The organism is Bacillus sp. EB01 (assembly GCF_000613125.1).
In the GTDB taxonomy this organism is placed as follows: domain Bacteria; phylum Bacillota; class Bacilli; order Bacillales; family Cytobacillaceae; genus Bacillus_D.
The window spans coordinates 4690193-4747863 of the sequence record NZ_HG964497.1 but is presented as its reverse complement, the minus strand read 5'-3'; the positions used below and the strand labels follow the sequence as shown (position 1 = coordinate 4747863).

The 57671-nt window shown below is 42.8% G+C and carries 62 protein-coding genes, 1 pseudogene and 1 other annotated feature (2 of these 64 running past the window's edge); of the genes and pseudogenes, 55 read left to right on the top strand and 8 right to left on the bottom strand.

Features of this window, described 5'->3' with window-relative positions; translation table 11 throughout:
• Together TY16_RS22415 and TY16_RS22410 are read left to right on the top strand one after the other, a co-directional pair.
• A protein-coding gene (locus tag TY16_RS22415; protein WP_043933964.1) for a peptidoglycan D,D-transpeptidase FtsI family protein crosses the window boundary here: on the top strand, nucleotides 1–104 show its final stretch. It extends 1657 nt beyond the left edge of the window; 104 of the gene's 1761 nt are visible here — the last part of the coding sequence; its start codon lies off the left edge, out of view; the stop codon is at nucleotides 102–104.
• Nucleotides 105–257: 153 nt separating this feature from the next.
• Entirely contained in the window at nucleotides 258–914 is a 657-nt protein-coding gene (locus TY16_RS22410; protein ID WP_043933963.1) for a YrrS family protein, read from the top strand.
• Between the two features lie 30 nt (nucleotides 915–944).
• Here TY16_RS22410 and TY16_RS22405 read toward each other — a convergent pair whose 3' ends face one another.
• Nucleotides 945–1154, bottom strand: coding sequence for a DUF2536 family protein (locus TY16_RS22405; protein ID WP_043933962.1), 210 nt, complete (start codon nucleotides 1152–1154; stop codon nucleotides 945–947).
• A gap of 177 nt (nucleotides 1155–1331) precedes the next feature.
• Here TY16_RS22405 and TY16_RS22400 point away from each other — a divergent pair, with 177 nt between their 5' ends.
• From TY16_RS22400 to TY16_RS25960, 7 genes are all read left to right on the top strand, one after another.
• Entirely contained in the window at nucleotides 1332–1985 is a 654-nt protein-coding gene (locus tag TY16_RS22400; RefSeq protein ID WP_043933961.1) for a class I SAM-dependent methyltransferase, read from the top strand.
• Entirely contained in the window at nucleotides 1985–2701 is a 717-nt protein-coding gene (gene mtnN, locus TY16_RS22395; protein WP_043933960.1) for a 5'-methylthioadenosine/S-adenosylhomocysteine nucleosidase, read from the top strand. Before TY16_RS22400 ends, mtnN begins: the two co-directional genes overlap by 1 nt.
• A 1-nt stretch (nucleotide 2702) precedes the next feature.
• On the top strand, nucleotides 2703–3626 hold the full coding sequence (locus tag TY16_RS22390) for a PLP-dependent cysteine synthase family protein (RefSeq protein ID WP_043933959.1): 924 nt from the start codon (nucleotides 2703–2705) through the stop codon (nucleotides 3624–3626).
• Nucleotides 3627–3628: 2 nt separating this feature from the next.
• Nucleotides 3629–4762, top strand: coding sequence for a bifunctional cystathionine gamma-lyase/homocysteine desulfhydrase (locus TY16_RS22385; RefSeq protein WP_043933958.1), 1134 nt, complete (start codon nucleotides 3629–3631; stop codon nucleotides 4760–4762).
• 176 nt (nucleotides 4763–4938) lie between these two features.
• Nucleotides 4939–5190, top strand: a complete 252-nt coding sequence (locus TY16_RS22380) for a YrhC family protein (protein WP_081773081.1) — start codon at nucleotides 4939–4941, stop codon at nucleotides 5188–5190.
• A gap of 716 nt (nucleotides 5191–5906) precedes the next feature.
• Nucleotides 5907–6047, top strand: a complete 141-nt coding sequence (locus tag TY16_RS25965; RefSeq protein WP_081773163.1) for a YrzI family small protein — start codon at nucleotides 5907–5909, stop codon at nucleotides 6045–6047.
• A gap of 19 nt (nucleotides 6048–6066) precedes the next feature.
• The gene (locus TY16_RS25960; RefSeq protein WP_081773080.1) at nucleotides 6067–6207 is read left to right on the top strand and encodes a YrzI family small protein; all 141 of its coding nucleotides are present in this window, start codon (nucleotides 6067–6069) and stop codon (nucleotides 6205–6207) included.
• A 517-nt stretch (nucleotides 6208–6724) separates the two neighbouring features.
• On the opposite strand, the gene sigK is transcribed toward TY16_RS25960, so the two are convergent.
• Nucleotides 6725–7450, bottom strand: coding sequence for an RNA polymerase sporulation sigma factor SigK (gene sigK / locus TY16_RS22370; protein WP_043933955.1), 726 nt, complete (start codon nucleotides 7448–7450; stop codon nucleotides 6725–6727).
• Nucleotides 7451–7682: 232 nt separating this feature from the next.
• Here sigK and TY16_RS26725 point away from each other — a divergent pair, with 232 nt between their 5' ends.
• Both TY16_RS26725 and TY16_RS22365 read left to right on the top strand, forming a co-directional pair.
• Complete coding sequence (locus TY16_RS26725; protein ID WP_197028442.1) at nucleotides 7683–7832, top strand: hypothetical protein; 150 nt, start codon at nucleotides 7683–7685, stop codon at nucleotides 7830–7832.
• A gap of 259 nt (nucleotides 7833–8091) precedes the next feature.
• A complete protein-coding gene (locus tag TY16_RS22365) occupies nucleotides 8092–9885 on the top strand; it encodes a M3 family oligoendopeptidase (protein WP_043933954.1) in 1794 nt (597 codons plus the stop codon).
• Nucleotides 9886–9959: 74 nt separating this feature from the next.
• Here the strand turns inward: TY16_RS22365 and pssA are convergent, their stop codons facing one another.
• A complete protein-coding gene (gene pssA, locus TY16_RS22360) occupies nucleotides 9960–10499 on the bottom strand; it encodes a CDP-diacylglycerol--serine O-phosphatidyltransferase (protein WP_043933953.1) in 540 nt (179 codons plus the stop codon).
• A 389-nt stretch (nucleotides 10500–10888) separates the two neighbouring features.
• On the opposite strand from pssA, the gene TY16_RS22355 reads away from it, so the two are divergent.
• Nucleotides 10889–11671 (top strand): phosphatidylserine decarboxylase, encoded by a 783-nt coding sequence (locus tag TY16_RS22355; protein WP_043933952.1) that lies wholly within the window; start codon nucleotides 10889–10891, stop codon nucleotides 11669–11671.
• A 132-nt stretch (nucleotides 11672–11803) separates the two neighbouring features.
• Here TY16_RS22355 and TY16_RS25955 read toward each other — a convergent pair whose 3' ends face one another.
• Nucleotides 11804–11944 carry a sporulation histidine kinase inhibitor Sda gene (locus TY16_RS25955; RefSeq protein WP_081773079.1) on the bottom strand — a complete coding sequence of 47 codons (141 nt, stop codon included), beginning with the start codon at nucleotides 11942–11944 and terminating at the stop codon, nucleotides 11804–11806.
• A 419-nt stretch (nucleotides 11945–12363) separates the two neighbouring features.
• Here TY16_RS25955 and TY16_RS22350 point away from each other — a divergent pair, with 419 nt between their 5' ends.
• The 8 genes from TY16_RS22350 to TY16_RS22315 all read left to right on the top strand — a co-directional run bounded on the left by TY16_RS22350 (nucleotide 12364) and on the right by TY16_RS22315 (nucleotide 17622).
• Entirely contained in the window at nucleotides 12364–12894 is a 531-nt protein-coding gene (locus TY16_RS22350; protein ID WP_269320319.1) for a YqeG family HAD IIIA-type phosphatase, read from the top strand.
• Nucleotides 12891–13997, top strand: coding sequence for a ribosome biogenesis GTPase YqeH (gene yqeH, locus TY16_RS22345; protein WP_043933950.1), 1107 nt, complete (start codon nucleotides 12891–12893; stop codon nucleotides 13995–13997). Before TY16_RS22350 ends, yqeH begins: the two co-directional genes overlap by 4 nt.
• Before the next feature lie 85 nt (nucleotides 13998–14082).
• Entirely contained in the window at nucleotides 14083–14916 is an 834-nt protein-coding gene (gene aroE / locus TY16_RS22340; protein ID WP_269320318.1) for a shikimate dehydrogenase, read from the top strand.
• Nucleotides 14917–15207, top strand: a complete 291-nt coding sequence (gene yhbY, locus TY16_RS22335) for a ribosome assembly RNA-binding protein YhbY (RefSeq protein WP_043933949.1) — start codon at nucleotides 14917–14919, stop codon at nucleotides 15205–15207.
• A 24-nt stretch (nucleotides 15208–15231) separates the two neighbouring features.
• Nucleotides 15232–15801, top strand: a complete 570-nt coding sequence (locus TY16_RS22330) for a nicotinate-nucleotide adenylyltransferase (protein ID WP_043933948.1) — start codon at nucleotides 15232–15234, stop codon at nucleotides 15799–15801.
• Nucleotides 15791–16345: a bis(5'-nucleosyl)-tetraphosphatase (symmetrical) YqeK gene (yqeK, locus tag TY16_RS22325; RefSeq protein WP_043933947.1), complete on the top strand. Its 555-nt coding sequence runs from the start codon at nucleotides 15791–15793 to the stop codon at nucleotides 16343–16345. The genes TY16_RS22330 and yqeK overlap by 11 nt, the downstream gene beginning before the upstream one ends.
• A 168-nt stretch (nucleotides 16346–16513) precedes the next feature.
• Nucleotides 16514–16870 (top strand): ribosome silencing factor, encoded by a 357-nt coding sequence (rsfS, locus tag TY16_RS22320; protein WP_043933946.1) that lies wholly within the window; start codon nucleotides 16514–16516, stop codon nucleotides 16868–16870.
• Complete coding sequence (locus tag TY16_RS22315) at nucleotides 16867–17622, top strand: class I SAM-dependent DNA methyltransferase (RefSeq protein ID WP_043933945.1); 756 nt, start codon at nucleotides 16867–16869, stop codon at nucleotides 17620–17622. The genes rsfS and TY16_RS22315 overlap by 4 nt, the downstream gene beginning before the upstream one ends.
• An 80-nt stretch (nucleotides 17623–17702) precedes the next feature.
• Here the strand turns inward: TY16_RS22315 and comER are convergent, their stop codons facing one another.
• A complete protein-coding gene (gene comER / locus TY16_RS22310; RefSeq protein WP_043933944.1) occupies nucleotides 17703–18530 on the bottom strand; it encodes a late competence protein ComER in 828 nt (275 codons plus the stop codon).
• Between the two features lie 81 nt (nucleotides 18531–18611).
• On the opposite strand from comER, the gene TY16_RS22305 reads away from it, so the two are divergent.
• The 3 genes and pseudogenes from TY16_RS22305 to TY16_RS22295 all read left to right on the top strand — a co-directional run bounded on the left by TY16_RS22305 (nucleotide 18612) and on the right by TY16_RS22295 (nucleotide 22155).
• Nucleotides 18612–19208: a helix-hairpin-helix domain-containing protein gene (locus TY16_RS22305; protein ID WP_043933943.1), complete on the top strand. Its 597-nt coding sequence runs from the start codon at nucleotides 18612–18614 to the stop codon at nucleotides 19206–19208.
• A gap of 64 nt (nucleotides 19209–19272) precedes the next feature.
• Nucleotides 19273–19716: pseudogene (locus tag TY16_RS22300) on the top strand (ComE operon protein 2); the annotation flags it as partial.
• 84 nt (nucleotides 19717–19800) lie between these two features.
• Nucleotides 19801–22155, top strand: a complete 2355-nt coding sequence (locus TY16_RS22295) for a DNA internalization-related competence protein ComEC/Rec2 (protein ID WP_043933941.1) — start codon at nucleotides 19801–19803, stop codon at nucleotides 22153–22155.
• Between the two features lie 101 nt (nucleotides 22156–22256).
• Here the strand turns inward: TY16_RS22295 and TY16_RS25950 are convergent, their stop codons facing one another.
• A complete protein-coding gene (locus tag TY16_RS25950; protein WP_043933940.1) occupies nucleotides 22257–22391 on the bottom strand; it encodes a YqzM family protein in 135 nt (44 codons plus the stop codon).
• Between the two features lie 283 nt (nucleotides 22392–22674).
• Between TY16_RS25950 and holA the strand changes: the two genes are divergently transcribed.
• On the top strand, nucleotides 22675–23694 hold the full coding sequence (gene holA, locus TY16_RS22285) for a DNA polymerase III subunit delta (protein ID WP_043933939.1): 1020 nt from the start codon (nucleotides 22675–22677) through the stop codon (nucleotides 23692–23694).
• Nucleotides 23695–23853: 159 nt separating this feature from the next.
• On the opposite strand, the gene rpsT is transcribed toward holA, so the two are convergent.
• Nucleotides 23854–24114 (bottom strand): 30S ribosomal protein S20, encoded by a 261-nt coding sequence (rpsT, locus tag TY16_RS22280; RefSeq protein ID WP_043933938.1) that lies wholly within the window; start codon nucleotides 24112–24114, stop codon nucleotides 23854–23856.
• Between the two features lie 226 nt (nucleotides 24115–24340).
• Here rpsT and gpr point away from each other — a divergent pair, with 226 nt between their 5' ends.
• The 12 genes from gpr to mtaB all read left to right on the top strand — a co-directional run bounded on the left by gpr (nucleotide 24341) and on the right by mtaB (nucleotide 39208).
• The gene (gpr, locus tag TY16_RS22275) at nucleotides 24341–25468 is read left to right on the top strand and encodes a GPR endopeptidase (protein ID WP_043933937.1); all 1128 of its coding nucleotides are present in this window, start codon (nucleotides 24341–24343) and stop codon (nucleotides 25466–25468) included.
• A 108-nt stretch (nucleotides 25469–25576) separates the two neighbouring features.
• The gene (gene spoIIP, locus TY16_RS22270) at nucleotides 25577–26755 is read left to right on the top strand and encodes a stage II sporulation protein P (protein ID WP_043933936.1); all 1179 of its coding nucleotides are present in this window, start codon (nucleotides 25577–25579) and stop codon (nucleotides 26753–26755) included.
• Nucleotides 26756–26768: 13 nt separating this feature from the next.
• Complete coding sequence (locus TY16_RS22265) at nucleotides 26769–27092, top strand: DUF3679 domain-containing protein (RefSeq protein WP_043933935.1); 324 nt, start codon at nucleotides 26769–26771, stop codon at nucleotides 27090–27092.
• 274 nt (nucleotides 27093–27366) lie between these two features.
• Nucleotides 27367–29202: a translation elongation factor 4 gene (lepA, locus tag TY16_RS22260; RefSeq protein WP_043933934.1), complete on the top strand. Its 1836-nt coding sequence runs from the start codon at nucleotides 27367–27369 to the stop codon at nucleotides 29200–29202.
• Nucleotides 29203–29447: 245 nt separating this feature from the next.
• Complete coding sequence (gene hemW, locus TY16_RS22255) at nucleotides 29448–30605, top strand: radical SAM family heme chaperone HemW (RefSeq protein ID WP_043933933.1); 1158 nt, start codon at nucleotides 29448–29450, stop codon at nucleotides 30603–30605.
• A gap of 107 nt (nucleotides 30606–30712) precedes the next feature.
• Nucleotides 30713–31744, top strand: a complete 1032-nt coding sequence (hrcA, locus tag TY16_RS22250) for a heat-inducible transcriptional repressor HrcA (RefSeq protein WP_043934924.1) — start codon at nucleotides 30713–30715, stop codon at nucleotides 31742–31744.
• 203 nt (nucleotides 31745–31947) lie between these two features.
• Nucleotides 31948–32505, top strand: coding sequence for a nucleotide exchange factor GrpE (gene grpE / locus TY16_RS22245; RefSeq protein WP_043933932.1), 558 nt, complete (start codon nucleotides 31948–31950; stop codon nucleotides 32503–32505).
• A gap of 38 nt (nucleotides 32506–32543) precedes the next feature.
• A complete protein-coding gene (dnaK, locus tag TY16_RS22240) occupies nucleotides 32544–34382 on the top strand; it encodes a molecular chaperone DnaK (RefSeq protein ID WP_043933931.1) in 1839 nt (612 codons plus the stop codon).
• Between the two features lie 416 nt (nucleotides 34383–34798).
• A complete protein-coding gene (gene dnaJ / locus TY16_RS22230) occupies nucleotides 34799–35926 on the top strand; it encodes a molecular chaperone DnaJ (RefSeq protein WP_043933929.1) in 1128 nt (375 codons plus the stop codon).
• Between the two features lie 16 nt (nucleotides 35927–35942).
• Nucleotides 35943–36890, top strand: a complete 948-nt coding sequence (gene prmA, locus TY16_RS22225; protein WP_043933928.1) for a 50S ribosomal protein L11 methyltransferase — start codon at nucleotides 35943–35945, stop codon at nucleotides 36888–36890.
• Nucleotides 36891–37099: 209 nt separating this feature from the next.
• Nucleotides 37100–37846, top strand: coding sequence for a 16S rRNA (uracil(1498)-N(3))-methyltransferase (locus TY16_RS22220; protein ID WP_043933927.1), 747 nt, complete (start codon nucleotides 37100–37102; stop codon nucleotides 37844–37846).
• 6 nt (nucleotides 37847–37852) lie between these two features.
• Entirely contained in the window at nucleotides 37853–39208 is a 1356-nt protein-coding gene (mtaB, locus tag TY16_RS22215) for a tRNA (N(6)-L-threonylcarbamoyladenosine(37)-C(2))-methylthiotransferase MtaB (RefSeq protein WP_043933926.1), read from the top strand.
• A gap of 512 nt (nucleotides 39209–39720) precedes the next feature.
• Here mtaB and TY16_RS22210 read toward each other — a convergent pair.
• Nucleotides 39721–40647 carry a Na/Pi symporter gene (locus tag TY16_RS22210; protein WP_043933925.1) on the bottom strand — a complete coding sequence of 309 codons (927 nt, stop codon included), beginning with the start codon at nucleotides 40645–40647 and terminating at the stop codon, nucleotides 39721–39723.
• 223 nt (nucleotides 40648–40870) lie between these two features.
• Between TY16_RS22210 and rpsU the strand changes: the two genes are divergently transcribed.
• The 19 genes from rpsU to dnaG all read left to right on the top strand — a co-directional run.
• On the top strand, nucleotides 40871–41044 hold the full coding sequence (gene rpsU, locus TY16_RS22205; RefSeq protein ID WP_015595024.1) for a 30S ribosomal protein S21: 174 nt from the start codon (nucleotides 40871–40873) through the stop codon (nucleotides 41042–41044).
• Nucleotides 41045–41064: 20 nt separating this feature from the next.
• Entirely contained in the window at nucleotides 41065–41508 is a 444-nt protein-coding gene (locus TY16_RS22200; protein ID WP_043933924.1) for a GatB/YqeY domain-containing protein, read from the top strand.
• Between the two features lie 780 nt (nucleotides 41509–42288).
• A complete protein-coding gene (locus tag TY16_RS22195; RefSeq protein WP_052342834.1) occupies nucleotides 42289–42927 on the top strand; it encodes an NfeD family protein in 639 nt (212 codons plus the stop codon).
• A 13-nt stretch (nucleotides 42928–42940) separates the two neighbouring features.
• A complete protein-coding gene (gene floA, locus TY16_RS22190; RefSeq protein ID WP_043933923.1) occupies nucleotides 42941–43924 on the top strand; it encodes a flotillin-like protein FloA in 984 nt (327 codons plus the stop codon).
• A gap of 58 nt (nucleotides 43925–43982) precedes the next feature.
• Nucleotides 43983–44387 carry a hypothetical protein gene (locus TY16_RS22185; RefSeq protein ID WP_043933922.1) on the top strand — a complete coding sequence of 135 codons (405 nt, stop codon included), beginning with the start codon at nucleotides 43983–43985 and terminating at the stop codon, nucleotides 44385–44387.
• A gap of 105 nt (nucleotides 44388–44492) precedes the next feature.
• Nucleotides 44493–44789, top strand: a complete 297-nt coding sequence (gene yqfC, locus TY16_RS22180; protein ID WP_043933921.1) for a sporulation protein YqfC — start codon at nucleotides 44493–44495, stop codon at nucleotides 44787–44789.
• Nucleotides 44790–44791: 2 nt separating this feature from the next.
• Entirely contained in the window at nucleotides 44792–45982 is a 1191-nt protein-coding gene (yqfD, locus tag TY16_RS22175; RefSeq protein WP_043933920.1) for a sporulation protein YqfD, read from the top strand.
• Nucleotides 45983–46942, top strand: a complete 960-nt coding sequence (locus tag TY16_RS22170; RefSeq protein ID WP_043933919.1) for a PhoH family protein — start codon at nucleotides 45983–45985, stop codon at nucleotides 46940–46942.
• Between the two features lie 185 nt (nucleotides 46943–47127).
• Nucleotides 47128–49308 (top strand): HD family phosphohydrolase, encoded by a 2181-nt coding sequence (locus TY16_RS22165; protein WP_043933918.1) that lies wholly within the window; start codon nucleotides 47128–47130, stop codon nucleotides 49306–49308.
• A complete protein-coding gene (gene ybeY, locus TY16_RS22160; RefSeq protein ID WP_043933917.1) occupies nucleotides 49305–49778 on the top strand; it encodes an rRNA maturation RNase YbeY in 474 nt (157 codons plus the stop codon). The genes TY16_RS22165 and ybeY overlap by 4 nt, the downstream gene beginning before the upstream one ends.
• Nucleotides 49753–50148 carry a diacylglycerol kinase family protein gene (locus TY16_RS22155; protein ID WP_043933916.1) on the top strand — a complete coding sequence of 132 codons (396 nt, stop codon included), beginning with the start codon at nucleotides 49753–49755 and terminating at the stop codon, nucleotides 50146–50148. The genes ybeY and TY16_RS22155 overlap by 26 nt, the downstream gene beginning before the upstream one ends.
• Nucleotides 50149–50529: 381 nt before the next feature.
• Nucleotides 50530–51453: a GTPase Era gene (gene era, locus TY16_RS22150; RefSeq protein WP_155922306.1), complete on the top strand. Its 924-nt coding sequence runs from the start codon at nucleotides 50530–50532 to the stop codon at nucleotides 51451–51453.
• Nucleotides 51454–51609: 156 nt separating this feature from the next.
• Nucleotides 51610–51753: a YqzL family protein gene (locus tag TY16_RS25945; protein WP_081773076.1), complete on the top strand. Its 144-nt coding sequence runs from the start codon at nucleotides 51610–51612 to the stop codon at nucleotides 51751–51753.
• A 29-nt stretch (nucleotides 51754–51782) separates the two neighbouring features.
• A complete protein-coding gene (gene recO, locus TY16_RS22145) occupies nucleotides 51783–52535 on the top strand; it encodes a DNA repair protein RecO (protein WP_043933915.1) in 753 nt (250 codons plus the stop codon).
• Nucleotides 52536–52592: 57 nt separating this feature from the next.
• Nucleotides 52593–52767, top strand: a binding site (T-box leader).
• Nucleotides 52768–52865: 98 nt separating this feature from the next.
• Nucleotides 52866–54248 (top strand): glycine--tRNA ligase, encoded by a 1383-nt coding sequence (locus TY16_RS22140; RefSeq protein ID WP_043933914.1) that lies wholly within the window; start codon nucleotides 52866–52868, stop codon nucleotides 54246–54248.
• A 36-nt stretch (nucleotides 54249–54284) separates the two neighbouring features.
• Nucleotides 54285–54908, top strand: coding sequence for a helix-turn-helix transcriptional regulator (locus TY16_RS22135; RefSeq protein WP_081773075.1), 624 nt, complete (start codon nucleotides 54285–54287; stop codon nucleotides 54906–54908).
• A 29-nt stretch (nucleotides 54909–54937) separates the two neighbouring features.
• Nucleotides 54938–55741 (top strand): pyruvate, water dikinase regulatory protein, encoded by an 804-nt coding sequence (locus tag TY16_RS22130; protein WP_043933912.1) that lies wholly within the window; start codon nucleotides 54938–54940, stop codon nucleotides 55739–55741.
• A gap of 433 nt (nucleotides 55742–56174) precedes the next feature.
• Entirely contained in the window at nucleotides 56175–56690 is a 516-nt protein-coding gene (locus TY16_RS22125) for a YaiI/YqxD family protein (RefSeq protein WP_043933911.1), read from the top strand.
• A gap of 14 nt (nucleotides 56691–56704) precedes the next feature.
• On the top strand, nucleotides 56705–57671 hold the 5' portion of the coding sequence (gene dnaG / locus TY16_RS22120) for a DNA primase (RefSeq protein WP_043933910.1). 833 nt of this gene lie beyond the right edge of the window; the window shows 967 of its 1800 coding nt (coding positions 1–967); it begins with the start codon at nucleotides 56705–56707; its stop codon lies off the right edge, out of view.

Sequence of the window (57671 nt, the reverse complement as noted above, 5' to 3'; positions counted from 1 at the left end):
TCGTTACAGTGAATTTGGATGTGTATGGAAATGAGGGTGGCGTCAATCCGTTGTTTGCCGATATGGTTACCTTTTTATCGGACCTAAATGCTCAGGCTAACTAAATGGTTCAAAGGGTACCTCACCATCAGTGGAATAGCGCAAGGATAATCTCCTATATTGAATAGTTGGAAATCTAACACTTTCTGCTTTTCCTTTTCTCTTGCTTGCTTCTCATGTTAAAATAGTGACAACCTTTGCTAGGGAGGCTTTGTCCAATGGAACAGGATTACACTCAAAGTACACGTTCGCGTTATCGTGCAAAAAGGAAAAAAACTAATCTAATTTTAAATAGCTTAATTGTTATTGTAATCATTGCTATTTTGGCTGTTGGGTACTCGATTTTTGCGGGAGGAAATGATGCATCTCCAAAGCCGCAAGTTCAACCGGAAACTAGTGCTTCAAATGGGACCGGCGGATCCGGGCAGAAAGAAAATCCTGCCGGAGAATCTTCTAAAGAAGATGAGCAGGAAGCTGATGAAGAAGAAGCGGATGAGCAGGAGTCCGAGAATGAAGATGCAGAACCGGTTGTTACTGAAGGCGGAAGCTCTCCCAATGTGAAAAGAACAATTGAAAATCCAGGCTGGAAACCTGTTGGGACTGAGCAGACAGGTGAACATAAAGTGGTTATAGAAGATAGCTCTCAAGACTGGCAGGAAATGCTTGATGCCCTTTCTTATGCGATTGAAACGGATAAGAACTCAATGACAGTCTGGTGGCTTCAGCAGGACAAGAATAACGAGGGTGGAGCAATTGGCACTGTGAGCGCAAAAGGAAGCGATCAGGCCTATAGGGTATATATCCAATGGGTAGACGGCCAAGGGTATAAACCTGTAAAAGTTGAAGAATTAATAGAAAACGATAAGAAATCATAGCGGGTTGGCTAAAGCCATCCCCGCTTTTTTTTAGAGTTTTTTTAACTTAAAATGAACGGCAGCAGTAAAATACGTTTGGCCGTTTTCATTTACATGCATCTGATAGTTAACAGATTGGACATGGAGCATAATTGCTTTGTTCACTTCAATTTGGGAAGCAATCTTACTTTCCAGTGTTTTTATATTAGTTGCCTCAAAAAATTCAATTTTATCCTCAAGTAGGTCAAAATGCAGATTCATTGCGTACACTCCCTTTGATTTATCAGTTTCATTGTAGCCAAAACACTCACTCACTTGCAATTCGGCAGTTGATGGATAGGTGTAATTGTGATAAATTGGGAACATGGTTAGCATTAAATCATAGTATATCTATAGGAATTTGTAGATTTAAAAATTAATTCTCGGAGAGTGAGATAAATGGGCAGGGAATTTCTTGATTTATTTGAGGTGTGGGCAGATTCGTATGATGAAACTGTAGATGGCCATGACAAGGAGTATAAAGAGGTATTCCGGAATTATGAGGGCATCCTCGAGGAGGTTGCCTCCCGTTCAGTTGGCCATGTGGCGGAATTTGGTGTAGGGACGGGTAATCTTACAAAAAGAATTTTGGAAAAAGGCTTGGAGGTAACCGGCATCGAACCATCTCCTGCGATGAGGAAAATTGCTTTGGAGAAATTGGCCGGGAAGGTAAAAATAGTGGATGGTGATTTTCTAAATTTTGAGGGAGTGGAAAAACCTGATACATTTGTAAGTACGTATGCCTTCCACCATCTAACAGATGAAGAAAAAGCAAAGGCTGTAGCCCTTTATGGAAAGATACTGCCCGTTGGTGGTAAAATAGTATTTGCTGACACTATGTATGAATCCAAAGAGGCATTTGAAGCCGCTATTCTAGACGCAAAGGAAAAAGGGTTTAACAACCTTGCTGAAGATTTGCAGCGCGAATATTACACTACAATCCCAATACTGAAGAGTATTTTAGAAGAAAACGGATTTAGTACGCAGTTTTCCCGCTGCAATGAGTTTGTCTGGCTAATGGAAGGTGTAAAAATTAAAAGTGAGGTTTACTAATGAAAATCGCAATTATCGGAGCTATGGAAGAAGAAGTTGTTTTATTACGAAGCAACATTGAAAACCAAACACAAGAAGTCATTGCAGGTTGTGAATTCACATTGGGAACGATGCACGGTGCAGAGGTTGTCCTGCTTCGTTCCGGAATTGGCAAAGTGAACGCTGCTATGTCTACGACTATTCTCCTCGAAAAATTTAAGCCGGACTGTGTAATCAATACGGGTTCAGCGGGCGGGCTGAACCCAGTGCTGAACGTAGGCGATGCTGTTATCTCAACAGAAATCCGTCATCATGATGTGGATGTCACGGCATTTGGATATGAATATGGACAAGTTCCGCAGCTGCCAGCCGCGTTCCAGGCGGATGAAAAATTGGTTGCAGTTGCTGAGGCTGCTGCTTCCGAAATAGACGATATCCAGATTGTCAAAGGCTTAATTACAACAGGGGATTCATTTATGGATAATGCAGAGAGGGTCGAGGCTGTCCGTGAAAATTTCCCAGGCGTACAGGCAGTTGAAATGGAAGCTGCTGCAATTGCCCAGGTTGCCCATCAGTTCGGGATTCCATTTGTGATAATCCGTTCTCTTTCCGATATTGCCGGAAAGGATTCGGGCGTTTCATTTGACCAGTTCCTGGACAAAGCCGCCCAAAACTCTGCAACACTTGTTATGAAAATGGTTTCGGCTTTAAAAATGGTCTGTAGATTGGAGGCCTAATATGAAGGTTTTTGGAAGTGTTCATGAATTGATTGGCAATACACCAATTGTCGAGCTAAAAACATTTGAACCAAAAGAGGGAGTACGTATATTTGCCAAGCTTGAATTTCTTAATCCCGGAGGAAGCGTCAAGGATAGGCTCGGGGTTGAACTCCTGAGAGAAGCAATGGATAGTGGCAAACTGCAACCAGGAGGAACAGTCATTGAGCCGACTGCGGGAAACACGGGAATTGGCCTTGCACTGGCGGCGGTTAATCAAGATGTAAATGTTATATTCTGCGTTCCGGAAAAGTTCAGCCTTGAAAAACAAGATCTGATGAGGGCTCTTGGTGCCAAAGTCGTCAATACCCCAACTGAAGAAGGAATGAAGGGTGCCATTAGGAAGGCTAAGGAACTTCTGAACGATATTCCCGGCTCCTACTGTCCTCAGCAGTTTGGTAATCCTGCCAATCCTGAAACATATTATAAAACGCTCGGACCTGAAATTTGGGAACAAATGGACGGTAAAATTGATATTTTTGTTGCAGGTGCAGGCACCGGCGGTACATTCATGGGAACCGCCAGATACTTAAAGGATCAAGATAAAAAGGTGAAGACTGTCATTGTGGAACCAGAAGGATCCATCCTTAACGGTGGCAAATCCGGTACACATAAGACAGAAGGGATCGGAATGGAATTCCTTCCCGACTATATGGACCGAAGTTATTTCGATTCCATCCATACGGTTTTGGATGAGGATGCATTCCGGCTCGTCAAGGAGCTTGCTGCAAAAGAGGGGCTCCTGGTTGGCAGTTCTTCCGGCGCGGCTTTGCATGCTGCGCTGCTCGAAGCAGAAAAGGCTCCGGCAGGAACGAATATAGTTTTGATTTTTCCTGATGGAAGCGAACGGTATTTGAGTAAAAAGATATATGAAGGCGGGATATAAATATGAAAAGAAAAACAAGACTTATACACGGCGGCATACCAAATGACCCTTATACAGGTGCGGTAAATGTGCCGATCTACCAGGTCAGCACATACGCTCAGGAAGGGGTAGGCGGGCATAAGGGCTTTGAATACTCCAGGACTGGAAATCCGACTCGGCATGCGCTTGAAGAATTAATAAAGGATATTGAAGGCGGTCATGCAGGGTTCGCATTTGGTTCCGGGATGGCTGCAATCACAGCAGTCATGATGCTATTCAACTCTGGAGACCATGTTATTTTAACAGATGACGTATACGGCGGTTCTTTCCGTGTTATGACGAAGGTGCTAAATCGTATGGGAATTGATTCGACTTTTGTTGATACAAGCAACCTGGAAAACATCACAGGGGAAATCAGGCCAAATACACGGGCGATTTACCTTGAGACACCAACCAACCCACTTTTGAAAATTACTGATATTGAAGGTGCGGCCAATTTGGCCAAAGAGCATGGCTTGTTAACAATTGTTGACAACACCTTCTCAACACCGTATTGGCAGAACCCAATTGAATTGGATGCTGATATCGTCCTTCACAGTGCAACTAAATACATTGGCGGACACAGCGACGTGGTTGCCGGCCTTGCAGTAGTGAATAGCCAGAAGCTGGCTGAAGACCTCCACTTTGTTCAAAACTCAACCGGAGGCGTCCTGGGCCCTCAGGATTCATGGTTATTGATCCGGGGCATTAAAACCCTGGGTATCCGCATGGAGGAAACGGAAGCTAATACAAAAGCGATCGTAGACTTCCTAGTTAGCCATTCTGGAGTTAAAAAAGTCTTTTACCCAGGCCTTGAAAACCACCCAAACCATGACCTTGCCAAAAAGCAGGCCCGCGGATTCGGGGGAATGGTTTCCTTTGATGTTGGAAGTGCCGAAAAAGCTGACGAACTGCTGAGCAAGGTTCACTACTTTACTTTGGCAGAAAGCCTTGGGGCCGTAGAAAGCCTAATTTCTGTTCCTGCGCGGATGACCCACGCATCCATACCTGCGGAGCGCAGAGCTGAGCTTGGTATTACTGATGGCTTGGTAAGGATTTCAGTTGGCCTTGAAGATGCCGAAGACTTGATTGAAGATCTTAAGAATGCGTTGGAATAAATAACAGCAAAGGCGCCGGTAATTTACCGGCGCCTTTTGGCTTTTTTAAAGCAATCGTTGGAAAAAGAAAGAAAACAGTTAACAATGTTCCCATAATGTTAATAATTACATTGCTCCCTGCCCTTAAAAATATGCTAAATTAATTTAGTAGTATTCTAGAAAAGTAGGTGAGCATGATGAATCAAGCAAAAGAACTTTATGAAAAAATGTGTGATACCAGGTGGCTTGGAATTGTGCTCTTAGCTGTTGGCTCGTTCTTTTATCTAGGCACAATCCTTCCTACAGGTCCGATAAGTGATATCGACCTGACTGGCATGTCGGTAGCTTCCCTGGTTTTCCTGGCAGGTTCGATTTTGTTCTTCCTGAAATCCAAGGAATACAGGAAAATGTTGATGGAGCACGAAGACGGAGAAGAATATTTCTTATAAAAATCCAACGTCCATTTTGGGCGTTTTTTTCTTTTGGCTTTGTTAGTATTGATTGTTGATTTTTGTTTAGGTATGAGAATTTATTAAGGGGAGAATTTCCGTCTATTGTACCCACGGGCACCTTAAGAGACAGAAATAAGCGGAGAAATTCCCCTTAACTTCTTAAAATAAGTCAAAAACCAATGATTCTGGTTTGATAAGCGGAAAAACTCCCCTTATTTTAAGGGAAATATGGGTATTTCCCGATTTAACCGGAATTCCTCCCCTTATTTTTCAAACAGAGTGAAATCAACATTCAGCTATAACAGAGCCATCATAAAAGAAAAATCAGGATGCTTGTCCATAAAAAGGGAAAAGATGAATTTTTTACAAAATAAGTGTTTACAAATAGTGTTCAAGTGGATATAATTACCGTAGTAAGTTAAAAATTCCTGGAAGGAGGCATTCGTATGTTTAAGAAAATTGCTTGGGTAAAATTCGATTACAAACTTCATACATGTTCTGCCTTCGGGGAATGGGTTGCTTTGTAAGCTAATATCGCCATGTCCATGCCGTAGGAGAACTGTGCCTGCGGCATTTCTATGCCTAAAACCAAAAGCCGGAAAGGAACCGTTTTAAAGCGGGTTCTGCTCTGGCCATGGTATGCCGCAGGGGCTTCCTGCGGCATTTTTTATGCCCAAAATTCGGATATGGATAACAAGGAGGAGGTGAAAGGAATGACACTGAATATTTTCTTTATTACTGTGACGATCAAACGCCGCAAAATGAACCCGGAAGAAATTATGAGACGGGAATACATTGAGAAAATTACCGAGGAAAACAAAGATCGCCAATTTTCCATGTACCGCCCGTTTTAATTAAGAGGTGGTGATAAGAATGACTCTTCATATTTTCTTTTTTACAATTACAATCAAGCTGAGGGAATATAGCCCCGAAGAATTGATTTCATTAGTGCAGACCAGACAGATTAGCGAAAAGGATAATAAAATCAGGTTCAATTATTACAGACCGTTTTGATGGTGCCAAAAATGAGAGGAAAGGTGGAGTTGAAAATGTTGTTATTGATGCAGAATAGAAGAGGTTGCTTTTGGATTATGAAAGATACCACGTAACCCTTTTGGAAGGAGTGTCCGTGATGCCTTTACATTGTTTTTTGCTGACGTTTTTTTTAAAACGGAAAAAACAGATGAATCAATACCGACTTAATCGGGAATAAGTTCATTGAAGGGTTGACACCGTTTATACTATAATTAAATTTAGAATATTATCTTGGCTGAGCAAGGGGTGCTGGAATATGATTTTGTTGATGGTAGGGGCCTTAATTATTACAGGTGTAATTGGCTGTGTGATTGCAGCTGAAGTCAGTGTGGAAGACTAACTGAAAAAGCATCTGCCCTTTGGGGTTGATGCTTTTTTACTGTCCCAAATATATCTTTTTGGAAATTCATGTCCATCACCCCCTTGGCGAGAAGCCTTTTACGAATAGTAGGATCTCAAATGTTTTTTTAAAAAAGATGAAGAGCAGCTGAAATTATCAGCTGCTCTTTCCCTTTTTCCTTTTATCTTTTTCTGCGCGGTAAAATTCATGAAACATTTTCATTAATGCTCTCTTTTCTATTCTCGAAACATAACTTCTTGAAATTCCGAGTTCCTTGGCAATTTCACGCTGCGTTTTTTCTTTTTGGAGATCGAGCCCGAATCTTCCAACTATGACTTCTTTCTCGCGGGCATCAAGCACTCCGATAAACTGTTTAATTTTTTCTAATTCCATATTTAGCTGTATGGTATCAATTACATCCTCTGATTCGGACTTTAGTACATCAATGAGTGAAATTTCATTACCCTCCTTATCCTGACCAATTGGGTCATGAAGCGAAACATCTTTTTTTGTCTTTTTAAGCGCTCTCAAATGCATAAGAATTTCATTTTCTATGCACCTTGCCGCATAGGTTGCGAGTTTTGTGCCCTTACCATCCGAATAGCTTTCAATTGCCTTAATGAGTCCAATAGTGCCAATGCTAATTAAGTCTTCGGGATCCTCTCCGGTATTCTCGAATTTTTTCACTATATGTGCTACCAACCGGAGATTGTGCTCAATAAGGAGATTACGGGCATTCGCATCCCCTGCAGCCATTAGCTTGAGGTACTTTTTCTCATCAGCAGAGGACAAGGGCTGAGGAAAGGCATTGTTTTTTACATACGAAACGAGAAAGATAATTTCTTTTACCATGTATCCAAGTGCGGTCAAAATACTGGACATACATTCCCCCCGCTTTCTGTTCAGCATTCTGTATAACTAATCTCTATGTCAAAATAAGAAGGTTCGTGTCTGTCCCAACTAAATTTCCGTAATTTGCTAAAAAGTGCCGAATATAAAAGGGACCGAATGGAAACTTATGAATTGCCACTAAGATTTATGCAGAATTATTTTTTTCGCCCATGCACCTTTGGGATAGGTACATACCCTATAGTAAGAGGAAAGGGGTGAAAACATGTATTACGGTTATCCTTATCCTAGCCCGTACACCTATCCATATGGAGCTGGCGGCGGCTATGGCTTTTGGTATGCATTGCTGATAATCCTTTTTATTATCATCCTGTTATTCGGAGGTTGGTGGTATTTCAACTCCTATTATAAGTGAACCCAATGGGCCATCCTGATTGGAGGCCCTTTTAGTGTGTTGAGGTACATAATTGGATCTGAAGCACCTCGTCCTTTTCCGCTTTTGTCCTATCTTCCTCATACTCAGAGCCAGGAGAGCCCTTACATAATATTAAGCTCTATTTTCCAGTTAAGGGCTTTTTTTGCTGACTTATGGAAATCTTCTAAATACTTACCTATAATAAAATGGTACAGAGTTTATCAGGCTTAGCCTGGATTACAGTTTAGGGGGAAACATTTTGAGTATAAATACATTTTCTGATGTTTGGGATTTGGATGTATTTTTTCCAGGCGGGAGCGATTCGAAGGAATTTCAAGCTCATTTGACCGAAACGGAAGGAACAATCAACCAATTTTATAGCAAGGTGACAAGCTGGCAGCCTTCAATAGTGGAAAAAGATGCCGATATGCTTGCAGCACTAATTTCCTTATTTGAGGAAGCTTCGAAGAAAATAAGGCAGGCGGGGGCTTTTATTAGCTGTTTAAAGGCTCAAAATACAGAGGATAAGAAGGCTTTTGAACTGCAGTCAAAAGTAACTGCGTTAAGTGCATCTTTCCAAACAGCTCTCGGAGCTTTTGATGGAAATTTAACTGGAATTGCTGAAGAAGCCTGGCAGAAATTAATGGATGACGAAAGGCTTAATGAATTAGCTTTTGTTTTAACTGAGAGGCGGACACGCGCTTCAGAAAAACTGTCAAAGGAAGAAGAAGCAGTCGTTAATGCGCTTGGAGTCGATGGCTATCATGCGTGGGGACAGATGTATGACATGGTTGTTGGTAAAACAAAGATTCCTTTTACTCAAAAAGGGGAAGAAAAACTTTTGTCAGTGGGACAGGCAGCCAATCAGTTTTCTAATCCTGACAGGGAAGTTCGCAAAGCTGTGTTTAAGGAATGGGAAGCAGCATGGTCTGCCAATGCTGATTACCTTGCAAAGATCTTAAATCATCTAGCAGGTTTTAGGCTCAATGTTTATAAATTGCGAGGCTGGGATGACTTCCTTAAGGAACCGCTTGATATTAACAGAATGAAAAAAGAAACACTCGATGCTATGTGGGGTGCAATTTCCGAAGCGAAACAGCCGCTAAAGAAATATCTTGAACGCCGAGCCGAATTAATGGGTGTGGAAAAGCTAAGCTGGTTCGATCTTGAAGCCCCATATGGAAATACTGAAACTAAAGTTTCATATCAGGAAGGAGCCGAATTCATCCTTGAACAGTTTGCAAAGTTTGGGGAAGAAATGACGTCCTTTAGCAGACATGCCTTTGAAAATAATTGGATTGAAGCTGAAGATCGGCCAGGTAAAGCTCCAGGGGGCTTCCATACATATTTTCCTGAGGCGATGCAATCACGAATTTTTATGACCTATTCAGGAACACCGTCAAACATTTCAACACTCGCCCATGAATTGGGACATGGCTTTCACACGTATGCAATGCGCAATCTACATCTATTGAACAGGAATTACGCGATGAATGTGGCAGAGACAGCGTCTACTTTTGCGGAAATGATCGTCTCCGATGCCGCGGTAAAAAATGCTTCCTCAAAGGATGAAAAACTTGCCCTGCTTGACGATAAAATCCAACGATCTGTAGCTTTGCTTATGAATATTCATGCCCGATATCTTTTTGAAACCAGCTTTTATGAAGAAAGGAAGGATGGTTTTGTCAGTGCGGCACGCCTGAACGAGCTGATGGAAAAAGCGCAGGAAGAGGCTTATCTTGGCGCCCTGGATTCCTATCATCCTTCTTTCTGGGCTTCCAAGCTTCATTTCTTTATTACCGGTGTGCCATTCTATAACTTCCCTTACACGTTTGGATTCTTATTTTCCCTCGGCATTTATGCCCAGGCCTTAAAGGAAGGCAGCGGTTTTGAGGAAAAATACATCGCGCTCTTAAAAGATACCGCTTCGATGACGGTTGAGGAATTGGCAATGAAGCATTTGGGAGCCGATTTGACAAAAGCTGATTTCTGGAATGACGCTTTAAAATTATGCACTGATGATATAAATGAATTTCTTGAACTAACAAAATAATAAAAAGGCAATAACCCCGGCAATCTGCCGGGGTTATATTTTTTCTATTCCCTATTGGGTTCATTATCTTAACCTTAAACCTTCCGAAGTCTAAAAGTAGAAACCATAAGAAAAGCTAAAATCATAATTGTGAACAGAAAAATTTGCGGGGCAAGATAAGGCGTGGCCAAATAGCTTAACGTCACAAGGCAGCCAGCCGCAGTAATTGGAAGGCCGGTAAAATATCCATTGCTTTCAGTTATATTGAACCGTGCAAGCCTGAATGCGCCGCAGGCAATAAAAAACACAGTGAAGAACGTCCCGGGTGCGCCAAGTTCAAATAAAATCCCTTGATATAATAATAGTGCAGGAGCAACACCAAATGATATAATATCACTCATGGAATCCAATTGTTTTCCGAGTTCCGATTCTATGTTGAATTTCCTTGCGACCATTCCATCGAACCGGTCGGCGAGGGCTGCGATGAAAATCAGCAGCAGGCTAAGCCTTAAGTTTCCATGTAAGGTGGAGATAATGGCAAAACCGCCAAGTGATAAGTTGATTAAGGTTAGCACGTTTGCAGTCTGAGCCTTTAGCTTTTTAAAGGTAGGAACAATAACATCAAATAAAAACATTTCCTCACTCCTTTTACTTTCCGGAATGCAGCATCCCGGTTATGAAAGAAACAAAGGCAGAGGCCGCAGGTCCCCGTTTTGGTTCATTGTCTAGCTATAGCGTCTAGCGCCTAGTGTACTTCGGTCCCCTCGTTACGATAAGTCAACATCGATTCGCCTTCGCTCATCGTGTTTCCTTTATCTCCTTCGAGGCCCTCCACAAGGAAGGCTTCGGCAGCATCAGCATCGCACGAAGAAAAAGTGATAGCTTTTTCGAGGAGTCCATACGGCGCTGGTCAAGCCGCTTGCGCTTTCTTGATTTATAACAGTTCATATCCTATATTATTTTATTTTAAGTATTTTATGACGATTCGTAAATAGTATATTTACACTTTTTGGAGGTTACTACATTGTTTCAGCCTATCTACCGGTTATTGATTGAATTGACAAATGGAAAATGGTCATCAGATGTATTAAAAAAGTTTGCTCGATCCCGATTCAGCAGGCGCGCGGTTGCCCGCTTTGCAAAAGCCTATCGCCTTAATACTGAGGAGATGGAGGTACAGCTTAAGGACTTCCCGACTTTGCACGACCTTTTCGTGCGAAAGCTAAAGCCTGGTTCCCGAATAGTAGACCTGGCAAAGGATACTGTAACCAGCCCTGTGGATGCAGTAATTGAAGACATTGGGGTAATCAAAGAATCAAGTGAAATGGAAGTAAAGGGAAAAATATATTCTGTCGAGGAAATGCTGGGAGACCGTCAAGCGGTTGAAAAGTATTTGAATGGCGTGTATATGATATTTTATTTAAGCCCAAGCCATTACCATCGAATTCATAGTCCGGTAAATGGAAAAGTCCAGAAGCAGTGGGTTCTTGGCACAAAATCATATCCAGTCAATAAATGGGGATTAAAATACGGGATCGATACGTTATCGAAAAATTACCGAATGATTACCGAAGTTGAAACGGAAGAAGGGATGGTAGCAATAGTAAAGGTTGGTGCCATGTTCGTTAATTCTATTGAAACTACCCATTCTGGCTCAGAGCTTCAAAAAGGTGAAGAAATAGCTTATTTTAGCTTTGGTTCCACAATTGTACTCTTATTTGAAAAAGATAGGTTTATTCCCGACGAATCCCTTCAGGTCCCCCATGATATCCGCATGGGTGAAAGGGTTGGCGTATTGAAAAGCTGAACTTAATCTATGAAAAAAAATGACGATGGAATCTTTAAAAGAATGAAGGCGGCCCATGGACTGGAGCCGCCTTTTACTTGTCCGTTAGTGTCCTCGGAATAACAGCAAAAAAAAAGCCCCTTAGGGCCTGTATCAAGAGGATACTCTGATTCGATTAGATAATGAACGGCGATGGATTTCTTTCTCGATTAGGCGAATAAAATCGGGGCTTAAGTTAAGTTCCATAGCTTTGTAATAAGATTCGATCAAAAGGTCATCAGATAATTTCCGCATACTGGCACTCCCCTCTCATTTTATAAGCATGATTTATATGACATGAACATATATTGTAGGTTCAGGATGTTGTACCACTAATCTATCAAAAAAGTGATTTAAGAACAATCGTTCCTATTATCCACATATACCCGTGGATAACCTGTGATTAAATTGTTTATAAATGGGAAAAAAGTGATAGTAACAAGCGGTAAAATGTTGATAATTTTATACACAAGTTTCAAAAGGAAGAAATTTGTCGAAAAGTTTTTATTAAATTCGTGATTTTTCCTCGAATTTCTGCAATTTTTCAGTTGTTTTTTCGGATACTGTCACTTTAAGACATTAATAATTCAAGGTATAATAAATATCTTTGAAACCTGAGGTAAAATTCGTTATGATGAAAACATTGCCAATCAAGATGATTAGATGTAAAGAGGGTGTTTACCATGTTAAAGCATTTTCTTCCTGATGAACATGTGAAGAATATATTTTTAATAACTCCTGAACAGCTTAAAGAAAAGGGGATAAAAGGAATCATTACTGATCTCGATAACACGCTTGTTGAGTGGGATCGTCCGTATGCCACCCCAAAACTTATAGAGTGGTTCGATGAAATGAGAAAAAATGATATATTGGTGACCATTGTTTCCAATAATAATGAACAAAGGGTTAGAGCATTTTCCGATCCGCTAGGAATTCCATTTATTTTTCAAGCGCGAAAGCCAATGACTCGTGCGTTTAAAAAAGCAATCAATCGCATGGGCCTCAAGCGTGAAGAGACAGTGGTAATTGGTGATCAGCTATTGACTGATGTCTTTGGCGGCAACCGCGGTGGCTTCCATACTATCCTGGTTGTCCCGGTCGCTTCTACCGATGGATTGATAACAAGATTTAACCGTAAAGTTGAGAGGCGGATTTTGAGCTTCTTCCGAAAAAGGGGAATGCTCAATTGGGAGGACTCGAAGTGAATAACGAACATGATATTTGCTTGGGCTGCGGCGTTGCCATCCAGACAGATGAGCCTGGAGAACTTGGCTATGCACCGCAATCTTCGCTTAATAAAGAACAAATAATTTGCCAGCGCTGCTTCCGGCTGAAGCATTATAATGAGGTCCAGGATGTAAGCCTGACAGATGATGATTTTCTAAAAATCTTGAACCGTATTGGTGAGACTGATTCTTTGATAGTCAAAATCGTTGATATATTTGACTTCAATGGCAGCTGGATTCCCGGTATGCACCGGTTCGCGGGTAAGAATAAAATCATCCTGATTGGGAATAAGGCCGACCTTCTGCCAAAGTCCGTCAAACACACTAAATTGATTAGTTGGATGAAAAAGCAGTCAAAGGAGCTGGGCCTGCATGCTGAGGATGTTTTCCTTATTTCCGCAGCAAAGGGACAATCCATCCGTGAGGCTGCAGCTGCAATTGATTCATACAGACAGGGAAAAGATGTGTTTGTAGTAGGCTGTACTAACGTTGGTAAATCAACATTTATTAACAGGATTATTAAAGAGGTGGCTGGAGGGCAGGACGTGATTACAACTTCCCATTTCCCAGGCACGACCCTTGATATAATAAAAATCCCGCTTGATGATGGGAAGTCGCTCATTGACACTCCAGGAATCATTAATCATCATCAAATGGCACATTATGTTGGCAAAAAAGGATTAAAAGCAATCACGCCTAAAAAGGAAATCAAACCGCGGGTCTTCCAGCTAAATGAGGGCCAAACCCTTTTCTTCGGAGGCTTAGGGAGAATTGATTATGTAAGTGGCGGGAGAAGAGGCATAGTCTGCCATTTCTCTAACGATATTGATATTCACCGTACCAAGACTGAAAATGCAGATGAGTTATATGAGAAACATCTCGGTGGAATGCTGACACCGCCTGACCCAGATGAAGTAAATCTGCTTCCTGAACTTGGTAAACAGGAGTATATTATTAAAGAGGCCAAGACTGATATCGTCTTTTCCGGGCTTGGCTGGGTGACTATTAATGACCCGGGAGCAAAAGTCGTGGCGTATGTTCCGAAGGGTGTACAGACGCTTTTGAGAAAATCACTGTTTTAATTCGGTTGTTTTCTTGAGAGCAAGTTAACATCCCTATTGATCGCAGATAGCTTGAGATGTATGTAAGAATATTGGGGGAGTTGTTTTGAAGCTTTACGGTCTCATTGGAAATCCAATAGCACAATCCAAATCACCGCTGATGCAAAATGATCTATTCCATTCCAATCAAATTGATGCTTATTACCAGCCATTTCTTGTCGAGAAGGGGAAACTTCATCAAGCGGTGGAAGGCATTAGAGCCCTTGGCATTTCGGGGTTCAATGTTACCGTGCCGTTTAAATCTGACATCATTCCGCTGTTGGATGCCATAGACCCTTTAGCCGGAGAAATTGGCGCAGTCAATACTGTCATCAATGAAGATGGCAGGCTGATAGGATATAATACGGACGGACCTGGATTTTTGAGAAGCCTTGAAGAAGCAGGGGTTTCTACCGAGGGAGCAGACATTCTCGTGATTGGCGCAGGTGGAGGAGCAAGGGCCATTAGTTTTGCCATGGCGAAAACCAACCCAAAGCGAATCGATATATGTAATCGGAGCATGGACAAAGCAAAGGTATTGGCTGGTGAAATCGCGGCAAAAATCCCTTCATCTGCATTAAGTCTCAAAGAAGCCGAGCGGGCCATTAATGATTACGGCGTTGTCATCCAGACGACGCCTTCAGGCATGTTTCCTAAACCTGAGGAAATGCCATTGGATTTAATTTATCTCGATTCCCAAAAGGTTGTGGCGGATATCATTTACAATCCCTCTGAAACAAAATTCCTTGAAATGGCAAGGAAAAAAGGTGCAACGACAATCAATGGGATTGGAATGTTCATCTATCAAGGCGCACTTGCATTTGAATTATGGACTGGCATTAGGCCGGATACTGAAAGAATGAAACGGCTGGTTATGGATCAGCTGGGAGGTGGAAACTAAATGTTAACAGGTAAACAAAAACGATTCCTGCGGTCAAAAGCTCATCATCTTAACCCAATCTTTCAGGTGGGTAAAGGCGGTGTCAATGAAAATATGGTTGCTCAAATTGCCGACGCATTGGAAGCGAGGGAATTACTTAAGGTAAGCATCCTACAGAATTGTGATGAGGATAAGGATGTAGTTGCTGAAAAACTTGCAAAAGGTACTAGAGCAGAGCTTGTACAGGTAATCGGCCATACCATCGTACTTTATAAAGAATCAGTGGAAAATAAGCAAATACAACTTCCATAACGTGCATAATAAGGAGGAGGGCCAATGAAAAAAATCGGTATTCTCGGAGGAACATTCAACCCCCCTCATATTGGCCACTTGATTATTGCAAACGAAGTATGCATTTCGGCAGGACTTGATGAAGTATGGTTCATGCCAAATCAGGAGCCGCCCCATAAAAAAAAGTCAGCAGGCGCGGAGAATAGCGACAGGCTGGCTATGCTTGAACTGGCCATAACGGGGAATAAGTTATTTAAGGTTGAAACATGTGAGCTTGAAAGGCCAGGACCTTCCTATACTGTTGACACAATGGAAATCTTGAAAAGTCAATACAATGAGGAGCAATTTTATTTTATCATCGGTGCCGACATGGTCGAATACCTTCCAAAATGGCATCGAATTGATGACTTGATGAAAATGGTTACCTTTATCGGTGTAGAGAGGCCGGGTTATAGCATGGCAACCGATTTTCCAATTATGACCGTTGATATTCCTGAAATCAATATATCCTCAAGCCTGGTTAGAAACAGGCTGCGTAACGGGGAAACAGTGAAATATTTGGTACCGGAGGAAGTGATCCGGCACATTAGGGAGAACCATTTATATGGAACGTGAACAAGCTCTGGCGTTTGTCAGGCCATTTTTAACTGAACATCGTTATCTTCATACAATCGGGGTTATGGAAACAGCGATTTCTCTTGCAGAAAAAAATAATGCTGAGTGCAAAAAAGCGGAGCTGGCAGCTATTTTTCATGATATTGCAAAGTTTCGCCCGAAGGAAGAAATGAAACAAATTATCCTTCAAAATGGTTACCCCGAGGATTTGCTAAGCTTTAATCCAGAATTGTGGCATGCGCCAGTCGGTGCGTTTCTTGCTCAAAAAGAAGCTGGTATCCAGGATGAAGAAATATTGGGAGCCATACGGTACCATACTTCCGGCAGACCTGGCATGTCTTTGCTTGAAAAGATTATTTATTTGGCAGACTATATTGAACCAGGCAGGAATTTTCCAGGAGTGGAAGAGACCCGTCAACTAGCGGAGGAAAGCCTTGACTTGGCACTTACCCAGGCAGTGAAGAATACGATCATGTTTTTAATGAATAGGAACCAGATGGTTTATCCGGAAACTTTTTTAACATATAATGACCTCATAAAGTGAACCTCCATCAGTGGGGGAGGGGTGTTTATCCCCCACTGATGATTAGGTGAACCAATCGGACCTTTACGGGCAGTTGCCCCCCACTTATTTGTACTTCTTTACATTTGAATTTTGAGTGGGGGTCTTACTGCCCGTTAAGAGTGGGGTAAAAAATAGGAGGATTGATGCATGAGCAAAGCAGATCTTTTACAAGTAGCGGTTAAAGCCGCAGATGACAAAAGGGCCGAAGATATATTGGCTTTAAATATGAAGGGCATTTCCCTTATTGCAGATTATTTCATTATCTGCCATGGGAATTCAGATAAACAAGTACAGGCAATTGCTACTGAAATCAGGGACAAAGCTGAGGAAAACGGCTATGATGTCAGAAGGATGGAAGGCTACGATGAAGCCAGATGGGTCTTAATCGATTTGGGAGATGTTGTGGCTCATGTGTTCCATCGTGATGAACGTACTTATTACAATCTCGAACGCCTTTGGGGAGATGCGCCGCTTGAAAATATTTCGAGCGTTATCAATCCATGAGTTACGGACGTTTTGCCTATTATTATGATGCTTTAATGGAAGAAGCCCCATATTCCAGCTGGGTGGAGTTCGTTCTATCCGCCTGGAGGCTTTATGGATTAAAAGATGATATGTCCCTGCTTGACCTGGGATCTGGAACAGGCCAGCTTTCAATAAGATTTGCTTCTGAGGGCTTTTCTGTTACTGGCGTTGATCTCTCCTCGGAAATGCTGTCTGTTGCACGTTCAAAAGCAGAGGAAGCAGGGATGAACATTCCTTTTTATGAACAGAATATGGCGGAACTAGAGCTGCCTGGACAGTTTGGGATTTGTGGCATATTTTGTGATTCGTTAAATTATCTTCGTTCTGAAAATGAGGTTACGGAGACATTCCAAAGGGTCGCTCATCATCTTGTTCCTGGTGGATTATTCATCTTTGACGTTCATTCAGTCCATAAGGTTACCGAGGGATTCATCAACCACTCGTTTTCCTTGAATGGAGATGAAGTTTCCTATATCTGGGATAGTTTCGAAGGCGAACACCCTAACAGTGTGGAACATGAAATTAGTTTTTTCATCCTTGATGAACTGTCTGGAAAATATGATCGATTTGACGAGATTCATTATCAAAGGACATTTCCAGTAGAAACGTATACAGCGTGGCTTCAGGATGCTGGCTTTGAAGTTCTGCAGATTGGAGCAGATTTTGATATGGCCGGCCCTTCCGCCGACTCGGAACGAATTTTTTTCATTGCTAGAAAACCGCAAAAATAAAAGAAGCCATTCCCTTATTATAGGAGAATGGCTGTTTTTTTGCTAAATAAAGAAGGATTAAGTATGTTCGTGTCGAAATACTAATGTGTTGAATACTGCTTTTCTGTTTTTTCAAGATCTTCATTGAACTTTGCATGAGTTGCCCTATACAGATTCCTGAATAAATCCTCCAGTGCACCGCCCTCTAGAACTTTAATTCCTTCACCGGTGATCCCGCCTTTTACACAAACCTTTTCCTGTAGTGCAGGAAGGGTATAATGTCCCTGCCTCAACAGTTCACCCATGCCGATAATCATCCCACTCGCCATATCAGTAGCCATTTCCTTACTAATATTTGTTTCCTTTACCGCTGCTTCTATAAATTCCTGAAGAATGAAACTGATAAATGCAGGTCCGCAGCTAACGATATCTGATGCAACTCTCACTAGCGGCTGGTCAATTTTTATGGGTGATGATATTTTTCCCATGAGTGATTCCACAATCAGCTTCCATTTCGGGTCACATTTTTCGCCAAAGGTTAGTAGTGAAACTCCGGCATTTGCACGGTTTGTTATGCTTGGAATTGCCCTGATAACCGAACAGCCAACGAGGGACTCCAACTGGCCGGTTGTAATTGGGCTTGTTATTGAAACGAGACATTTTTCTTTTGAAAGACAGGAGGTGATATCTTTAAGCAGATTCGCGATATCCAACGGTTTTACACAAACAAAAACGATATCTGATAAACGGGCGGCCTCAGCCGCTGAATCCGCAACAAAGATACCAGGAAAATCCTTTTGAAGATTTAACGCCTTAGATTTTGTTCTATTAAAGGCAATTACGGATTCCTCCTCGACAATTCCGCTGCCAATAAACGATTCTGCAAGTATTTTCCCCATGTTTCCTATTCCGATTATTCCGATTCTCATATTCATCCCTCCCTAGCCAAACGAATACCACTAACACAATATGAATAAGACAAGCAAATTATACCTAAAGGAAGTGCTGTCATGAAAGAGTGGCTGATTGATCACAAATATTATATAGCTGCAGCTCTTGCTGTGGCCCTCGGGTTTCTATATTATTCTAACCGTGATACCGCCCCAACCGATATTATTGCTGCTAGCACAGTCGAATCAGAGGAGGGTATGCAGGAAACTCCCCCTGTCCCCGATTCAACCACAATCCTTATAGATGTAAAAGGAGCTGTGGAAAAACCAGGAGTCTATCACGCAAGCCCGGATGAGCGTGTTATTGACATTATCGAACTAGCAGGCGGCTTATCCGAAAGTGCGGATACTTCCGGGGTCAATTTTGCCCAAAAACTCCAGGATGAAATGATCGTATACGTTCCTGCTAAAGGGGAAGAGGCGGGAAGTACCGCTTCTGGTACTGACGTTGCATCCGGAAATGGAAAAATTAATATAAACCGGGCCAATGAAACTGAACTCCAGGAGATACCTGGAATTGGACCCTCAAAGGCGGCGGCGATTATAGAATATCGGGAAAAGAACGGCCCGTTTAAAAAACCGGAAGAGCTGAAGGAGATCAGCGGGATTGGCGATAAAACGTTCGAGAAACTTGAAGGAGCAATTACTGTGCATTGACCAAGTTCAAATAAGACCTGTAAACTAATAAGGACAAATATAATTATGCCAGGGGGAGAGAAATGTGGAGAGAATTCCATGGGATCAATATTTCATGGCCCAAAGCCATTTGCTCGCACTGAGAAGCACCTGTACCCGCCTGATGGTCGGTGCAACCATTGTTAGGGATAAGCGAATTATAGCAGGAGGCTATAATGGTTCAATTGCAGGCGGGGACCATTGCAGCGACCATGGCTGTTATGTTATTGATAACCATTGTGTCAGAACCATTCATGCAGAGATGAATGCCTTGCTCCAATGTGCTAAATTTGGGGTCACAACAGGTGACGCGGAAATATATGTCACACATTTTCCTTGTCTGCAATGTTCAAAAGCAATTATACAGGCCGGCATTAAGACCGTTTATTACGCCATGGACTATAAAAACCATCCATATGCGATTGAGCTTTTCGAACAAGCCGGTGTGAAGCTTGAAAAAGTACCATTAACTGAATCGATCCTTGATCTCGGAAAAATCAATTCCCCGGCAGTAAAGTAATTCCTAGGCAGGTATCCAGATTGTTAAAGGATACCTGTCCATCTAGGAGGTTGTATGAAAACAAAGGCGATCTTCTTCGTTCCTTCCTCAATTCTTGGTGTCCTTGCAGCAATGACACCTTCCCCATTACACGTGCTAATACTCTTCACTGCTCAAATCCTTATCTTAAAAGGGATGAACAAGCTTAAGACAAATGAAGTGATATTAACATTGATTGTATTTACTCTATTTTTCGCTGTAACAGAGCATACCCAGTCTGCTAATCAGACTATTCTAGGAAAGGGAGAACGAAGCTTTCAACTCGATTTCCGCTCAGGAGCTTTCATCGATGGCGATTCCTTTAAAGCATTTGCGGTGGATTTAGAATCAGGGGAAGAACTTCTCGTTACCTATAGGATTCGCTCAGAAGCAGAAAAAGAAAAACTCCTTTCAGCATCTTTCTTTGGTGTTTCATCAATTCTCGGCGGCGAGTTAAAAATCCCGCCTGAAGCCCGGAATCCAGGCGGTTTTGATTATCGAAGCTATTTACGGAGACAACAGGTGCATTGGATATTTGACTCGGATACGATGCCGCTTGAAGATGCAAGGGTAAGGAAGCTGACTTTTTACGAAATGATAGGGAGAGTTAGGGAAACTGAAACAAAACATCTTTCTGAGCGCCTTCCTAAAGAAGCAGCCAGACTTGTTTCAGCTCTCATATTTGGCGAACAATCAAAGATTCCCGAAAACCTGGAAGGGGCTTATACGAAGCTTGGCATCAGCCATTTGCTAGCGATATCCGGCATGCAGGTAAGTCTATTATCGGGACTGGCACTTTATGCAGGGATACGCCTCGGGGTAGCCAGAGAAAAAATGGCCGTCCTATTGATACTCCTTTTGCCGGTTTATGCCGTACTTGCCGGGGGGAGCCCATCTGTTATCCGATCAGTGATTATGGCTTCTATCATGCTCACGATACCTTTAGGTTCAAATCGAATTGGGTTTGGAACTGTAGATGCTCTTGCCCTATCTTTTCTACTATTTCTTTTCACCAGCCCTTATATTTTATTTAATCCGGGTTTTCAGCTTTCATATGCAGTGACATTTGTGCTTGTTTTTTCCTATCAGGCTTTCAAGGAAAAAGAACTAACAGGCCTAACCTTTATGATTACTGGAACCGTTATTTCTCAATTGGCCGCTTTGCCAATCCTTCTTACCCACTTCTATACAGTTCCTCTCATCAGCATTCTCGCCAATTTGGTGTTTATTCCCCTTTACAGCTTTATCTTTAGCCCTGTTGTGTATAGCTTTTATATCCTTATTGCACTATTTGGAAGTGTACCTGCTTGGATTCGCGGTTCTGTTAATACGATTATCATTTTTTCTGATAACCTTGCCTTGGCCTTGTCGAAGGTGCCTATTCAGCTTTATCCAGGAAAAATGCCGATATTCCTTTTTGCTTTATATACAATAGGTGTACTAACCATTTTTAAATTATGGGAAAAGAGTCAATTGTGGAAAAAAAGCTTTCTGATTCTTTCCTTGCCATTTTTGATTTTGGCTGTACACAGCTATGCCAACACGAATTTTTCCAAATCAGGCGAAATCACTATGATCGATGTCGGGCAGGGAGACAGCATCTTAATCTCCCTTCCAGACGGTGAAGGAAATTATTTAATTGATACAGGAGGGAGCATCGTTTTTGAAAAAGAGCCATGGCAGGAGCGCGTTAGTTCGTTTGACCCAGGCCAGGATATTGTCATTCCTTTTCTGCTGGCAAGGGGCATCGGGAAATTGGATAAGCTAATTTTGACCCATGGAGATCAGGACCATATTGGCGGTGCATTGGCGATTCTCGAAGAGGTGCAAGTTAAGGAAATTGTGATGCCTCGTGTAGAAGAGAAATCAAAATCGGAGCATGATGTCATTGCCCTTGCAGTGGAAAAACGTATAAAGGTAACTGAGGTCACGGAAGGAGATAAATGGTATGCCGGAGGGGCTAGTTTCCATATCCTTTCTCCCAAGAAGGACAATAATAAAGAAAGAAATGACAATTCAATTTCCCTTTTTACTAAGCTGGGAGGGAAGAGTTGGTTTTTTACAGGGGATCTGGAAGAACAAGGTGAAAAGAATATTATGGCCGATTATCCAGGGCTTGGGATTGATGTATTGAAAGCGGGTCACCATGGCAGTAAAACGTCGTCAACTGAAGATTTCCTAAAGCTTTACCGCCCGAAAATCACTCTTATTTCAGCAGGAGCCGGCAATAGATTCGGCCATCCCCATACAGAAACCATCCATCGCTTTAAGGAGTTGGACACTATTATTTTTCGGACCGATTTGCACGGCGCGATAACCTATACTTTTTATGGAGAAAAAGGAACCTTTTCTACTCATCTGCCATACAATGCACTATCCAATCAGGAATAAACAAAAGCGTAAGCAAGATACACTTGATAGGAATGGTATCTACAGATGCAAAGTTTTATTAGTAATAAAAAAAGGCCGCGTGGGCGGCCCCTGACCAAGATTTAAGATCCGATAAGTTTGATCACTGTTGCAATTAAAAACATGGTTGCGAAAAAGCCAAAAGACACAATAAATCCTACCCCTGAATCAATCGCATCGTTCCGTTTGTCCTGGACGTTTTGTTCGAATTCGTTCACACGCTTCCCCTCCCTATTTCCATTTTAGTATAAGCGAACCTTTTTGAAAAATCCAGCCCTCACCTTTTGTCAGGAGTTTACACAAATAGTTTGCCGCCATGGGGCAAAAATAAAATCACTAAGGCATTCCGCCAGCAGGTTAAGGCCCGGGACTTACCCTTGCCGGCGTTCATATAAAACGGGAATCGGAATGGATATCCGATTCCCTTTGAATGCTTGTAAAAATGGACGGGCTTCTTTACGATAGAGATAGGTTGTTTGTAAGTAGGGAGAGATTATTTCAATGGTAATTGAATTATGGAAAAAAATAAAAAAGAAGAATTTTTCGCCCGTTTACCTTTTGTATGGGACAGAAGCTTTTCTCATGAAAGAAACTGGACAGCTTTTACTTGAACATATCCTTGGGGATGACCGGGATTTCAATTTCTCAAATTATGATCTTGAGGAAACTCCAATTGAGGAAGTTATTGAAGATGCAGAAACCCTGCCTTTTCTTGGTGAGAAAAAAGTTGTTTTTGCCCACAATCCATATTTTCTCTCTTCGGAAAAGCAAAAGGAAAAAATAGCTCATAACATTTCCAGGCTTGAGGCGTATATTAAGGAGCCCGCGCCATATAGCGTTCTTGTTTTTATGGCTCCATATGAAAAGTTGGACGAACGAAAAAAAATTACTAAGGAGCTCAAACGGTTGGCTGCAGTAGCAGACATGAAGAAGCTGAGTGAGCCTGAGCTGAAAGCCTGGATTTCGGACAAGGCGGACAAAAATGGGATTACCCTTAAGTCTGAGGCAGTGGAAACGATTCTCTCACTCGCAGGATCCAACCTGACTATGCTTTCTAATGAGCTGGACAAACTTGCGCTTTATGCAGGAGAGGGAGGAAAAATTGATGCTGCGACTGCTGAGATGTTAATCCCAAAGTCACTCGAGCAAAATATATTCAGTCTGACGGATAAGGTGGTTCAAAGAAATTCAGCTGAGGCGCTCAGAATTTACTATGACCTCCTGAAGCAAAATGAGGAGCCTATTAAAATCCTCGCTCTTCTTGCTGGGCAATTCAGGCTGATATATCAGATAAAAGAGCTCAGCAGAAAGGGATACGGCCAGCAGCAAATAGCCTCTGCCCTTAAGGTGCATCCATATCGGGTCAAGGTAGCTGCCGGACTTGCATCCAGATTCGGGGATGAAGAACTAGCCAAAATTATAGCGATGATTGCAGATGCTGACTATCAAATGAAAACGGGTGGTGCCGATAAATCATTGCTTGTTGAGCTATTCCTGATGAAGTTGGGTACGGCGATATAAACGGGGAAGCTAATCGTGTATTGATTTACGGGGATACACTGTAAAAAAGGATTCACAAATAAAAAAACAGCCTGCTCTCTTTTGGGGATGCAGGCTGTTAACTCTTTTTATATTCAAGCGATAGCGACAGCAAATACCTCTAAGCCGCTCTTGCCTTTCTTATAGAGAGTTGATTTTTTTAGCCAGGCGGGCTTTTTTGCGGGCTGCAGCATTTTTATGGATAAGGCCTTTTGTAGCAGCTTTATCAAGCTTGCTAGCAGCGTTTGCATAAGCGTCTTTCGCAGCAGCACTGTCGTTTACAGTAACAGCAGCTTCAACTTTTTTAACAGCAGTACGCATTGTAGATTTCACAGCGGTATTTTGAGCATTGTTTTTTTCGTTAATCTTTACGCGCTTAATAGCAGATTTAATGTTTGGCATTCCATTCACCTCCTAAACAAGAAACCGAGACATCTATGAACTCGACTTTCACTTCCATAAACAATTATAAGGAACAAAAGATATTCTATCAAAACGGTGCCCGGATTGCAATACTCAAACAAAAATTGTGTAAAACTCCCGCCTTGACAGCTTGAATGATTTGGGAAAAATAAGGCAAAGATAATGGGGTATGCAAAGAAAGTTAGCTGAATGGAGGCCTCCTTTAATGAATAATGAATCAATTGATCTTAGCAACTATACAGTCAGGACCGATCTTGCTGTTGAAGCAAGGGAAATGGCAATTGCAGGAAGGGAAGGGACGATTGGCGAAGAGGAAGACCTTTCCCGAATCGAAGGTGTCATTATTAAGGAGAGGGAAATAGATGGCATGAAGGTTTCGCTAGTTGAAATCACACCTGAGGGAGAAGCGCAAATCGGCAAGAAGCCAGGCAGTTACCTCACCATTGAAGTATTGGGAATAAGACAGCAGGATACCGAACTCCAGCAAAAAGTCGAAAAGCTATTTGCCAGGGAACTTGGTGCCTTTTTGGAGAATGCAGGTATTAACAAAGACGACTCCTGTCTAGTTGTGGGTCTAGGGAACTGGAACGTAACTCCTGATGCGTTGGGCCCTATCGTATGTGAGAACCTGCTCGTAACCCGCCATCTCTTTGAACTTCAGCCTGAAAGTGTCCAGGATGGGTTCCGTGCTGTAAGTGCATTGGCTCCAGGGGTAATGGGGCTAACCGGAATTGAAACTAGTGACATTATTCATGGGGTTGTTGAAAAAACCAAGCCTGGTTTTGTTATTGCAATAGATGCCCTTGCTTCCAGGTCAATTGAAAGGGTTAATTCAACCATCCAAATTTCTGATACAGGGATTCACCCAGGATCGGGTGTCGGCAATAAACGGAAAGAGCTTAGCAAAGAGACTTTGGGGATTCCTGTAATCGCCATTGGAGTTCCTACTGTCGTGGATGCAGTCTCGATAACGAGTGATGCGATCGATTTTGTTTTGAAGCATTTTGGGAAGGAAATGAAAGAGGGAGACAAGCCATCAAGGTCACTTGTTCCGGCCGGAATGGCTTTTGGAAAGCGCCGGAAACTTACTGAGGAAGATCTTCCTGAGGAAGAGCATCGTAAAACCTTTCTTGGAATTGTCGGCACTCTAGAAGATGAAGAAAAGAGGCAATTAATACATGAAGTCCTTTCGCCGCTTGGCCATAATTTGATGGTTACGCCAAAGGAAGTAGACGTTTTTATAGAGGATATGGCCAACCTCATTGCCAGCGGCATGAACTCGGCGTTACACAGCCAAGTAGATCAGGAAAATGCAGGCTTTTATACACGTTAATGAAAGGAAAAGGTTCTACCAACTCTAGCATCATCATATGATTTACTAGGATTCAGGCCCGGACGAATTAGGGTTTGGTTGTAAATCTTTGCCGGACGAGGTGGAACAATGAAAAAAAACAACGCCTATATTGTCTCAGGTGTTAGCGTCGCAAAGGCAGGCGCATTAATGATTCTCTTGATAATAAGTACATTTTCCGCCAGCGGATTGCTTGCTTCCTTTGAAACAGGTTCCAGGCTTTCTTCACTCGCCGTAAACCGCTCCCATCAAGAGATCAAAGGGGAGCTTCTCTATCAATTTATGGGATGGGAGAACCACTATTTTGCCGGAGCAGCTGGAAGTGATGCAAGCCCTAAGCTGACTAGCCTGTTCCTGGGGCTTTCAGCGAATATTAATCTCGATGACCCGAGAAGTTTGCTTGGTAGGGAGCTCCCTGGGTTCTACTCTTTTGATGGGAGAATCGTTGTTGCCGGTGAGGGTACTAACTATACCAATATGCCAATGGAATCCGCTCCGCCTATTGAAATTATGAAAGCAGAGCGGGAAGCCGCATTACAGAACCTGGAGGATATTCCGGACCCTGAGAAAAGCCCGGGAGCTCCTGCGGCAAGGTGGAAGGATGGGGTATTCGTCTATTTTTCACATAACCGGGAGTCCTATCTGCCTTATTTAAAAGGAGAAACGAATCCTGATCGGGCCTACCACTCAAAAATCAATGTGACAAAGATTGGAGACCAGCTTAAGGAAAGTCTTGAAGCTCGCGGAATAGGGACGTTTGTTGATAAAACAGATATAAATAATATTCTCGTAAATAAAGGCCTTGGCTTCGGCAGCTCTTATGTGGAATCAAGAAATGTCGTTAAAGAAGCAATGGCCACCAACAAGGAGCTTCAATATTTCTTTGATATCCATAGAGACGCACACCGGAAAAAGAAGACAACGAAAACAATCAATGGAAAAAGTTACGCAAAACTTGCATTCGTCATTGGAGCTGAGCATCCGAATTATAAGAAGAATTTAAAACTTGCAGAAGACCTTCATGCTCTAATGGAAAAAAATTATAAAGGTTTAAGCCGCGGGGTCATAGAGAAAAAAGGTGTTGATACAAATGGCAAGTTTAATCAGGACTTATCAGGCAATGCGATTCTGATTGAATTTGGCGGGGTAGACAATACGTTTGAAGAATTGAACAGGTCTGCTGATGCGTTAGCAGATGTATTCGCGGATTACTTCTGGCAGGCGGAAAGCGTGTCAAATCCGAAAGAACAGCCTGCTGATAAACAATAGAGAGGTGATGAACATGAAGCTATTCATGGTTAAAAGCCTGGTTCTGGCTGGTTTCATGTTTGCCGCCGCACTTATCGGTATGCAGGCAGCGAACACGGGCATTGACCGTATGAAAGGTTATGAGGACCCTGATTTCAAACAGGCAGTTTCCATTCAAAAAGAAAATGGAGAAACTCAGGTTGCCATTATGGGAGGAGAAGTCTCCGAAACCTTCGAAGAGAAAAAGGCGCAATTGGAGAAGACGGAGGGTTATAACCTCTTTTCATCAATGGGAAAAGGGCTTGGAACGATTCTATCCGGACTTGCGAAGGCAGTTGTTGAAGCTTTTACAGATTGATGTTATCAAAGAGGTTGTCCCAAAGTAAGATTGGGACAACCTTTTTCATTGGTAATTTTCGGTTTTTTGGCCTGTGAACAAGGCGATTGTTTGGGAGGGGAGAGAGTCAGTCTTTGCCCAAGTCCCGTGTGTACTAAAATAAGAGACATATGAAAATTCCCCTACGCAAATAACTTCTAATTTTTCTTCAGTTTTCCGTAATTATTGAATCTTGATTTTTCAATTGGTATAATGAAAAATAGTCTACATGTGCGTATAACAGGAGTGAACCCGATTGAATAGAGAAGAGAGATTAAACAGGCAGTCGAAAATTAGGAACTTTTCGATCATTGCCCATATTGACCATGGAAAATCAACACTGGCCGACCGCATTCTTGAAAAGACGAATGCGCTGACCTCACGCGAAATGAAGGAACAGCTCCTTGATTCGATGGATCTTGAACGCGAGAGGGGCATTACCATTAAACTGAATGCCGTCCAGCTCAACTATAAAGCTAAAGATGGAGAAGAGTATACGTTCCATCTTATTGATACCCCGGGACACGTCGACTTTACTTATGAAGTATCACGGAGTCTGGCTGCTTGCGAAGGGGCAATTCTAGTCGTCGATGCAGCACAGGGGATAGAGGCTCAGACGCTTGCGAACGTCTACCTTGCCCTTGATAATGACCTCGAGATCTTGCCGGTCATCAATAAAATTGACCTGCCAAGCGCGGAGCCAGAACGGGTTCGCCAGGAAATTGAGGATGTCATTGGCCTTGATGCTTCAGAGGCAGTACTTGCTTCAGCCAAGGCTGGTATTGGAATAGAAGATATCCTTGAGCAGGTAGTCAAGCAAGTTCCAGCGCCGCAGGGAGATCCGGAAGGCCCGTTGAAAGCGTTGATTTTTGATTCGGTTTACGATGCTTATCGTGGTGTCGTTGCTTATATCCGTGTTGTCGAGGGATCAGTAAAAGCTGGCGATAAGGTAAAAATGATGGCAACTGGCAAGGAATTCGAAGTAAATGAAGTTGGGGTTTTTACGCCGAAGGAAACAGCGCGCGGGGAACTCACTGTCGGGGACGTTGGTTACCTTACAGCATCCATTAAGAACGTTGGAGATACCAGGGTAGGGGATACAATCACAAATGCCAAAGGCGGTGTTACAGAGCCGCTTCCTGGCTACCGTAAATTGAACCCAATGGTTTATTGCGGGTTATACCCTATTGATTCCGCCAAATTCAATGATTTGCGCGAGGCATTGGAAAAGCTGCAGCTAAATGATGCTGCCCTTCAATATGAGCCAGAAACATCTCAAGCACTTGGTTTCGGCTTCCGATGCGGTTTCCTTGGATTGCTTCATATGGAAATTATCCAGGAGCGAATCGAGCGGGAATTCAAAATCGATTTGATTACGACTGCCCCGAGTGTTATTTACCATGTGGTGATGACAGATGGATCAGAAATCAAGGTTGATAACCCTGCCGATATGCCTGACCCTCAAAAGATTGATCGCGTCGAAGAACCGTACGTTAAGGCAACGATGATGGCTCCGAACGATTATGTTGGTGATATTATGGAGCTATGCCAGCATAAGCGCGGCATTTTCATCGATATGCAGTATCAGTCTGAAAACCGAGTCAGCATAGTTTATGAAATCCCGCTTGCTGAAATCGTTTATGACTTCTTCGACCAGTTGAAATCCAATACCAGAGGATATGCATCCTTTGATTATGAACTGATTGGTTATAAGCCTTCCAAACTGGTTAAAATGGATATTCTTTTAAATTCTGAGCAGGTCGATGCCTTGAGCTTTATCGTCCATAAAGATTTTTCTTATGAGCGCGGAAAGGTCATTGTTGAAAAGCTTAAGGAATTGATACCAAGACAGCATTTCGAAGTGCCAATCCAAGCCGCAGTGGGTCAAAAGATTATCGCACGCTCTACCATAAAAGCAATGCGTAAAAACGTTCTAGCCAAATGTTATGGCGGGGACATTTCCCGAAAACGGAAGCTTCTTGAGAAGCAGAAGGAAGGGAAGAAACGGATGAAGCAAGTTGGCTCTGTCGAGGTTCCTCAGGAGGCCTTTATGGCTGTCCTTAAAATGGATGACAATAGCCCGAAAAAATAATTCAGGGGGGTTGGACGAGCCTTGCAAAGGGCAAGTCCTGCCTCTTTTTGTAATTTCAGAAAGTATATTTTTGAGAACGGTCTAGCTCCAGCGCCTAGCGCCTAGTGTACTTCGGTCCCTCGTTACGATAAGGAAACATCGATTCGCTTTCGCTCATCGTGTTTCTTTTATCTCCTTAGAGGCCCTCCAGTACATACCGCGCTGGGCAGGCGCTTGCGCTTTACTCGAATAGGAAGTGAGTAGTAATGAAAGGAACTCCTGGCAGCGGCCCCCGTGCCGCTTATATTCATATCCCTTTTTGTGAGCATATTTGCCATTATTGTGATTTTAATAAAGTTTTTCTAAAAGGACAGCCGGTTGATAAATATCTTGATTTTCTGGAGCGTGAAATTGAACTGACACTAGCTCAGCACCCGCCAGGAAAAATGGTCAGCGTCTTTGTTGGCGGCGGGACCCCGACATCTCTTGATGAAAGGCAGCTAGAAAGGCTGGGGGGGATTATTGCCAATCACCTTCCGCTAAACGAAGAAACTGAATATACATTTGAAGGGAACCCTGGCGATCTATCACTTGAAAAGCTCAAGGTTTTAAAAGATCACGGAGTTAACCGCCTTAGCTTGGGTGTCCAAACCTTTAATGATGTACTGCTTGAAAGGATAGGAAGAAGCCATCGTGCAGAGGATGTTTTTACAACGATTGCCAACGCAAGGAAAGCGGGTTTTGAGAATATTTCGCTAGACTTGATTTACGCGTTGCCAAGGCAAACATTAGAAGATTTCAAGGATACGCTCGAAAAAGCTTTCGCTTTTGGCCTTCCGCATTTTTCAGGTTATTCTCTCATTATCGAACCGAAAACAGTCTTCTATAATCTGATGAGGAAAGGGCGGCTCCCATTGCCCGGCGAGGAGATTGAAGCGGCCATGTATGAACTTCTAATGGAAGAAATGGAACGTAACGGCTGCCATCAATATGAAATAAGCAACTTTGCAAAAGAAGGATTTGAAAGCAAGCACAATCTCACATACTGGAGCAACGATTCGTATTACGGTTTTGGTGCCGGAGCGCATAGTTATCTTGGAGGATACCGCCGTTCTAATGCGGGTCCGCTGAATAAATACATGTCTCCTTTAGAAGATGGACTCCTTCCTATTTTTGAAGAAAGTGAAGTGTCAAGGCAAGAAGCGATGGAAGAGGAAATGTTCCTTGGCCTAAGGAAGGTGGATGGAGTGGATAAAGCCCGTTTTAAGGAAAAATTCGGTATGCCGCTCGAGAGCATTTTTTCCAAACAGCTCGAGGACTTGTCGAAAAAAGGCCTTATTGATGCAAATGGAGACAGCATCCGTCTTACAAACAAAGGAAGAATGCTTGGTAATGAAGTATTTCAGGAATTTTTGGTTGGTTAATTAAGACCTTTTTTAAGGCGTAATCATTGACACGACATACCTGTTTTGATACTTTATTAGTAGAATTAGCACTCAATATTAAAGAGTGCTAACAGAGGTGATGAATGTTGCTGACAGATCGCCAATTGCTAATACTTCAAGTCATCGTGGATGAGTTCATCCGTTCTGCCCAGCCGGTAGGCTCGCGAAGTTTGTCGAAAAAGGAACAAATTTCGTTTAGTTCGGCAACGATCCGGAACGAAATGGCTGATTTGGAAGAACTGGGTTTTATTGAAAAAACCCATACCTCTTCTGGAAGGGTTCCTTCAGAAAAGGGTTACCGTTATTATGTGGATCATCTCCTGTATCCAGAAAAGGTCAATGAGCAGGATGTTTTTAAAATAAAATCAGTTTTTGCGGAGAGGATTTTCGAATTCGAGAAAATCATTCAGCGCTCCGCGATGATTTTGTCTGAAATGACTAGCTATACTTCAATTATGCTTGGTCCTGCGGCCGAGGAAAACAGGCTGAAGAAAATCGAGATAGTCCCGCTGAATAAGGAAACAGCGATTGCCATCATAGTGACGGATACAGGCCACGTCCAGAACAAGACGATTCAGCTTCCAGATTCGATGGATGCCAGCGACCTTGAAAAGATGGTCAATATCTTGAATGAAAGACTTACCGGTGTACCGCTTGTAGATCTTCGGGATAAGCTTTATAAGGAAGTAGCAGTCCTCTTGAGCCAGCATATCAGGAACTATGACAGAATGCTCCATATGATGACTGATACATTCACCATGCCAATAAGCGAAAAGTTGTTTTTTGCCGGAAAAACAAATATCCTTAGCCAGCCTGAATTCAACGATGTTACGAAAATCAGGGATTTAATGACCATGATTGAACAGGAAAGGCCGGTATATGAGCTTATAAAAAACAACCCAGCCGGTATTACGATTAAGATTGGCAGGGAGAATGATAATAGCGCGATGGAAAACTGCAGCTTGATAACCGCCTCTTACACGATGGGTGACGAAAAGCTGGGCAGTATCGCCATACTGGGGCCAACCCGAATGGAATATTCCAGGGTGATCAGCTTATTGAAAATCATGAGCCATGATTTGTCTGCGGTTTTGACCAGGCTGTATCAAACGAAATAGCTGTGGAGATATTTAGTAAGGGTGGAATGCCTTATTCCGCCCTTTTCCTTGGCAAAAACTAAAGCCTGATTGAACCAATCGGACCTTTACGGGCAGTTGTCCCCACCTGTATTCCTTCTTTACCTTTAAATCTTGAGGTGGGGTTCTTACTGCCCGTTGAGAGTGGGATAAACGATTCCTGACTTTTAAGGGAGGTGAGCAAGATGACAGAAGAAATGAAGAATGATAACCAGGCAACTGAACAGGAAAATGCTGATCAGCAAGTTGAAGAAATTTTTGACGAAAACGAACAGCAACCAGCTGACGAGACAATAAGTGCTGTTTCTGAATTAGAGAAAAAGCTGGAAGAAGCTGAAAACCGCTATTTACGCCTGCAAGCTGATTTTGATAATTATCGCCGTCGTGTAAGATTGGATGCTGAAGCTGCTGAAAAGTATCGTGCGCAAAGCGTAATTTCTGATTTACTGCCGGCTTTAGATAATTTCGAGCGAGCGCTCGGAATGGAAATAGAGGGAGAACAAGCAAATTCCTTTAAACAGGGAATGGAAATGGTATATCGTGGCCTCATGGAAGCCTTGAACAAAGAAGGTTTACAGGTAATCGAGGCAAAGGGTAAACCTTTCGACCCGAATTTCCATCAAGCTGTTATGCAAGTGGAAGACGATTCCATGGATCCTAATTCCGTGGTTGAAGAATTCCAGAAAGGGTATGTCCTTAAAGACAGGGTCATCCGCCCATCAATGGTAAAAGTTAATCAGTAGAGTTAGTAAATCTACATATTGAATTGGAGGAAAAGGTTATGAGCAAAATTATTGGTATTGACCTTGGAACAACCAACTCCTGTGTGGCTGTTCTAGAGGGCGGCGAGCCTAAGGTTATCCCAAATCCTGAGGGCAACCGTACGACTCCTTCCGTCGTTGCATTCAAAAATGGCGAGCGCCAGATTGGTGAAGTTGCAAAGCGTCAGGCGGTAACAAATGCAAACACTGTAATGTCAATCAAACGTCATATGGGAACAAGCCATACCGTTGAAATCGAAGGCAAAAAATATACTCCGCAAGAAGTTTCTGCCATTGTCCTTCAGTATTTGAAATCATATGCTGAAGATTATCTTGGTGAGAAAGTTACCAAGGCTGTTATTACAGTTCCTGCTTATTTTAATGATGCTGAACGCCAGGCGACAAAAGACGCTGGCCGAATTGCTGGGCTTGAGGTTGAACGTATCATCAACGAGCCAACTGCTGCAGCACTGGCATATGGCTTGGATAAGTTAGAAGAAGATCAGACAATTCTGGTCTATGACCTTGGCGGCGGTACGTTTGACGTATCCATCCTTGAACTTGGAGACGGCGTTTTCGAGGTAAAAGCAACAGCCGGTGACAACCGCCTAGGTGGAGATGATTTCGACCAGGTTATCATTGACTATTTGGTTGATCAGTTCAAAAAGGAAAACGGCATTGACCTTTCACAGGATAAAATGGCAGTGCAGCGCTTGAAGGATGCTGCTGAAAAGGCGAAAAAGGACCTTTCCGGTGTTACTTCAACTCAAATTTCACTTCCATTCATTACTGCGGGAGCAGCAGGACCGCTCCACATGGATATTACATTGTCGAGGGCGAAATTTGATGAACTTACATCACACCTTGTAGAGCGCACAATGGGACCTTTCCGCCAGGCATTAAGCGATGCTGGTCTATCTGCTTCTGAAGTAGATAAAATTATCCTTGTTGGGGGTTCAACTCGTATCCCTGCGGTTCAGGAAGCAATTAAGCGTGCAACTGGCAAGGAGCCGAGCCGTGGCGTAAACCCTGATGAAGTTGTCGCGATGGGAGCTGCCATCCAGGGCGGCGTCATCACTGGTGATGTTAAGGACATCGTATTGCTTGACGTAACTCCGCTTTCTCTTGGTATTGAAACAATGGGCGGCGTCATGACTAAGTTGATCGAGCGTAATACAACAATCCCAACTTCTAAATCACAAATTTTCTCAACTGCAGCGGATAATCAAACAGCAGTAGATATCCATGTTCTTCAAGGCGAGCGGCCAATGGCAGCCCACAACAAAACTTTGGGCCGTTTCCAATTGTCTGATATTCCGCCTGCACCACGCGGAATTCCGCAAATTGAAGTTTCATTTGATATCGACAAAAATGGTATTGTTAATGTTCGTGCGAAAGACCTTGGCACAAATAAAGAACAGCAAATTACAATCAAGTCTTCAACTGGCCTGAGCGATGAAGAAATTCAGCGTATGGTTAAAGAAGCTGAATTGAACGCAGAAGCAGACCAGAAAGCAAAAGAAGAAGCTGACCTTCGCAATGAAGCTGACCAGCTGGTGTTCCAGACTGAAAAGACTCTGAAGGATCTTGAAGGCAAAGTAGATGCGGCTGAAGTTGCAAAAGCAAACGAAGCCAAAGATGCCCTGAAAGCAGCCATTGAGAAAAATGATCTTGAAGAAATGCGTGCAAAGAAAGATGCACTTTCTGAAATCGTCCAAAATCTCTCAGTAAAGCTGTATGAAGAGGCTGCAAAGCAAGCCCAGGCACAACAAGGCCAGGGAGCAGGCCCTGAAGCCTCTGCAAAAACAGACGACAATGTCGTAGATGCAGAGTTTGAAGAAGTAAAAGACGATAAATAAAAAAATTAGCCAGTTAATTGCCTTAGTGGCAATAAGTATGGGATGAACTAAGGTATCTTTTTTAATTGGAACGAAAGGCGCGAAGACTCCAGTGGGAGAAAAGGGACAGTGGGAGACCCCACAGGCGCAAATAGCGCCGAGGAGGCTCACCGCCCGCCCACGGAAAGCGAAGCGCCTGAAGTGGAAATTAAATGTTAAACTGAAAAGTTCATCCTATATAGCCAATGCCCAACAAGAAAGTCAAAGTCAGAATAACAGGCTTTGGCTTTTCTTGTGGAAAAGGCTAGAGCTTAGAAAGCCTCCATTTTTTCCAATAAATAATGATCCGGACAAATGGAGAGACAGAATTCTTTTATTGTTTAGCATCCGCCTGGATGGTACAATTATCTTTATGTGATATTTCGGGAGTGGTTTTAATGAGCAAGAGGGATTACTATGAAGTCCTTGGCTTGGGCAAAGGAGCCTCCAAGGATGAGATTAAAAAAGCTTACCGAAAACTGTCCAAAAAACTTCATCCTGACGTTAACCAGGAGCCGGATGCGGACGAGAAGTTTAAGGAAGTAAAAGAAGCTTATGAAACGCTAAGTGACGACCAAAAGCGCGCGCACTATGACCAGTTTGGCCACACAGATCCGAACCAGGGATTTGGCGGCGGCGCAGATTTTGGCGGCGGTTTTGGCGGGTTTGAAGATATCTTCAATACGTTCTTTGGCGGTGGGGCAACCAGAAGGCGTGACCCAAATGCTCCTAGGCAGGGTGCTGACCTGCAGTACACAATGACAGTCTCCTTTGAAGAAGCAGCGTTCGGTAAGGAAACTGATATTGAAATTCCTCGTGACGAGACGTGTGGCACATGCCATGGCTCTGGTGCAAAACCAGGTACTCATCCGGAAACCTGTAAACATTGCCACGGCACGGGACAGCTGAATGTTGAGCAAAATACTCCTTTCGGCAGAATTGTTAACCGCAGGGTTTGCCATGTCTGTAATGGAACAGGCAAGGAAATCAAACAAAAATGTACTACTTGCAGCGGAGAAGGAAAAGTCAGGAAGCGCAAAAAGATACATGTTAAAATTCCAGCCGGCATTGATGATGGCCAGCAGCTAAGGATGGCTGGTCAGGGAGAAGCAGGTATTAATGGAGGGCCTCCTGGCGATCTTTATGTCGTGTTCCATGTTCGGCCTCATGAGTTCTTCGAACGTGATGGGGATGATGTATACTGCGAAATGCCAATAACATTCGTCCAGGCATCTTTGGGAGATGAAATAGAAGTACCAACCCTTCATGGGAAGGTTAAGTTAAAGGTTCCATCAGGAACACAGACGGGTACGAAATTCCGCCTGCGCGGGAAAGGAATTCCGAACGTCCGAGGCTATGGTACAGGGGACCAGCATGTTATCGTCCAGATTGTTACGCCTACCAAGCTAACTGACAAGCAAAAGCAGCTCCTTCGTGAGTTTGCTGAAATCAGTGGAAGTGCGCCACTGGGTGAACATGAAGAAAGTTTTTTTTCAAAAGTAAAACGCGCCTTTAAAGGCGATTGAGAGCGAGGCAATCGTGATGAAATGGTCTGAAATCAGCATCCATACAGCGAATGAGGCGGTCGAGCCAATTTCAAATATCCTTCATGAGGCAGGGGCAAGTGGTGTTGTAATAGAAGATCCGTTAGAGCTGATAAAAGAGAGAGAAGACCAGTTTGGCGAAATCTATCAACTTAACCCGCTGGATTACCCTGAAGAAGGTGTCATTGTAAAGGCGTATCTCCCGGTGAACAGCTTCCTTGGAGAAACAGTCGAGGCTATTAAAGATTCGATTAATAACCTGATCATTCATGACATTGATATCGGCCTGAATCAAGTGACCATTTCCGAGGTGAACGAAGAGGAATGGGCAACCGCCTGGAAAAAGTATTATAATCCAGTAAAAATTTCAGAACGGTTCACAGTTGTTCCTACCTGGGAGGAGTACACTCCTGTCTCTAGTGATGAACTGATTATTGAACTTGACCCCGGAATGGCTTTTGGCACGGGGACACATCCTACGACGGTCATGTGCATCCAGGCCCTTGAGCGAACAGTCCAGCAAGGTGATAATGTTATTGATGTTGGCACTGGTTCAGGTGTGTTAAGTATCGCAGCTGCTTTACTTGGAGCACATTCAGTTCACGCCTATGACCTTGATGAAGTCGCGGTTAAGTCAGCGAGGCTGAATATTAAGCTGAACAAGGTTCAGGATAGGGTGACAGTTGCAAGGAACAACCTTCTTGATGGGATTGAAGATACCTCTGCTGATGTAATCGTCGCAAATATTCTTGCTGAAGTCATTCTCCGATTTACGGATGATGTTGCTCGTGTAGTAAAGCCTGGCGGTACGTTTATTGCCTCAGGTATCATCCAGAACAAGAAGGACCAGGTTAAGGAAGCTTTGATTCATGCTGGTTTTACCATTTCTGAAACGATTGTGATGGAAGACTGGGTTGCGATTATTGCCAAAAGGAATCAAAATTGATAGCTTGGCGTCCGTTTAAATAGACGGATGCCTTTTTCCTTTAGTGCGATAACCGAAAGGCGAAATGATTATTCTTAGAAGCTTTCCATTGTGGAGCGGAAATCAACAGAGTTGTTTAACATAGCTTTTTTAAAAAACATCATCACTGAAGTGACTTTAGAAGAAACTTTTAGTAAAATAGAAACAATGCTTAAAGAGAGGTGCGTTTTGTGCAGCGTTATTTCGTGGATCAATTCGATAATGGCCGCTTTTTCATCAAGGGGGACGACTTCCATCACATTGTAAAAGTCATGAGGATGGTGCAGGGTGATACAATTATCTGTGCTACGTCCGATGGCAGGAGCGCAGTTTGCGAAATTGCAGAAATTACCGGTGAAACAGTCGTGGCAGACGTTGTAAAATGGAATGATGGAACCTCTGAACTCCCGGTAAAGGTTACTATTGCCAGTGGCCTCCCTAAAGGAGACAAGCTGGAATGGATTATCCAAAAAGGTACTGAAATGGGCGCCTATCGTTTTATTCCATTCGCTGCCTCGCGCTCTGTCGTTAAACTGGATGAAAAAAAGCAGGGCAAGAAAACGGAGCGTTGGCAAAAGATAGCGAAGGAAGCAGCAGAGCAATCCCATCGAGATGTTTTGCCTGAAGTTACTATCCCTATGAGTTTTAAGGACTTGCTTGTAGAGAGCAAGAAATACGATTTCCTGCTATGTGCATATGAAGAGGAAAGCCGGTCTGGGGAAACATCCAGGCTCTCGGCAACTCTAAATGAAACGAAACCAGGAGATTCCATTCTGTTTGTGTTTGGTCCGGAGGGAGGGCTTTCTGAAGGGGAAGTACAACTCTTAATGGAACATGGCTTTACGCTTTGCGGGCTTGGCCCGAGAATATTAAGGACGGAGACTGCGCCGTTATATGCCCTGGCTGCAGTATCCTACCATTTAGAATTAATGAGGTGAGTTTACATGCCTACAGTCGCGTTTCATACTCTTGGATGCAAGGTGAACCACTATGAAACAGAAGCAATTTGGCAATTGTTTAAACAGGAAGGCTACGACAGGGTTGAGTTTGAATCAACCTCGGACGTTTATATTATTAATACATGTACGGTAACGAACACTGGCGATAAGAAAAGCCGTCAGGTCATCCGCCGTGCTATTCGTAAGAATCCCGATGCAGTCATTTGTGTAACAGGGTGCTACGCACAGACTTCCCCCGCTGAAATCATGGCCATTCCAGGGGTTGATATTGTTGTTGGCACACAGGATCGGGTAAAAATGCTTGACTATATTGCTCAATATAAAGAAGAGCGCCAGCCAATCAATGGTGTTCGCAACATCATGAAGAACAGGGTATATGAAGAATTGGATGTACCGGCATTCACTGACAGAACAAGAGCATCCTTGAAAATACAGGAAGGCTGCAATAATTTCTGTACATTCTGTATTATCCCGTGGGCACGCGGGCTAATGAGATCCCGTGATCCGCAGGAAGTCATTCGCCAGGCACAGCAGCTTGTTGATGCAGGCTACAAGGAAATTGTCCTCACCGGCATCCACACTGGAGGCTATGGTGAAGATTTGAAGGACTACAACCTTGCTGCCCTTCTTCGTGACCTGGAGGCTGAAGTTAAAGGACTTAAGCGTCTTCGTATCTCCTCCATTGAGGCAAGCCAGATTACCGATGAAGTAATTCAGGTAATTAATGATTCAAATTTAATTGTCCGCCATCTGCATATCCCGATTCAATCTGGGTCGGATACAGTTCTAAAACGGATGCGCCGGAAATATACAATGGAATTTTTCGGAGAACGCCTTGACCGCCTGAAGGAAGCTCTTCCTGGTCTAGCAGTTACTTCAGATGTCATTGTCGGATTTCCTGGTGAGACAGAAGAAGAATTTATGGATACTTACAACTTCATTAAAAAGCATAAGTTCTCTGAACTTCATGTTTTCCCTTATTCCAAGCGTACAGGCACTCCTGCAGCGCGAATGGAAGATCAGGTGGACGAAGATGTGAAAAACGAGCGTGTTCATAGGTTGATTGCCCTATCGGACCAGCTTGCAAAGGAGTATGCTTCTCAATTTGAGAATGAAGTACTAGAAGTAATTCCTGAAGAGGAATATAAGGAATCAGATGTACCAGGACTATTTGTCGGGTATACAGATAATTATCTTAAAGTTGTTTTCCCTGGCAACGAGGATATGATTGGTAAAATTGTCAGAGTGAAAATCACGAAGGCTGGCTATCCATTCAATGAAGGACAATTTGTACGTGTCATTGAAGATGGTGTGGCCGAATTAACAGAAGCAATTGTATAAGTAACATGAGAGGGATCTGTCCTTATGGATGGATCCCATTTTTATTGGAAGCTTACATTCCTCGGCGTTTTAAAAGAAGCCTTATCAGTGCCCGAAGTGAGCTCCCGGCTTGCAAAGCTTCTATGTGCCCGAACGCAGCTTCCGAGGACTCGATGCGAGGCCAATTTTTAATCCAAGGCTTTTGGTTTCTTCCAAATAGTAATTTGCGCTATCTCGTGATTTAGACCCTCCCGCTTTTGCATATGTTTAAACTTCTCTATCCACTTCCACAAGGGTTGATATTTCAAAAAATCATGCAGTGACTTATCAGTGCCCGAAGTGAGCTGCCCGAGCATTCAAAGGTAACAGAGAAACCCCGGCCAAATGAACTCTAACGTAAGATTTGCTTTACTTCAATCGAAACTCTTCCTACCATTTTGGGATGCTTGCAAGAATAATTGCGCGCAGGGACACAAGGAAAGCTCCTGAGAGTTCCTTGCCTGCCACGAGGCGCGCTTGTGCTTTTGTACGCTCTACTGTTTGCTCCCATGAAGATAAACAATCAACCTTCCGAAGCGTTCGGCAACAGGAAGGGCGGCAAGGGAAACAGCAATATTAAAAATGACAGAGATGTGAGCCAGCTGTGAATCTGGTGCAGATGCCATTTTAGGGCCGAATTCAGCAAGCGGGGTGATAAGCGGGATGAAAAGGAGTACGCCAAGTACATTCAGCCAAACATGGGTGAATGCTGAAAGCCTCGCTTCCTCTCCTCCGCCAATCGAGGCAATAAGTGCCGTAATACATGTCCCGATATTGGCGCCTAGAACGATTGCAATTCCTGCCTCGAGCCCCAATATTCCAGAAGTTAAAAAACCCATAGCAATCCCGGTCATTGCTGTACTTGACTGGATGATTGCAGTCATTAAAGCGCCGATAGCAATGCAGGCGATAACATTTTCATTTAAGGATAGGAGAAGACTGTTAATGGCCTTAACAGAAGCCATTGGGATTGCCAATGCTTCAAATCCTTTCATTGCCGTAAAAACAGCAGAAATGCCGATTAATACCATACCAATGCTTTTTAATGCTTCTTTTCTAGTGAAAAATAAAACTCCGCCCACGACTGCGAATGGCAGCAGGTACCCACCGATATTATAGGTTATGAGTTCAGTTTTAAAGGTAGTGCCAATATTAGTACCTAAAATAATCCCTATTGATTGGGGAAAGGTCATAATCCGGGCAGAAATCAATCCAATTGTTAAAACCATCACCGTTGAACTGCTTTGTAAAATCGCCGTAATAAAGGTTCCCGTTAGCATCCCCTTAAGAGGAGTACTGGTAAGTGTCTCAAGGAATCCCTTTAATTTTTTACCAGAAAGATTAAACATGCCAACCCTGATGACTGTCATTCCCAAAACAAATAAACCAATGCAAAGAATAAATAAAATACTATATTTCATGACATCCACTCCCTGTAACAGTTTATGGCCTGTCCCCAAGCAACATGACTGTAACTACAATTTATTCAAACTGAAAAGCCTAGGATTGTATAAAATATACCGAAATGGGGGCAGTCTCATAGTAATTACAGTTGACCTCATAGGAAGGTTGTATTATAATGGCAAAGTACATGGATTTCCATGTTTGATGTGAGTGTGTTGTGTTCGGAGGGAGGGAAAGTTAATGTCTAAAACCGTCGTTCGTAAAAACGAATCGCTTGAAGATGCTCTTCGACGCTTTAAACGTACTGTATCTAAGTCAGGTACTATCCAAGAAGCAAGAAAGCGCGAATTCTACGAAAAACCAAGTGTTAAGCGTAAGAAGAAGTCTGAAGCAGCAAGGAAACGTAAGTTTTAATTAAGAGAGGGTGGACTATCCTGAGTCTTCTCGAACATTTAAATACTGATATGAAACTAGCGATGAAAAGCAAAGACAAAGACAAGCTCACTGTCATTCGGATGATTAAGGCTTCCTTGCAGAATGAAGCGATCAAGCTTGGCAAGGACCTATCGGAAGAGGAAGAGCTCACTGTCCTTTCTCGCGAAATGAAACAACGTAAAGACTCCCTTCATGAGTTTGATAAAGCAGGTCGCGCAGACCTTGTTGAAAAATTGCGCCAGGAAATCGAAGTCGTTGAGCTTTATATGCCACAGCAGCTCTCTGAAGAAGAAGTTGCGGGTATTGTAAGGGAGACTATTGCCGAGGTCGGTGCAACTTCCAAAGCTGATATGGGAAAAGTGATGGCTGCCATCATGCCAAAGGTAAAAGGCAAGGCGGACGGGTCGCTTGTTAATAAACTTGTGCAACAACACCTTTCATAATTCAACTGACATCAACGGCCGCAGGCGATAAGCCTGCGGTTTTTACTTTAGGAAAAATGAATTGTCCAGCAAAGGATTTTTTCTAGACGAAACGGGGGTTCAGTGAGTGAAATTCGTCGAGTAAACCGACTTTTCTAGACAGAACGCGTGTTCACTGAGTGGGATTCGTCGAGTAAACCAACTTTTCTAGGCAGAACGCGGGTTTACTTAGTGGGATTCGTCGAGTAAACAGATTTTCTAGACGGAACATGAGTGGACTGAGTCAGATTCGTCGAGTAAACCGACTTTTCTAGACAGAACGCGGGTTCACTGAGTGGGATTCGTCGAGTAAACCGACTTTTCTAGACAGAACGTGGGTTCACTGAGTGGGATTCGTCGAGTAAATAGATTTTCTAGACGGAACATGAGTGGACTGAGTCAGATTCGTCGAGTAAACCAACTTTTCTAGACAGAACAGGGGTTCACTCAGTGAGATTCGTCGAGTAAAAAGATTTTCTAGACGGAACATGAGTGGACTGAGTCAGATTCGTCGAGTAATCCAACTTTTCTAGACAGAACGTGGGTTTACTTAGTCAGATTCGTCGAGTAAACCAACTTTTCTAGACAGAACGTGGGTTTACTTAGTGGGATTCGTCGAGTAATCCAATTTTTCTAAACAAAACATTGGTCCAATTATTTAAAAGGAAACCTACTCTAATTTTGCCAAAAAATGAAACTTAAGGGCAGTTAAAGCGTACATACTTAAAGAGAAGGATCTAAAACATCTAAAGGAGGATTGCTATGGCTGAATTTATAACGGATCCTGTTGTTGTTACAATCCTATTGACCATTGCTGGTATGGCAATGGTAATGGAGCTTTTTTCACCACGGTTCGGGCTTCCGGGGCTCGTGGGCCTATCCGCATTGCTGCTATTCTTTTATGGCCATTTTATTGCCGGCCTTGCCGGTTTTGGCACACTTGCATTATTTATTGCTGGCATTGTCCTTATTTTTTTGGAGTTTTTTTTACCAGGAGCAATTGCGGGAACACTTGGGATAGCCGCTCTGGTGGGAAGTCTGTTCCTTGCGGGTGAAAATACTTTTCAAATGGGTGTTTCACTCGTTATCTCTATTTTTTTCTCAATCGTATTTTTTATTTTGCTTGTCAAAGTCTTCCACAAAAAAATGGCCCTGTTCAATTCAATGGTATTATTTGATACTGCGAGAAAAGAAGATGGGTATGTCTCGAATATCAACAGGACAGATTTGCTGGGAAGTGAAGGAACGGCCCTTACAGTGCTCCGTCCATCCGGAACAGCTGTTTTTAATAACGAGCGTGTCGATGTTGTAACAGAGGGTTCTTTTATAGCAAAAGGAGCAACTGTAAAGGTGATTGAAGTTGAAGGACCACGTGTTGTAGTCAGAGAAAGCATCAAATGAGGAGGTAAAATGAATGAATGAAGCTATATTTTTAGTTGTTATAGTAGCAGTAGGGTTAATCCTTTTAGGGATACTATTGTCCTTTGTACCAGTCATGCTTTGGATTTCGGCGCTGGCAGCTGGTGTCAGGGTCAGCATTTTCACACTTATTGGGATGAGGCTCCGCCGGGTAACTCCGCACAGAGTCATCAATCCACTAATCAAGGCTCATAAAGCTGGCCTTGATGTGTCGACGAACCAGCTTGAAAGCCACTACCTGGCTGGAGGGAATGTGGATCGGGTTGTCAATGCACTGATTGCTGCGCACCGTGCGAATATTGAACTTAGTTTCGAGCGTTGTGCCGCCATCGATCTAGCAGGCCGTGATGTACTTGAAGCGGTTCAGATGAGTGTAAACCCAAAAGTTATTGAAACTCCATTTATTGCAGGTGTAGCGATGAATGGTATTGAGGTTAAGGCAAAGGCAAGGATTACCGTTCGTGCTAATATCGACCGCCTGGTTGGGGGGGCCGGTGAGGAGACAATCGTCGCCAGGGTAGGTGAAGGTGTCGTGTCTACCATTGGATCTTCGGAAAACCATAGCAAAGTACTTGAAAACCCAGATATGATTTCCCAAACGGTTCTTTCTAAAGGCCTTGATGCCGGAACGGCTTTTGAAATTCTATCGATTGATATTGCCGATGTTGATATCGGTAAAAACATTGGTGCGGAACTTCAAACTGAGCAAGCAGAAGCAGACAAGAAAATCGCACAGGCTAAAGCCGAAGAGCGTCGCGCAATGGCTGTAGCGACCGAGCAGGAAATGAAAGCCCGTGTTCAGGAAATGAGAGCCATGGTTGTCCAGGCTGAGGCAGAGGTACCGCTTGCAATGGCCCAGGCTTTAAAGTCAGGGAATATCGGCGTAATGGATTATATGAACTTTAAAAACATTTCGGCTGATACTGACATGCGAGGATCGATTGGCAAAATGGGAAATGACAAGAAAGATGGCCAGTAAACCCTCCGTTTTTTAAGCGTAAAGGGGTATTCCGGCCGATTCAGGAAGGAGGCTGGCTTTGGAAACAATTATTCTCTTTATCATCATCGCGGCAATATCAACTTTTTTTGGAAAAGCTAAAGAAAATCCAAACGAGAAAAGACGGCGGTCTCTCCCGGAGCTCAAGAAGGAATTTCAGGATGCCTACAAAGAGGTATCCAGGGCTGATATTCCGAAGAGCTTAAAGGAAATAGAACGGCGTACAACAAAAAAGACTGCTGTTCCACAGCCTAAACCTGCCGAGCCTTTAAAAATAGCGGATAAAGTCCCTGTAAAAGCGTCCCGGGTCAGCGCGGAATCGGTTCAAGATAAGACAGAAGAGGACCAAATGATTTCGGTTACCGAAAAAAATCTGGCTGATGCAGTGGTTTGGGCAGAAATTCTTGGTCCTCCTCGTTCAAAGCGCCCTCACTACCGGAGATAAGCTTTTTCTTGCGTGCAAAAGGCCATGCTAGTCTATAAAAAGGAAAAACATGTGCTAGAATCCCTTTTCATTTCATAAAAATGATGTGAGAGGGGGTTCTTTTTTATGCCGAAAAAGTGGAGCCAGCGAATGCGGAACTGGATTGCAGCAAGAATGGATCTACCCCAGGATGTCATCATGGATTTGCCGAGAATTACAATGATTGGGCAAATCCATATTTATATAGAAAATCACAAAGGACTCCTTTCTTTCACTGACCGTGAATTAAGGCTGATGCTAAAAAAAGGACAGCTCTTAATAAAAGGAAAGGCATTTGTGATTAAAACAATCCTGCCAGAAGAAATCCTCCTTGAAGGAAAAATTGATCAGGTTGTTTATATAAATGAAGAGGCCGGGGGTTGACTATGAAGAATCAGTGGACAGAGTTTTTTACTGGCAAGGTTACTGTAAAGTTGACAGGAAAAGGCTTGGAGCGCTATGTAAATTCTTTGATAAGAAACGGTATCCAGATTTGGGATGTCAAAAGGAAAGGTCCCGAAATCGTCCTGTTTACAATTAGGCTCCAGGATGCCCTCGAATTACGGAAGCATTCGAGAAACAGGGAATGTAAGATTACCTTTGTGAGGAAAGGAGGATTTCCTTTTCTCTTTAAAAGATTACTGAGAAATTCAGGTTTCTTGATTGGCGGCCTTCTCTTTTTATTCCTTGTTATGTTGTTATCCAATATGGTTTGGGGGATAGAAATAAAAGGTGCACAGCCAGAAACCGAACATCAGATTCGTAAAGAGTTGGACAAGATGGGGGTAAAAATTGGACGGGCACAGTTTACTCTTGATAACGTAGAGGCGATTCAGCGGAAATTGACAGACCGGGTAGGTGCAATAACCTGGGTAGGAGTTGAATTACACGGGACAACCTATCAGCTTCGTGTTGTTGAAAAAAATGAACCTGAAAAGCCCGAGTATTTTTCCCCCCGACACCTTGTTGCAAAAAAAGAAGCAATCATAGTTAATTATTTCATAGAAAAGGGACAAAGGCTGTTTGAGCAGAACGACCATGTTGTACCTGGCCAGCTGCTCGTATCCGGCCTGATTGGCAGAGAAGGCCAACAGGAGCCTGTTGCCTCGATTGGCGAAGTCTGGGGAGAAACATTGTACAAAGCATATGTGGAACTGCCGCTCAACTCCACCTTCCAGGTTTATAATGGTAATGAAAAGCAAAAGCATTATCTCCGTTTTGGGGATTTTAACCTGCCTGTTTGGGGATTTGGAAAAGCAGAATTTAAGGATTTTGAGACGGAGGCTACAGAAACCCCTATCAAATTTTTAAAGTGGGAATTGCCTGTCTCCTATGTGAACAAGACAATTCGTGAGCGTGAAGAGGTCAAAAGGATCTATTCAAGGGAAGAGGCATTGAATAATGCATTAGATAGGGCCGAAAAGGAAATAAAAAAGCGAATTGATGAAGATGCTATTATAAAAGGGGAAAAAGTTTTACATCAGTCAATTGCGAATGGTAAAGTAAAACTGTCAATCCTATATACAGTAGTAGAAAATATTGCGATAGGACAACCCATTATCCAAGGAGACTCATGAATGACAGAAAACCTTAAAAATTTCCAACTACAACTAGATAATCCTAATGAAGCCGTGATGCTTTTTGGCAATTCGGATGCAAACCTGAAGATGATTGAACAGGAATTAAATGTATCTATCGTTTCCCGTGGTGAATCGATACATGTCACAGGAACCGAAGAAAATGCTGGCCAGGCATCCGCGGTATTGGAAAAGCTTGTTGGTGTCATAAGAAAAGGAATTGGCATAAACCAAAGAGATGTACTTTATGCGGTTGAATTAGCGAGAAAAGGGACGCTTGATTACTTCGAGCATCTTTATGATGAAGAAATAGCCAAGAATGCCAAAGGCAAGTCAATAAGAGTAAAAACAATTGGGCAGCGTTATTATATCAATGCCATGAGAAAAAATGACCTTGTTTTTGGAATCGGTCCAGCAGGGACGGGAAAAACCTACCTGGCCGTTGTTATGGCAGTAGCTGCGTTAAAGAATGGTACCGTCAATAAAATCATTTTGACAAGGCCGGCTGTTGAAGCTGGGGAGAGCCTTGGTTTCCTGCCGGGTGATCTGAAGGAAAAGGTGGATCCATATTTGAGGCCACTGTATGATGCGCTGCATGATGTACTGGGTATGGAACACACATTGCGGCTAATAGAGCGGGGGACAATTGAAATAGCCCCACTTGCCTATATGAGGGGCAGGACGCTGGATGAGGCATTTGTCATTCTTGATGAAGCCCAGAACACAACCCACGCACAAATGAAAATGTTCCTGACTCGGCTAGGCTTTGGATCAAAAATGGTCATTACTGGAGACAAAACCCAGGTTGATTTGCCTAAAGGAGCAAAATCAGGTTTGTTTGCTGCTGAAGAAATATTAGATGGAGTAAAGGGCATCGAATTCATTCGGCTTGAACAAAGCGATGTTGTCCGCCATCCTCTTGTCGCACGAATTATTGAAGCATATGGAAAACACGATTAAAGCCGCCATTGGCGGCTTTTGTTGTAAGAAAAATACAAATTAGTGAACATACAGAGAATAGCTAAATTTGCAAATCTTTTAATTTAAGTGAAACTTCCTGTAAAAACTGGTATGATTTTTAAAAAGACATATGGTTTTTTTAAAAATGATGAAATCATCCAGCTGGTTGGGAGGGGGAACGTACAATGGACTTGCTGCAAAAACAATTCCAAAAGGTGAAGCGGCTGCTTGACCTTGCTTTCTTCCGGGTCTTGTTTTTTTCATTGCTCGGAATCATCCTGTTCGTTTCCTTATACAACAACGTCAAGCCGGATCAATTGAGCATTAACCTTTTTGATGTCGCGGATAGAACTGTTGTATCCCCTGTCACTGTTGAGGATAAGGAAAGCACTGAACGAAAACGTCAGGAAGAGCTTGACCGGGTTCAGGGAATTTACACTGTCAAAACCGAATATGCCAAAAATCAAGTGGACCTTGTTGCTTCAATTTTTGATTCCGCAATAGAATTAAATACTGAAATTCAGCAGGATTTAAAAGGAGAACAAGAGAACAATCTAAAAGAAGAACCTACTCCTCCCCCTAAGGAACCTACTGTTTCTGAAAAAGTAAAAATGTTAAAGGAAAAGCTGACGCAATCCGTGGTTGAAGACTTGCCTGAAGAGGTGTTTACCGGTCTCGTTTCAGCCAACAATGGACAGCTTTCAATAGCAAAAGACCTGACTATGACCGCAATCAATAATGCAATGGAACAAACAATACCCGCAGATGAAGTCGAGAATGCGAAGAAAAAAGTCGAGGAAGAATTGAACTTCTCAACTCTTGATGCCGGACTGAAACGGGCTTCCATTCAATTGGGAAGGTTCGCGGTAATACAAAATGAATTTTTTGATCCTCAGGCTACTGAAGAGGCAAGAAGGCAAACGGCAGAGGCTGTGGAGCCTGTCAAGATTCTCGAAGGCCAAATCATAGTTAGCGAAGGAGATCTCGTCAACCGTGAGATTTACCGACAGCTAAAGCTCGTTGGCTTGCTTGAAAGCGAAAATTCAGCACGTCCGTTCATCGGGCTTGTTCTGTTGATTATCATTATCCTCGGTTCAATCTATTATTATTTTTCACAGCAGAAAGATTCAGCAGATAAAAGGCAAACCAACCTGCTTCTGTTCGGGATGATATTTTCTTTTTCAATCATTATTATGAAAATCGTCAGCCTGTTCCAGGTATTCAATCATGATGGGACGTTTTATTTATTTCCGGCGGCAATGGCAGGAATCATTATAAGTATTCTTATAGATGAAAAGCTTGCTTGGATGATGGCCATAATTCAAAGTATTTGTGGAAGCATTATCTTCAATGAGGAAATGGCAGGAGCGCTCAATATGTCCGCGGGAATTTATATATTAGTTGGAGGCCTCGCGGCTACTCTCATTTTAAAAGACCATCATGACAGATCAAAAATCATGACGGCTGGGATGTTGGTATCGGCAGTAAACTTGGGTATGATTTTTTCACTAGTACTGCTCAGAAACGCGCAGTATAGCGGACTTGAGTATGGGATGTTCGTCCTTTTTGGCATTGTTTCGGGCTTATTGGCTGCTATTCTGGCTATGGGATTATTGCCATTCTTTGAAACAAGCTTTGGAATTCTTTCTACGATGAAGCTGATTGAATTGTCCAACCCAAATCATCCGCTCCTAAAGAAGATATTAACAGAAGCACCAGGCACGTATCATCATAGCGTTATGGTTGCCAACTTGTCTGAGGCCGCATGTGAAGCAATTGGTGCCAACGGACTACTTGCAAGAGTAGGATGTTACTATCATGACATAGGAAAAACAAAAAGACCGTTATTTTTCATTGAAAATCAGATGAATAGAGAAAATCCGCATGATAGACTAACTCCCGAAAAAAGTGCGCAAATTATTATTGCCCATGCTACTGACGGTGCTGCGATGCTAAGGAAGCACAAAATGCCAAGGGAAATTGTTGATATCGCTGAGCAGCATCATGGAACGTCGCTAATCAAATATTTTTATCATAAAGCAGCACAAGCCGGGGCTGTTGATGAGTCAGAGTATAGGTACCCTGGCCCTAAACCACAAACGAAAGAAGCCGCAATCATCGGGATTGCAGATAGTGTTGAAGCCGCTGTACGTTCTACTGGCCAACCCACAACAGAGCAAATTGAATCGATTGTCCATTCAATTGTTTCGGACAGGCTCCAGGACGGGCAGCTGAACGAATGTGATTTAACGCTTAAGGAAGTGAACCTTGTCTCTCATATACTTTGTGAGACGCTAAAGGGTTTTTTCCATCGGAGGATTGAGTATCCTACCGAAACGACAAAACAAAATGTGAGGCAGGCATGAGTATGATTATAGATTTTTTGGATGAAACAAATGAGGTCGCAGAAGAGCATATTTCCCAGGTTAAACTCTTGATTCAATTCACTGCGCGTAAGATGAAGGTAGAGGAAGGCAGTGAAGTGTCGGTCACGTTTGTAGATAATGCCCGTATTCATGAAATTAATCTGGAATACAGGCATAAGGATGCACCGACAGATGTCATTTCATTTCCAATGGAGGAACCAGGGGAAGGTGAAATAGAGATTAGTGGTGCTGATATGCCCCGAGTACTTGGTGATATTATTATTTCAATTGAACGGGCGGAAGAGCAGGCCGCCGAATACGGACACTCTTTTGCGAGGGAGCTTGGGTTCCTGGCCGTCCATGGCTTCCTCCATCTCCTTGGATATGATCATGAAACGAAGCAGGAGGAAACAGAAATGTTTTCCCTTCAGAAGGAAATCCTTGATGAATTCGGGCTTGCAAGGGAATAACCGTTTTCGTCCAGCCAGGCTGATAAAGTCTTTTGGATATGCATTTTCAGGAATTGCAGGTGCTGTCAGGAAGGAAAGAAATATCCAAATCCATATTTCAATTTCAATCATTGTGGTGATTCTGTCAATTGCAACCTCCATTTCCAGGATGGAATGGCTTTTTGTCCTTATGGCAATTGGCGGCATGCTATCACTTGAATTAGTGAACACAGCCGTCGAACGGACTGTGGATTTGGTTACGAAGGATTTTCATCCACTTGCAAAACAGGCTAAAGATATTGCGGCAGGCGCTGTTTTGATTTATGCAGTCTTATCTGTCCTGATAGGGTTGATTATCTTTATCCCAAAAGTGATGAAATGGTTTATATAAGCCGGGCTGTGCCCGGTTTTTTATTTTGTTGGAACCCATTGATTCCGCTCCTCTTCGGATGGGTAAAGGGTTCTTTACCATTCATGAAGTCGCTACTTCTTTCTTGAGTGATTTGAAAACGGAACACCAATACGCTACAATGACCTGAAAGATAGTTTATCACTATCATTTTGTGAAAATTCAAAATTTTTATATTACGATTTGTTTTCAAAGGGTGAAACGTTTGATTTTTTAGGGTAAAATAGAAGTACGTTGAAAGTCCACTTAAGCGGACTCTTTACCCTAAGGCCAAGAAAGTGGTTTTACACAACTTTAAACGAGGAATAATGATTACACCAGGAGACATCATGTAAGGTGTCATGTACCGGAGGATTTGTTGGAATGATAAACGCTAGCGGAGAAGGAAAAGGATTTAAGTCTGGTTTTATCTCGATAATCGGGAGGCCAAATGTTGGAAAATCCACATTTTTGAATAGAGTCATTGGCCAAAAAATTGCCATAATGAGCGATAAGCCACAGACTACAAGAAATAAGGTTCAGGGTGTATTGACGCAGGAGGATGCACAGCTCATTTTCATTGATACACCAGGGATCCATAAACCAAAGCACAAATTGGGCGATTTTATGATGAAGGTAGCCCAGAATACATTGAAGGAAGTGGACCTGGTCTTATTTATGGTCAGTGCGGAAGAAGGGTTTGGCAGAGGGGAAGAATTCATCCTTGAAAAATTCCAAACCATAAAGACTCCGATATTCCTGATCATAAATAAAATTGACAAGGTGCATCCTGATCAGTTGTTGAAAATTATTGATAGCTACAAGGAAAGGCACCCATTTAAGGAAATTGTTCCGATTTCGGCACTCGAAGGCAATAACGTTGACCGATTGCTGCAGCAAATCAAGGAGTATGTACCGGAGGGGCCGCAATTTTATCCGGCCGATCAGGTCACGGATCATCCCGAAAGGTTTATCGTATCCGAATTGATCCGGGAAAAGGCTCTTCATCTAACCCGTGAAGAAGTGCCTCACTCGCTTGCGGTGGTCATCGAAAAAATGCAGCGGGATGAAAACAAAGATATGATTCATGTCATGGCTACAATCATAGTCGAAAGGGATTCCCAAAAAGGAATTATCATTGGTAAGCAGGGTGGCATGCTGAAGGAAATCGGCAAAAGGGCCAGATTGGATATTGAAAATCTGCTCGGATCTAAAGTCTTTCTTGAATTATGGGTTAAAGTTCAGAAGGACTGGCGCAATAAAATGACCCAGCTCCGGGATTATGGATTCCGGGAAGATGAGTATTAAGCCCGCTTTACCAGACTATTACCGGTTTTGCAGGTTTATGCATGTTCATGTTTAACAATATTTTCGTCTTATTATTTTTGAATGGCAGGCTATGATAAATGTAAATCAGGAATGAAGTAACGAGCTAGTCTATATTAAGAAAGGATGGGGTTTTCGATGTTGGATTTTACCTGGAAAGTCTTTAGTCAGACAGGTAATATTGACACATATCTTCTCTTCAAGGAAATGGAGAAGGACAGTACAGAAATTCCCGGTAATCTGGATGATGAGCTAGCGCAAGTAGATTTTCCTGTTTCATAAGTTTGTCCAAAATCTGGATGGTGACTGAGATGCTCGAAAAATGTGAAGGCATCATCATACGGACAACCGATTATGCTGAAACAAACAAGGTTGTTACATTGTATACCAGAGAACGAGGAAAGATTGGAGTAATGGCGCGGGGAGCCAAAAAGCCCAACAGCCGGCTTTCCGCGATTACTCAATTATTGACGCATGGCTACTTTCTTTTCCAAAAAGGAAGCGGACTTGGAACATTGCAGCAAGGAGAAATAATTTCCCCTATGAGGTCGATTCGTGGGGATATTTTCCTGACTGCATATGCCAGCTATGTTTCCGAATTAACTGATAAGGCGACCGATGACAGCAAGGCGAATCCTTATCACTATGAGCTTCTCCTGCAGACGCTCATTTGCTTTGACGAAGGATATGACCCTGAAGTGATTACAATGATTTATGAGATGAAGATGTTGAATGTATTGGGCCTTTATCCGGTACTCGATCAATGTTCCGTTTGTGGAAGCACTGACGGGCATTTTTCTTTTTCTATCAGAGAAGGCGGATTTATTTGCCACCGCTGCCTTGAGAAGGATCCGTACCACTTTAAAATTTCTCAGGCTGCCGCAAAGCTGCTTCGCCTTTTTTATCATTTTGATCTTTCGCGGCTTGGGAATATCTCGGTAAAGCAGGAAACCAAAGATGAATTAAAGAAAGTGATTTCTGCTTATTATGAGGAATATTCCGGTTTAAACCTTAAGTCAAAAAAGTTCCTGAATTCAATGGACAGCTTTCGCGGCATGCTTTAACCATTGGTTGACATTGTCTTTCTTTTTCGCTACTATTTTTTTAAGAATACCAATTATATAACCGCATTGAAGGAAAGAAGTACCTGTTACTTTCTGCGAAAAGCGAGCCCGGGGTGGTGAAAGCCGGGTGGCAGTAAACACAGGGAAAGGCAGTCCTGAGCGGCCTTAATTTGAAAGTGGCTGTGAATTAGCAGCAAATAGGGTGGAACCGCGGGTAACTCTCGTCCCTATGCCGAACAGGCATAGAGTCGGGAGTTTTTATTTTTCTGCTGGTATTTCCAGCCTTTCTTAACACGCACAACCTTATTAAATAAAAAGGAGAAATGAAGAATGACAGTTACAATGGAACAAATCGTATCACATGCGAAGCATAGAGGATTCGTCTTCCCGGGTTCTGAGATTTATGGCGGTCTTGCAAACACTTGGGACTATGGGCCGCTGGGAGTGGAGCTAAAGAACAACATTAAAAAAGCATGGTGGAAGAAGTTTGTTCAGGAATCGCCTTATAATGTTGGCGTAGACGCTGCGATTTTAATGAATCCGCGTACATGGGAAGCTTCAGGCCATATCGGCAATTTTAATGATCCTATGATTGATTGTAAAAACTGTAAAGCAAGACACCGCGCAGATAAATTGATTGAAAACGCCCTGGATCAAAAGGGTATTGAACTTATCGTAGATGGCCTTCCTTTTGAAAAAATGGAAGAATTAATTAAGGAACATGACATAGCATGCCCTGATTGTGGCAGTAAGGAATTCACGGGCATCCGCCAATTTAATCTGATGTTCAAGACCTTCCAGGGTGTAACGGAAACAAGCACGAATGAAATTTTCCTGCGTCCGGAAACGGCTCAAGGTATTTTTGTGAACTTTAAGAACATCCAACGGACGATGAGAAAAAAGTTGCCATTTGGCATCGCCCAAATAGGCAAAAGCTTCAGGAATGAAATTACCCCTGGTAACTTCACATTCCGTACACGGGAATTTGAACAAATGGAGCTAGAGTTCTTCTGCAAGCCAGGAACAGAACTTGAATGGTTTTCATATTGGAAGGATTTTGCAGAGAAATGGCTTATTTCTCTTGGTATGAAAGAAGATAATCTTAGGCTGCGCGACCATTCTGAAGATGAGCTTTCCCATTACAGCAACGCAACTACTGACTTTGAATATAAGTTTCCTTTTGGGTGGGGTGAACTTTGGGGTGTTGCTTCACGTACCGATTACGATTTAAAACAGCACATGCAATTTTCTGGTGAGGATTTCCATTATCTCGATCCTGAAACCAATGAAAAGTTTGTCCCATATTGCATCGAGCCATCCCTCGGCGCTGACCGGGTAACGCTTGCTTATTTGATCGATGCTTATGAGGATGAACAGCTTGAAGACGGCACATCCAGGACTGTCATGCATCTTCATCCTGCTATTGCACCATTCAAGGCAGCGATTCTTCCATTATCGAAAAAGCTTTCTGAGCCTGCTCGTGAAATCTTTGCAAACCTGGCCAAGGACTTCATGGTTGATTTTGATGAAGCAGGTTCCATTGGAAAACGATATCGACGCCATGATGAAATTGGTACGCCATACTGCATCACAGTGGATTTCGATACGGCAGAAGATCAACAAGTAACGGTCCGGGATCGTGATACAATGGTTCAAACTCGAGTGCCGATTTCTGAGTTGGCTAGTTTCCTACAGGAAAGAATTCAATTTTAGATTGATAGTGTGATTAGAGAATGGTGGTGAAGGAACATAGAACTGAATAAAAGGCAGGACAAAATTTTGCAGATCGTGAAAGAAAACGGGCCAATAACAGGTGAACATATTGCGGAAAGGCTGAACTTGACTAGAGCAACGCTCAGGCCGGACTTAGCGATATTAACGATGGCCGGGTTTCTGGATGCGCGGCCCCGTGTCGGATATTTTTATACGGGGAAATCGGGAGATGAACTGTTATCTGAAAAACTCCAAAAAATCCTGGTAGGGGATTACCAATCCAGGCCTGTTGTGATAAATGAAAATGTCTCGGTCTATGATGCAATTGTTACAATGTTCCTTGAAGATGTAGGTACGCTTTTTGTTGTCGATAATCAGTCTCTTCTCGTAGGTGTTCTATCCAGAAAGGATTTACTGCGGGCGAGCCTTGGCAATCAGGAGCTTTCCTCCTTGCCAGTGAATATTATTATGACTCGAATGCCAAATATCGCTGTGTGCCGCAAGGAGGACCTCCTGATTGATGTGGCTAAACAATTAATTGACAGGCAAATCGATTCTCTTCCGGTTGTGAGGGAAGTGGAACAGGGATTTGAAGTGATTGGAAGGATTACGAAAACGAGCATAACAAGAGTGTTTGTTTCGCTCGGAGGCAAGGACTGAAGATTGAGTAGAGGGGAATGGATTCAGCCATGGAGCAACCAGTCATTTATGTAGTATCCGATTCAGTTGGGGAAACAGCCGAGCTTGTGACAAAAGCTGCGATTACACAGTTTAACGGAAACGATATGAAGCTAAAACGCTTTCCGTATGTAGAAGATAAAAGCCATATTGATGAAGTTGTCTCACTAGCAGCATATGATAGAGGCATGATTGCTTTTACTTTAGTAAAGCCTGATATGAGGACATATATGAAAGAGAAGACTGAAGAAGCTGGCCTTTTTGCAGTCGATCTTTTAGGTCCCTTGATGGATCAAATCAGCCAATTAAGTGGAATAACCCCACGTTATGAGCCAGGCTTGGTCAGGAAGCTCGACGAAGATTATTTTAAAAAAATCGAAGCAATTGAATTCGCTGTTAAATATGATGACGGCCGCGACCCAAGGGGTTTGATGAAAGCCGACATTGTTCTAATAGGCGTGTCAAGAACATCTAAAACACCGCTTTCGCAATACTTGGCCCATAAAAGGCTTAAGGTAGCCAATGTGCCGCTTGTCCCAGAAGTTGATCCACCCGAAGAATTATACCGTGTTCCGCCTGAGAAATGCTTCGGATTAAAAATTAGTTCTGAAAAACTGAATAATATTCGGAAAGAACGGCTCATTTCGCTCGGTTTAAATGATAATGCCAGCTATGCAAATATAGCGAGGATAAAAGAGGAATTGGACTTCTTTGACAAAGTAGTCGCCAAGATTGGCTGTCCGGTTATCGAAGTAACCAATAAAGCTGTAGAGGAAACTGCTAACGTCATTTTAAGAAAAATCCGCAATTCTTGAACGGTTAGTTATAGTATGATTATAAGTTAACCATATAAAATATACAGCACCAAAAAACACATGCCCAAATGGACATGTGTTTTGCCTTTCTATCTTTGTTGAATGAAAGCTTGCTCAGTCACAAATGGGTGCTTGATGACCGGGAAGGCCAAAAACCTGCAGAAACTAGCGGTATATTTTCCTGGGAACTTTTTTGGGTTGTGATGTTAACAATTTTGTCCTAGTTACGGCCTTTATAAATATCTTTTTTGTAAGATAAAATGTTAGCAAAAAAGCTATTTATGTTCTATAATAAAAAATTGTGATAAAAATAACCATTTCAGGTTTAGACTTGCATCTTAACGAATAAACTATTTATTGTCAGATGTCAAGGAAACCTATAGTAAAAAATTCGACACAATCTCCGAAAACTTAGTTAGAAAAGAAGGAATTTGTGGGGGGATGTAGAATTAATACTAAGGAAAACAATGGCCCTAGAATTTTTGTGGATGCGGATTCGTGCCCTGTCAAAGAGGAAATCGCACAATTGGCGTCCGATTTTTCTGTAAAGGCTATTTATGTAGCCTCCTATGCGCATACCACCAGTAAACCGGAATATATGGACTGGGATTGGAGATACGTTGATTCAAGCCGGGAAGCGGCAGACCTCTATATCATGAACCACACCAAAAAGGGTGATGGTGCAGTTACCCAGGATATAGGGCTTGCTTCGACACTCCTTCCAAAAGGGGTTTATGTCCTGTCGCCCAGGGGAATCGTATTTGAGGATAATACTATTCAAACCGCGCTCGATATACGCTTTTTAAAGGCAAAAGCCCGGGCGAGGGGGAATTATGGAAAAGGTCCATCGCCTTTTTTGCCGGAAGACCGGGAACGGTTCTTAAGGGAATATGTGAAGCTGCTCTCAATGATGACAGGCCGCGAATTCCCGTTTTATAGAGAAACATAACTGGAGTTGTTCGTATGGCAGAGCGCATACCTGAAGAAAAAATCAATCAGATTAGGCAATCTGTTGATATTGTTGATGTGATCAGCGATTATGTGCAACTGAAAAAGCAAGGTAGGAATTATTTCGGTCTTTGCCCTTTCCACGGGGAAAATTCACCATCATTTTCTGTCTCTCCCGACAAACAGATTTTCTATTGTTTTGGCTGCGGAGCGGGCGGGAATGTTTTTTCATTTTTAATGGAACTTGAAGGTGCCTCATTTAGTGAAGCTGCCTTAAAGATTGCGGAGCGGTCAGGGATTGAACTGGAGATTTCCCAAACTCCGGGCGGCGATCCCAAAAGACATGCAGAGCTGCAGCCATATTTTGATGCACATGAACTTTTAAGGAAATTCTATCATCATTTACTTGTAAACACAAAAGAGGGTCAAGAGCCCCTTGAGTATCTCCTCGATCGCGGGTTCACCAGAGAATCAATTGATAAGTTCCAAATAGGTTATTCAATGGATTCATGGGAATTTACCGCAACGTATCTCCAGAAAAGAGGCTTTATGCCGGAGATAATGGAAAAGGCAGGGCTTCTGGTCAGACGGGAGCGCGATGGTACATACCTGGACCGTTTCAGGAACAGGATTATGTTTCCAATACTCGATCATAATGGAAAGACGATTGCTTTTTCAGGAAGGGCATTAGGAGATGAAAAGCCGAAGTACTTGAATAGTCCTGAAACGGCTATCTTTAATAAAAGTAAAACGCTATATAATTTCAATCATGCCAAGCCGGTTATTCGCCGGCATCACCAGGCTGTCCTATTCGAAGGGTTTGCAGATGTAATCTCGGCCGATCGCGCCGGTGTTGAAAATGGTATTGCCACGATGGGCACATCACTTACTGATGAGCATATTGCCATGATCAGGCGCAATACACAGGCGGTTACAATATGTTACGATTCAGACAATGCAGGAATTGAAGCAGCCTATCGTG

Bases quoted from the DNA above. Each gene is read 5' to 3' on its own strand.
- mtaB (WP_043933926.1), top strand. From the start codon at position 37,853: ATGCCTACAGTCGCGTTTCATACTCTTGGATGCAAGGTGAACCACTAT.
- TY16_RS25955 (WP_081773079.1), bottom strand. From the start codon at position 11,944: ATGCGGAAATTATCTGATGACCTTTTGATCGAATCTTATTACAAAGCT.
- TY16_RS22380 (WP_081773081.1), top strand. From the start codon at position 4,939: ATGAATCAAGCAAAAGAACTTTATGAAAAAATGTGTGATACCAGGTGG.
- yqfD (WP_043933920.1), top strand. From the start codon at position 44,792: ATGAAGAATCAGTGGACAGAGTTTTTTACTGGCAAGGTTACTGTAAAG.
- TY16_RS22155 (WP_043933916.1), top strand. From the start codon at position 49,753: ATGAATTCGGGCTTGCAAGGGAATAACCGTTTTCGTCCAGCCAGGCTG.
- prmA (WP_043933928.1), top strand. From the start codon at position 35,943: ATGAAATGGTCTGAAATCAGCATCCATACAGCGAATGAGGCGGTCGAG.
- TY16_RS22400 (WP_043933961.1), top strand. From the start codon at position 1,332: ATGGGCAGGGAATTTCTTGATTTATTTGAGGTGTGGGCAGATTCGTAT.
- TY16_RS22195 (WP_052342834.1), top strand. From the start codon at position 42,289: ATGGCTGAATTTATAACGGATCCTGTTGTTGTTACAATCCTATTGACC.
- gpr (WP_043933937.1), top strand. From the start codon at position 24,341: ATGAATAATGAATCAATTGATCTTAGCAACTATACAGTCAGGACCGAT.
- yqfC (WP_043933921.1), top strand. From the start codon at position 44,493: ATGCCGAAAAAGTGGAGCCAGCGAATGCGGAACTGGATTGCAGCAAGA.
- TY16_RS22390 (WP_043933959.1), top strand. From the start codon at position 2,703: ATGAAGGTTTTTGGAAGTGTTCATGAATTGATTGGCAATACACCAATT.
- rpsT (WP_043933938.1), bottom strand. From the start codon at position 24,114: ATGCCAAACATTAAATCTGCTATTAAGCGCGTAAAGATTAACGAAAAA.
- TY16_RS22385 (WP_043933958.1), top strand. From the start codon at position 3,629: ATGAAAAGAAAAACAAGACTTATACACGGCGGCATACCAAATGACCCT.
- pssA (WP_043933953.1), bottom strand. From the start codon at position 10,499: ATGTTTTTATTTGATGTTATTGTTCCTACCTTTAAAAAGCTAAAGGCT.
- era (WP_155922306.1), top strand. From the start codon at position 50,530: ATGATAAACGCTAGCGGAGAAGGAAAAGGATTTAAGTCTGGTTTTATC.
- TY16_RS22295 (WP_043933941.1), top strand. From the start codon at position 19,801: ATGAAAACAAAGGCGATCTTCTTCGTTCCTTCCTCAATTCTTGGTGTC.
- ybeY (WP_043933917.1), top strand. From the start codon at position 49,305: ATGAGTATGATTATAGATTTTTTGGATGAAACAAATGAGGTCGCAGAA.
- rsfS (WP_043933946.1), top strand. From the start codon at position 16,514: ATGAGCAAAGCAGATCTTTTACAAGTAGCGGTTAAAGCCGCAGATGAC.
- dnaJ (WP_043933929.1), top strand. From the start codon at position 34,799: ATGAGCAAGAGGGATTACTATGAAGTCCTTGGCTTGGGCAAAGGAGCC.
- floA (WP_043933923.1), top strand. From the start codon at position 42,941: ATGAATGAAGCTATATTTTTAGTTGTTATAGTAGCAGTAGGGTTAATC.
- TY16_RS22165 (WP_043933918.1), top strand. From the start codon at position 47,128: ATGGACTTGCTGCAAAAACAATTCCAAAAGGTGAAGCGGCTGCTTGAC.
- yqeK (WP_043933947.1), top strand. From the start codon at position 15,791: ATGGAACGTGAACAAGCTCTGGCGTTTGTCAGGCCATTTTTAACTGAA.
- dnaK (WP_043933931.1), top strand. From the start codon at position 32,544: ATGAGCAAAATTATTGGTATTGACCTTGGAACAACCAACTCCTGTGTG.
- TY16_RS22265 (WP_043933935.1), top strand. From the start codon at position 26,769: ATGAAGCTATTCATGGTTAAAAGCCTGGTTCTGGCTGGTTTCATGTTT.
- TY16_RS22315 (WP_043933945.1), top strand. From the start codon at position 16,867: ATGAGTTACGGACGTTTTGCCTATTATTATGATGCTTTAATGGAAGAA.
- TY16_RS25960 (WP_081773080.1), top strand. From the start codon at position 6,067: ATGACTCTTCATATTTTCTTTTTTACAATTACAATCAAGCTGAGGGAA.
- hemW (WP_043933933.1), top strand. From the start codon at position 29,448: ATGAAAGGAACTCCTGGCAGCGGCCCCCGTGCCGCTTATATTCATATC.
- TY16_RS22130 (WP_043933912.1), top strand. From the start codon at position 54,938: ATGGAGCAACCAGTCATTTATGTAGTATCCGATTCAGTTGGGGAAACA.
- TY16_RS22305 (WP_043933943.1), top strand. From the start codon at position 18,612: ATGAAAGAGTGGCTGATTGATCACAAATATTATATAGCTGCAGCTCTT.
- TY16_RS25945 (WP_081773076.1), top strand. From the start codon at position 51,610: ATGTTGGATTTTACCTGGAAAGTCTTTAGTCAGACAGGTAATATTGAC.
- TY16_RS22140 (WP_043933914.1), top strand. From the start codon at position 52,866: ATGACAGTTACAATGGAACAAATCGTATCACATGCGAAGCATAGAGGA.
- holA (WP_043933939.1), top strand. From the start codon at position 22,675: ATGGTAATTGAATTATGGAAAAAAATAAAAAAGAAGAATTTTTCGCCC.
- TY16_RS22410 (WP_043933963.1), top strand. From the start codon at position 258: ATGGAACAGGATTACACTCAAAGTACACGTTCGCGTTATCGTGCAAAA.
- sigK (WP_043933955.1), bottom strand. From the start codon at position 7,450: ATGTCCAGTATTTTGACCGCACTTGGATACATGGTAAAAGAAATTATC.
- TY16_RS26725 (WP_197028442.1), top strand. From the start codon at position 7,683: ATGTATTACGGTTATCCTTATCCTAGCCCGTACACCTATCCATATGGA.
- TY16_RS22405 (WP_043933962.1), bottom strand. From the start codon at position 1,154: ATGAATCTGCATTTTGACCTACTTGAGGATAAAATTGAATTTTTTGAG.
- grpE (WP_043933932.1), top strand. From the start codon at position 31,948: ATGACAGAAGAAATGAAGAATGATAACCAGGCAACTGAACAGGAAAAT.
- TY16_RS22330 (WP_043933948.1), top strand. From the start codon at position 15,232: ATGAAAAAAATCGGTATTCTCGGAGGAACATTCAACCCCCCTCATATT.
- recO (WP_043933915.1), top strand. From the start codon at position 51,783: ATGCTCGAAAAATGTGAAGGCATCATCATACGGACAACCGATTATGCT.
- mtnN (WP_043933960.1), top strand. From the start codon at position 1,985: ATGAAAATCGCAATTATCGGAGCTATGGAAGAAGAAGTTGTTTTATTA.
- TY16_RS22170 (WP_043933919.1), top strand. From the start codon at position 45,983: ATGACAGAAAACCTTAAAAATTTCCAACTACAACTAGATAATCCTAAT.
- comER (WP_043933944.1), bottom strand. From the start codon at position 18,530: ATGAGAATCGGAATAATCGGAATAGGAAACATGGGGAAAATACTTGCA.
- rpsU (WP_015595024.1), top strand. From the start codon at position 40,871: ATGTCTAAAACCGTCGTTCGTAAAAACGAATCGCTTGAAGATGCTCTT.
- TY16_RS22210 (WP_043933925.1), bottom strand. From the start codon at position 40,647: ATGAAATATAGTATTTTATTTATTCTTTGCATTGGTTTATTTGTTTTG.
- spoIIP (WP_043933936.1), top strand. From the start codon at position 25,577: ATGAAAAAAAACAACGCCTATATTGTCTCAGGTGTTAGCGTCGCAAAG.
- yhbY (WP_043933949.1), top strand. From the start codon at position 14,917: ATGTTAACAGGTAAACAAAAACGATTCCTGCGGTCAAAAGCTCATCAT.
- TY16_RS25965 (WP_081773163.1), top strand. From the start codon at position 5,907: ATGACACTGAATATTTTCTTTATTACTGTGACGATCAAACGCCGCAAA.